The organism is Longimicrobium sp. (assembly GCF_036399935.1).
GTDB lineage: Bacteria > Gemmatimonadota > Gemmatimonadetes > Longimicrobiales > Longimicrobiaceae > Longimicrobium.
Map to the genome: position 1 here is coordinate 1 of NZ_DASWMD010000046.1, position 57,671 is coordinate 57,671.

At 71.4% G+C, this 57,671-nt stretch carries 45 protein-coding genes and 2 pseudogenes (1 of these 47 running past the window's edge); 23 read left to right on the forward strand and 24 right to left on the reverse strand.

Annotated elements, in window-relative coordinates:
• Together VGB24_RS14300 and VGB24_RS14305 are read right to left on the reverse strand one after the other, a co-directional pair.
• Positions 1 to 399 (reverse strand): annotated as a pseudogene (locus tag VGB24_RS14300) (hypothetical protein); the annotation flags it as partial.
• 385 nt (positions 400 to 784) lie between these two features.
• Positions 785 to 4,825, reverse strand: coding sequence for a hypothetical protein (locus VGB24_RS14305; protein ID WP_331073630.1), 4,041 nt, complete (start codon positions 4,823 to 4,825; stop codon positions 785 to 787).
• 328 nt (positions 4,826 to 5,153) lie between these two features.
• Between VGB24_RS14305 and VGB24_RS25355 the strand changes: the two are divergent.
• The 7 genes and pseudogenes from VGB24_RS25355 to VGB24_RS14340 form a co-directional block, all read left to right on the forward strand.
• Positions 5,154 to 5,351 (forward strand): annotated as a pseudogene (locus VGB24_RS25355) (chemotaxis protein CheB); the annotation flags it as partial.
• A 180-nt stretch (positions 5,352 to 5,531) separates the two neighbouring features.
• A complete protein-coding gene (locus tag VGB24_RS14315) occupies positions 5,532 to 7,802 on the forward strand; it encodes a glycoside hydrolase family 3 N-terminal domain-containing protein (protein ID WP_331073632.1) in 2,271 nt (756 codons plus the stop codon).
• Entirely contained in the window at positions 7,802 to 8,791 is a 990-nt protein-coding gene (locus tag VGB24_RS14320) for an aldo/keto reductase (RefSeq protein WP_331073633.1), read from the forward strand. The genes VGB24_RS14315 and VGB24_RS14320 overlap by 1 nt, the downstream gene beginning before the upstream one ends.
• A 229-nt stretch (positions 8,792 to 9,020) precedes the next feature.
• Positions 9,021 to 10,412 carry a S8 family peptidase gene (locus VGB24_RS14325; protein ID WP_331073634.1) on the forward strand — a complete coding sequence of 464 codons (1,392 nt, stop codon included), beginning with the start codon at positions 9,021 to 9,023 and terminating at the stop codon, positions 10,410 to 10,412.
• A gap of 202 nt (positions 10,413 to 10,614) precedes the next feature.
• On the forward strand, positions 10,615 to 11,457 hold the full coding sequence (locus tag VGB24_RS14330) for a DUF4394 domain-containing protein (protein ID WP_331073635.1): 843 nt from the start codon (positions 10,615 to 10,617) through the stop codon (positions 11,455 to 11,457).
• 219 nt (positions 11,458 to 11,676) lie between these two features.
• Entirely contained in the window at positions 11,677 to 12,336 is a 660-nt protein-coding gene (locus VGB24_RS14335) for a hypothetical protein (RefSeq protein WP_331073636.1), read from the forward strand.
• 115 nt (positions 12,337 to 12,451) lie between these two features.
• Complete coding sequence (locus VGB24_RS14340) at positions 12,452 to 12,583, forward strand: hypothetical protein (protein ID WP_331073637.1); 132 nt, start codon at positions 12,452 to 12,454, stop codon at positions 12,581 to 12,583.
• A 134-nt stretch (positions 12,584 to 12,717) separates the two neighbouring features.
• On the opposite strand, the gene VGB24_RS14345 is transcribed toward VGB24_RS14340, so the two are convergent.
• Complete coding sequence (locus tag VGB24_RS14345) at positions 12,718 to 12,960, reverse strand: hypothetical protein (RefSeq protein ID WP_331073638.1); 243 nt, start codon at positions 12,958 to 12,960, stop codon at positions 12,718 to 12,720.
• Between the two features lie 379 nt (positions 12,961 to 13,339).
• On the opposite strand from VGB24_RS14345, the gene VGB24_RS14350 reads away from it, so the two are divergent.
• Positions 13,340 to 13,546 (forward strand): hypothetical protein, encoded by a 207-nt coding sequence (locus tag VGB24_RS14350; protein WP_331073639.1) that lies wholly within the window; start codon positions 13,340 to 13,342, stop codon positions 13,544 to 13,546.
• Positions 13,547 to 14,099: 553 nt separating this feature from the next.
• Here VGB24_RS14350 and recG read toward each other — a convergent pair.
• Positions 14,100 to 16,223 carry an ATP-dependent DNA helicase RecG gene (gene recG, locus VGB24_RS14355; protein WP_331073785.1) on the reverse strand — a complete coding sequence of 708 codons (2,124 nt, stop codon included), beginning with the start codon at positions 16,221 to 16,223 and terminating at the stop codon, positions 14,100 to 14,102.
• A 142-nt stretch (positions 16,224 to 16,365) separates the two neighbouring features.
• On the opposite strand from recG, the gene VGB24_RS14360 reads away from it, so the two are divergent.
• From VGB24_RS14360 to VGB24_RS14370, 3 genes are all read left to right on the forward strand, one after another.
• On the forward strand, positions 16,366 to 17,478 hold the full coding sequence (locus tag VGB24_RS14360) for a radical SAM protein (RefSeq protein ID WP_331073640.1): 1,113 nt from the start codon (positions 16,366 to 16,368) through the stop codon (positions 17,476 to 17,478).
• A gap of 173 nt (positions 17,479 to 17,651) precedes the next feature.
• Complete coding sequence (locus tag VGB24_RS14365) at positions 17,652 to 18,353, forward strand: SprT-like domain-containing protein (RefSeq protein ID WP_331073641.1); 702 nt, start codon at positions 17,652 to 17,654, stop codon at positions 18,351 to 18,353.
• A gap of 678 nt (positions 18,354 to 19,031) precedes the next feature.
• On the forward strand, positions 19,032 to 19,820 hold the full coding sequence (locus VGB24_RS14370) for a 3'(2'),5'-bisphosphate nucleotidase CysQ (protein ID WP_331073642.1): 789 nt from the start codon (positions 19,032 to 19,034) through the stop codon (positions 19,818 to 19,820).
• A 14-nt stretch (positions 19,821 to 19,834) separates the two neighbouring features.
• Here the strand turns inward: VGB24_RS14370 and VGB24_RS14375 are convergent, their stop codons facing one another.
• On the reverse strand, positions 19,835 to 20,296 hold the full coding sequence (locus VGB24_RS14375; RefSeq protein WP_331073643.1) for a hypothetical protein: 462 nt from the start codon (positions 20,294 to 20,296) through the stop codon (positions 19,835 to 19,837).
• Positions 20,293 to 20,895, reverse strand: coding sequence for a nucleotidyltransferase domain-containing protein (locus VGB24_RS14380; RefSeq protein WP_331073644.1), 603 nt, complete (start codon positions 20,893 to 20,895; stop codon positions 20,293 to 20,295). The genes VGB24_RS14375 and VGB24_RS14380 overlap by 4 nt, the downstream gene beginning before the upstream one ends.
• 131 nt (positions 20,896 to 21,026) lie before the next feature.
• On the opposite strand from VGB24_RS14380, the gene VGB24_RS14385 reads away from it, so the two are divergent.
• Complete coding sequence (locus tag VGB24_RS14385; RefSeq protein ID WP_331073645.1) at positions 21,027 to 21,275, forward strand: hypothetical protein; 249 nt, start codon at positions 21,027 to 21,029, stop codon at positions 21,273 to 21,275.
• Between the two features lie 159 nt (positions 21,276 to 21,434).
• On the opposite strand, the gene VGB24_RS14390 is transcribed toward VGB24_RS14385, so the two are convergent.
• The 11 genes from VGB24_RS14390 to VGB24_RS14440 form a co-directional block, all read right to left on the reverse strand.
• Positions 21,435 to 21,920: a GNAT family N-acetyltransferase gene (locus VGB24_RS14390; RefSeq protein WP_331073646.1), complete on the reverse strand. Its 486-nt coding sequence runs from the start codon at positions 21,918 to 21,920 to the stop codon at positions 21,435 to 21,437.
• Positions 21,920 to 23,383, reverse strand: coding sequence for an aldehyde dehydrogenase family protein (locus VGB24_RS14395; protein WP_331073647.1), 1,464 nt, complete (start codon positions 23,381 to 23,383; stop codon positions 21,920 to 21,922). Before VGB24_RS14395 ends, VGB24_RS14390 begins: the two co-directional genes overlap by 1 nt.
• Before the next feature lie 52 nt (positions 23,384 to 23,435).
• Entirely contained in the window at positions 23,436 to 25,250 is a 1,815-nt protein-coding gene (locus tag VGB24_RS14400; RefSeq protein WP_331073648.1) for an ABC transporter ATP-binding protein, read from the reverse strand.
• Entirely contained in the window at positions 25,247 to 26,428 is a 1,182-nt protein-coding gene (locus VGB24_RS14405; protein WP_331073649.1) for a nucleotidyltransferase family protein, read from the reverse strand. The genes VGB24_RS14400 and VGB24_RS14405 overlap by 4 nt, the downstream gene beginning before the upstream one ends.
• A complete protein-coding gene (locus VGB24_RS14410; RefSeq protein ID WP_331073650.1) occupies positions 26,425 to 27,570 on the reverse strand; it encodes a 50S ribosomal protein L11 methyltransferase in 1,146 nt (381 codons plus the stop codon). Before VGB24_RS14410 ends, VGB24_RS14405 begins: the two co-directional genes overlap by 4 nt.
• On the reverse strand, positions 27,563 to 28,534 hold the full coding sequence (locus VGB24_RS14415; RefSeq protein WP_331073651.1) for a hypothetical protein: 972 nt from the start codon (positions 28,532 to 28,534) through the stop codon (positions 27,563 to 27,565). The genes VGB24_RS14410 and VGB24_RS14415 overlap by 8 nt, the downstream gene beginning before the upstream one ends.
• Positions 28,535 to 28,557: 23 nt before the next feature.
• On the reverse strand, positions 28,558 to 28,704 hold the full coding sequence (locus tag VGB24_RS14420; protein ID WP_331073652.1) for a hypothetical protein: 147 nt from the start codon (positions 28,702 to 28,704) through the stop codon (positions 28,558 to 28,560).
• 89 nt (positions 28,705 to 28,793) lie between these two features.
• Complete coding sequence (locus VGB24_RS14425) at positions 28,794 to 30,623, reverse strand: asparagine synthetase B family protein (RefSeq protein WP_331073653.1); 1,830 nt, start codon at positions 30,621 to 30,623, stop codon at positions 28,794 to 28,796.
• Positions 30,624 to 30,648: 25 nt separating this feature from the next.
• Positions 30,649 to 30,945, reverse strand: coding sequence for a PqqD family protein (locus VGB24_RS14430; protein ID WP_331073654.1), 297 nt, complete (start codon positions 30,943 to 30,945; stop codon positions 30,649 to 30,651).
• A complete protein-coding gene (locus VGB24_RS14435) occupies positions 30,942 to 31,601 on the reverse strand; it encodes a hypothetical protein (RefSeq protein ID WP_331073655.1) in 660 nt (219 codons plus the stop codon). The genes VGB24_RS14430 and VGB24_RS14435 overlap by 4 nt, the downstream gene beginning before the upstream one ends.
• A gap of 11 nt (positions 31,602 to 31,612) precedes the next feature.
• Entirely contained in the window at positions 31,613 to 32,887 is a 1,275-nt protein-coding gene (locus VGB24_RS14440; protein ID WP_331073656.1) for a hypothetical protein, read from the reverse strand.
• A gap of 280 nt (positions 32,888 to 33,167) precedes the next feature.
• On the opposite strand from VGB24_RS14440, the gene VGB24_RS14445 reads away from it, so the two are divergent.
• Positions 33,168 to 33,788, forward strand: a complete 621-nt coding sequence (locus VGB24_RS14445) for a polysaccharide biosynthesis/export family protein (protein WP_331073657.1) — start codon at positions 33,168 to 33,170, stop codon at positions 33,786 to 33,788.
• 47 nt (positions 33,789 to 33,835) lie between these two features.
• On the opposite strand, the gene VGB24_RS14450 is transcribed toward VGB24_RS14445, so the two are convergent.
• From VGB24_RS14450 to pyk, 7 genes are all read right to left on the reverse strand, one after another.
• Entirely contained in the window at positions 33,836 to 36,796 is a 2,961-nt protein-coding gene (locus VGB24_RS14450) for an adenylate/guanylate cyclase domain-containing protein (RefSeq protein WP_331073658.1), read from the reverse strand.
• On the reverse strand, positions 36,793 to 37,452 hold the full coding sequence (locus tag VGB24_RS14455) for a carboxypeptidase regulatory-like domain-containing protein (RefSeq protein ID WP_331073659.1): 660 nt from the start codon (positions 37,450 to 37,452) through the stop codon (positions 36,793 to 36,795). Before VGB24_RS14455 ends, VGB24_RS14450 begins: the two co-directional genes overlap by 4 nt.
• Positions 37,453 to 37,699: 247 nt before the next feature.
• The gene (gene uvrA, locus VGB24_RS14460) at positions 37,700 to 40,630 is read right to left on the reverse strand and encodes an excinuclease ABC subunit UvrA (RefSeq protein WP_331073660.1); all 2,931 of its coding nucleotides are present in this window, start codon (positions 40,628 to 40,630) and stop codon (positions 37,700 to 37,702) included.
• Positions 40,631 to 41,109: 479 nt separating this feature from the next.
• Positions 41,110 to 42,063 carry a diacylglycerol kinase family protein gene (locus VGB24_RS14465; protein ID WP_331073661.1) on the reverse strand — a complete coding sequence of 318 codons (954 nt, stop codon included), beginning with the start codon at positions 42,061 to 42,063 and terminating at the stop codon, positions 41,110 to 41,112.
• A gap of 4 nt (positions 42,064 to 42,067) precedes the next feature.
• Entirely contained in the window at positions 42,068 to 43,465 is a 1,398-nt protein-coding gene (locus VGB24_RS14470; RefSeq protein ID WP_331073662.1) for a glucose-6-phosphate isomerase, read from the reverse strand.
• A gap of 338 nt (positions 43,466 to 43,803) precedes the next feature.
• A complete protein-coding gene (locus VGB24_RS14475) occupies positions 43,804 to 44,580 on the reverse strand; it encodes an MBL fold metallo-hydrolase (protein WP_331073663.1) in 777 nt (258 codons plus the stop codon).
• A 115-nt stretch (positions 44,581 to 44,695) separates the two neighbouring features.
• On the reverse strand, positions 44,696 to 46,114 hold the full coding sequence (pyk, locus tag VGB24_RS14480; protein WP_331073664.1) for a pyruvate kinase: 1,419 nt from the start codon (positions 46,112 to 46,114) through the stop codon (positions 44,696 to 44,698).
• Between the two features lie 1,440 nt (positions 46,115 to 47,554).
• Between pyk and VGB24_RS14485 the strand changes: the two genes are divergently transcribed.
• The 10 genes from VGB24_RS14485 to ychF form a co-directional block, all read left to right on the forward strand.
• Positions 47,555 to 48,898: a pitrilysin family protein gene (locus VGB24_RS14485; RefSeq protein ID WP_331073665.1), complete on the forward strand. Its 1,344-nt coding sequence runs from the start codon at positions 47,555 to 47,557 to the stop codon at positions 48,896 to 48,898.
• Positions 48,898 to 50,382 (forward strand): pitrilysin family protein, encoded by a 1,485-nt coding sequence (locus VGB24_RS14490; RefSeq protein ID WP_331073666.1) that lies wholly within the window; start codon positions 48,898 to 48,900, stop codon positions 50,380 to 50,382. Before VGB24_RS14485 ends, VGB24_RS14490 begins: the two co-directional genes overlap by 1 nt.
• A gap of 213 nt (positions 50,383 to 50,595) precedes the next feature.
• Complete coding sequence (locus VGB24_RS14495; RefSeq protein WP_331073667.1) at positions 50,596 to 51,516, forward strand: ribose-phosphate pyrophosphokinase; 921 nt, start codon at positions 50,596 to 50,598, stop codon at positions 51,514 to 51,516.
• Positions 51,517 to 51,592: 76 nt separating this feature from the next.
• Positions 51,593 to 52,222: a 50S ribosomal protein L25 gene (locus VGB24_RS14500; protein WP_331073668.1), complete on the forward strand. Its 630-nt coding sequence runs from the start codon at positions 51,593 to 51,595 to the stop codon at positions 52,220 to 52,222.
• 6 nt (positions 52,223 to 52,228) lie between these two features.
• Positions 52,229 to 52,861, forward strand: coding sequence for an aminoacyl-tRNA hydrolase (gene pth / locus VGB24_RS14505; protein ID WP_331073669.1), 633 nt, complete (start codon positions 52,229 to 52,231; stop codon positions 52,859 to 52,861).
• 88 nt (positions 52,862 to 52,949) lie between these two features.
• Positions 52,950 to 55,094 carry a sodium-translocating pyrophosphatase gene (locus tag VGB24_RS14510; RefSeq protein ID WP_331073670.1) on the forward strand — a complete coding sequence of 715 codons (2,145 nt, stop codon included), beginning with the start codon at positions 52,950 to 52,952 and terminating at the stop codon, positions 55,092 to 55,094.
• A gap of 151 nt (positions 55,095 to 55,245) precedes the next feature.
• Positions 55,246 to 55,443, forward strand: a complete 198-nt coding sequence (locus VGB24_RS14515; RefSeq protein WP_331073671.1) for a hypothetical protein — start codon at positions 55,246 to 55,248, stop codon at positions 55,441 to 55,443.
• A gap of 8 nt (positions 55,444 to 55,451) precedes the next feature.
• Positions 55,452 to 55,904: a type II toxin-antitoxin system VapC family toxin gene (locus VGB24_RS14520; RefSeq protein WP_331073672.1), complete on the forward strand. Its 453-nt coding sequence runs from the start codon at positions 55,452 to 55,454 to the stop codon at positions 55,902 to 55,904.
• Between the two features lie 74 nt (positions 55,905 to 55,978).
• On the forward strand, positions 55,979 to 56,713 hold the full coding sequence (locus VGB24_RS14525; protein WP_331073673.1) for a glycoside hydrolase family 25 protein: 735 nt from the start codon (positions 55,979 to 55,981) through the stop codon (positions 56,711 to 56,713).
• A 112-nt stretch (positions 56,714 to 56,825) separates the two neighbouring features.
• A protein-coding gene (ychF, locus tag VGB24_RS14530; protein ID WP_331073674.1) for a redox-regulated ATPase YchF crosses the window boundary here: on the forward strand, positions 56,826 to 57,671 show its 5' portion. It continues 255 nt past the right edge of the window; 846 of the gene's 1,101 nt are visible here — the first part of the coding sequence; the start codon lies at positions 56,826 to 56,828; its stop codon lies off the right edge, out of view.

Consider the following 57,671-nt stretch of genomic DNA (forward strand, 5'->3'; position numbering starts at 1 on the left):
GGCCAGCACGTCGGTGGTCGACGAGCCGCACCCCCACTGCACGGGAACGTTGCTCTCGATGCGGATCGACCCGCCCCACCCGGTGCGCCCCAGCGCGTCCAGCGTGAGCCGGGCGGCGGCCCGGGCGCGCGCGCGGTCGCCCGGCTCCACCGTGAGCGGCCCCGAGCGCAGGGGGCGGAAGCGCACGCTCGTGCGGAACAGGGTGCAGGGCAGGGTGACCAGCCCGTGCTCCACCGTCCCGTCACAGGAGTAGAACATCCCCTGCACGATCTCGCCGTGGTGCGCGTGGATCTCGCCGCGGCCCACGCGAAAGCCGTCCCCGCCCGGCACCAGGCGCGGGGCGGGCGGCGGGGGGAGCGCGGCGGCGCCGCGGGTGTGCAGGAGGAGTGCGGGCTGCATGGCGCGCGGAACCGTGGAAGCTCGAGGGAGCGTGCGTGGACCGCGACCCGGCTCCGGGCCCGGGCGGGAAGGCGTCGTCCCCCTCCGGCGCGAACCGTGCCCGCACCGGCGCGTAACGGTCGACGCGGCGGGTGAACGCCGCCGGTTCGTCTGCAAAAAAACTAATCGTTATTCGCCTATAAAAGCAACCCGCAGCAGGGCGCCCCTCCGGAGACCCTTCGGCCCCCCACCTTCAAGGAAGGTAGACTGCGCTTCCCGGTTGGTGCCCTTCGTACCCGCTCATGGTTGTAGGGCCGAGGGTCTTTGAGCCTCCCCTGCTACGACTTCGAACAGCAAGGCCACACAACGATTTACGTTGTGTGGCCCTGGCTTCGCCGAGCGAAGGCTAGCTGTCGGCAGGGGCGACATGCGTTGCGACGACGAGGGCCTTTCCTCGTTCGAGCCGAATCGCCCACGCCATGCTCGCGCGCACTTCATTCGCCAGCGGATCCCCGTAGGCCTCGGCGCTGTCGTCCAGCTCCGCCACCCACAAGAGATCGAGCGACTTCGTGCGCAGGAAGTGGCGCAGGTATCCCCATTCAGCGAGCAGGGCGGGCGGACCGTGCTCGGTGGCGTCCGGATGCCGCAGGCACACGCTCCCGTCGGGCAGCGTGTAGGTACCGTCCGCTCGCCACGCCAGCGGCTTTCGTTTTCCCAGAAAGGCCGCTCCGGGGAGCGGCACCATCCGGTCGTCGTACCGGGGACGCCACCCCGCGCCCACCCGCGGCTCCATGGTGGGCTGCAGCGGGCCCGCCCCACCCTCCTCTTCGGCTTCGACGCGCGTGCCGGCATCCCGGTACCGGGGGTACTCTCCTACCCACATCGCGAGCCACTCCGCCGAGGACGGCAGCCGCTCGACCCAGTCGGCATCCCCGAGCAGCGTGTCCACTGCCGCGCGGTCCTTCCGCCGGGCCAGGTAGCTGCGGATCGTGAGCGTCACCACCCGCCGCCCCCAGCCGATTTCGGCCCCCGGCTCCTCCAGGTTCCACTGCCGCTGGCCGAACAGGACCGCCCAGGCGCGAGGCGTTTCCGGGTCGTCCGCGGTCACCAGCCCCGCCGGATCGGGCATGCCCGCGCCCGGCCAGCGCGGGCCGTCGTCCCAGATCCGCGTCTCCGCGGCGCCCCAGAACGGCGATTCGCGGGGCAGCCACCACGCGTCGGCTTCCGCGTTCGGCGGGGTCCAGCCCGCGATCGACAGGTCCGACTCGCGCACCAGCCGCTTTACGGAGGCGGGCAGCCGGGGCACCAGCCGCGCGTCCCCCTCCAGGAGAAGGTGAAGCAGCGGCGAGCCCCAATCACTCAACCGCCCGATCAGGCGGCAGACCGCCACGCGCAGGTACTTGGCGGCCGACGGCCCGCCGATCTCCAGGTCGTCTTCCTCCGTCATCGCGAAGATCCCCCGGTCTCGCTGGCCGAAGCGCTGGTCGTTGTAGCCCAGTTCCCACATCTCGCGCGCGATCCCGTTCCGGATCCACCTCGGTTCCCGGGGGAAGCCAGCGGCGTGAAGCTCGCCAACCAGTGCCTTTGCCAGCGACGACCGCCGGAGTGCCTCGTCGATCAGCGCAACGTCGTTCCTGCCGGGCGCCGCTCTTGGCGTCGCTCTTGGCGCCACGCTGGACGGCGCAGCCGCGGTCGCCGGCGGGGGAGGGGCGCCGGCCGGCCCGGTGCCCCTGAGCGCGGAGATCCCCAAGGCGTACCAACGTACCGCGTGGTTCTCCCACGCCGGCACGTACCTGCGCCGCGCCACCAGAGCGGCCAGCTCGCGCGCGTGCTCCGCACCCGGATCGTGCAGGAGCACGGCATACACGGCCGCCAGGTGCTGCTCCGCGACCAGCTCGTCCTCCACCGTGGAGAACCGCTCCAGCACGTCGGCGGCGATGGCGGGATGATGCTGGAAAAGGCGCAGCATGGCTCGGGTGGCCTGTTCGCGCTGATCCGCCTCCGGGGCGCCGCACACCCAGGCGGTGAGGATCGAGGCCAGCCGGGCCGTGTCGGGATCGGCCCCGGCGACCGCGCCCTCCTCCGCCCAATCCAGCAGGCGGGTGACGGGGCTTTCGTTGTTCCACGGCTGCAGCACCCGGGAGAGCAGAACGTCGCGTTCGGGCATCGGCAGGGAAGCGAGCCTCTGGTGCAGCCACTCTGCGTTCAGGGGGTGCATGGCCCGCACGCCGATGGAGAAAAGGACGTTGAGCGCGTGCTCGGCCAGTGCCGGCGACCCCAGCGCTTCGTCCGCGACCGCCACCGCGGCCGGACCGACGGATCCCGGGGTGCGCCAGAGCAGCGACTCCAACACCAAGGGCAGTAGTTCTGCCCGCACGGACGCGGGCGCAACCTCCGACAGTTCGAGCCCGGCCAACTCTGGCAGCTGCACCGCGAGCGCCTCCACCAGGCCGCGGCTGGCCGCGATGGACGGGCCGTCGGCCACGAGCGGGTAAATGCTCCCGTTCGCCGCGAATGCCGTCCGTACCGAGTCCGCGCCGTCGAGCCGGGAGAGAATCTCCTGGGCTCGCAGGTGGTCGCCCATACGCTCGAAACGGAACCGCACCTCGGCCGTGGGCGCGCCCGCGGGTGCCTGCGCTTCTTCGATGCTCAGCAGATCCTCGCGGACCAGTTCGTCCAGGAGGTCACGCCCCAGCCGCTCGCCAGTAGCGGCGGAGACGGCCCGCAGCGCGTCGCGGTAGGCAAGCCGCTGGGCGCCGCCGGCGAGCATTGCGGCGGCGAGCGCCCGCACGCCTTCGTGCACCTGGCGCTCATGGGCAGAAATCCGCAGCCGGGCCGAGATGGCCCTGTTCTTTGCGTCCAGTACCGCATCGATTACGTCGGCCATGCCGTCGCGCCGTGCAGCGAGGTGGCGGGCCCCGGCGCCGCGCGCCGCGGTGCAGACCAGGTGCAGGTACCCCGGGTTGGTGGCTTCGGGACCCAGCGGTGGCATGGCCGGAGCCTCGAGCCCATACTCGTCGAAGAACGCCAGGTAACCAGCGGAACCCGCGATCCCTTCGTGCTCCACCTGGACGATCCCCCGCCACGCACCCAGTACCGCCTGCAGATAGCTGGTGCGGCAGACCACACACAGGCGCAGCCACTCGTAGGGCGCAATGGTTTGAAGGAGCGCGGGAAGCTGCTGCTGCCAGTACGAGCGCGGATCGGTCTCATTGAGTGTGTCGATGAACACCACGCACGGGTACCCTGCCGCTTGGCCGGCGGCGTCGAGCATCGAAAACATCTGGTCGCACCCGATGCTGCCCGGCAACCCGAGAGTGTCACGAATGCGAACCCACGGTTCTCCCTCGAACCCACGGGCGGAGAGCAGCACGGAGGGGAGCCCCACCGCGCTTCGCTCGCGCACCTCGGTGCAGAGCGTATGCGTCTTACCCACCCCGCTCTCGCCGGTGAGCAGAATGGCGCGCTCGCACGCCAGGCGCGGCGGAAGGCTCGAAAGCTCGCTGCGCACCTGCATCAGCGTCACCGTCAGCCCCTTGTCCGGCGCTTTTCCCCCGTCCGGATCCGGGATCCGGGCAGCAAGCAATGCCGGTCCGCGAGCACGAAGGTCCTCCGTCAATTCTTCCGCCCGTTCCAGCAGCCGAACAGCGGGACGGGCGGCACACTCCTCAATGATCGCGTCGAGTTCCTGGAGCTTCCCGTGCAGTTCCGCCACATCCGGCGCGCCGAGCGGCTGCGCCTGGTGCACGTACCATGTAGCCCGCCGGACCCAGTAACGGATCTTCCTCATCCAGTGCCCGAATTCGGGGGTAAGGCCCAGGCTGGCAAGGGCGGCGTGCGCATGGTGCGGACGGGCCAGCGGCGGCCTGTAGTTGGGCTCCAGCGCGGCGACCCGTTCACGCGCGTGCCGGGCGAACCACCCGCCATCCAGCACCATCTCGCCGAACCAGAACAGCAGCCGCCCGCCGGACGGGTCGAGCCTCAGAAAGCGGTCGAGCAGCCCGGAGCGGAACCAGTACTCGAACTCCACGTCCATCCCGCGCTCCTGCGCCTGGATCCGCCACTCGCTTCGGTAGGCCTCCAGCCGTTCCGACTCGCTCTTTCCGGCACGCCCCGCCACCTTTCCCGTAGGGTCGAAAGGCAGCAGGATCGTGTAGCGACGCAGGGTCGGATGCGTCTTCAGCACGGCGTCGACAGACTTTTGCACCTGCGCCCTGACGCTCTTGGACCCGACCAGCTTGGATTGGAAGCCCCACTTCCCGCCGTCCGGAAACGTGTAGAGAGCTTCGACCCCGCCGTCACCGCCCCCGCCGCGAAACCGGTCGTACCTGGCTCCCGTGGGTTTCTCCGCGGCGGCCAGATGGCAGCCGAACTCCTCGAACGCTTCGGTTTGGTTCCCCGCGAGACAATTGATGCGGAAAAAGTCGATCTCGACGATACGAGACATGGTGTTGTGAATGTCAGCCGGGACGATGGTCGATGCCTCCCCCGCTCAGCGGCGATGGGGCACCGGATGCGAATGGTGTGAAGTACACCCCAAGCCGCCGCAGGTACCCGCGCAAACGGACGGGGCGGTTTACCTTTCCGCGCCGCCGCGGCGGCGCGGCGGACCGCAAGCGTGGGACGCTGCAGGCCAGGTCGTGCTTCAGCGTGGACATCACGCGGCCGCGTTGTGTGCCGTCGCTGGCGCGGATATTCTGTTTTCACCGTCCTTTCCTGTTTCGGCGCACACCCCTCCTCCGCCGGCCGGACCCGTCGTCCATGAGCGCATCTCCGGCGCGCGTGGCCTGCTCGCGCTGCGGCGCGCGGGCGCGGCCACCCTGGCCCAGGACCAGGCCACCAGCGTGGTCTACGGGATGCCCGGCGCCGCCGCGCGCCTCGGAGCCGCGGGCCAGGTGCTTCCGCTGCCCTCCATCGCCGCCGCCGTGCTCCGCCACTGCGGCGGCACCGCCCGCGCCGCCGCGAGCGGATGAGGAGAAGCGCTCCGGATCGGTGGCGCTCGGAATCGCTCGTCGCGGGCGATCTCACGACGTTCGCCGTGGCCAGAGCGGCGGGCCGGTGGCGTGGCGGGCTGCAGGCGTGCTAACGTGCGCAGCGTGATCGCGCCGGAAGATCTCCGTCCCCTGCTCGCCTGAATGCGAGGCCGTGCCGAGATGATGCAGCCTACCCTGCTCGCCGTGCTCCTGGGTTTCTCCGCCGTGGCCGTCGCCGCCGCGGTTTCGCCAGCTTCTGCCCAGCGGCGGCACGATCCCGCGACCGTCGCCCGCGTGGACGCGCTGCTGGCGCGGATGACGGTGGAGGAGAAGGTGGGGCAGATGACGCAGCTCACCATCGGCGTGGTGGCGGCGGAGGGAACGCCGCAGCGCGACAGCGTGCGCATCGACCCCGCCAAGCTGCGCGAGGCGCTCGTCAACCGGCACGTGGGCTCGCTGCTGAACGTGGTGGGCGGGTCGCTGACGCTGGACGGCTGGCACGCGCTGATCGGCCAGGTACAGGACGTGGCGACGCGCGAGACACGGCTGGGGATTCCCGTGCTGTACGGCATCGACTTCGTGCATGGCGCCAACTACACGCGCGGCGGCACCCTCTTTCCCCACAACCTGGGGCTGGCCGCCACCTTCGACGTAGACCTGGCGCGCACCGCGGGCGAGGTGACGGGCGACGAGGCGCTCGCCAGCGGCCTCCCCTGGAACTTCGCGCCCGTGCTGGACGTGGGCCGGCTGCCCCTCTTCCCCCGCTTCTACGAGACCTTCGGCGAAGACCCGCTGGTGACGGCGACGCTCGGCGGCGCGGCCGTGCGGGGGATGCAGCGCTCCGGCCGGGTGGCGGCCACGCTCAAGCACTACCTGGCCTACAGCATCCCACGCTCCGGGCGCGACCGCACGCCGGCCGACGTCACCCCGCGCGAGGTGCGCGAGATCTTCCTCCCCCCCTTCGCCCAGGCGGTGCGCGAGGGCGCGCGGACGGTGATGGTGAACTCGGGCGAGATCGACGGCGAGCCGGTGCACGCCAGCCGCTACTGGCTGACCGACGTGCTGCGGGGCGAGCTGGGGTTCGACGGGGTGATCGTCACGGACTGGGAAGACATCTACTTTCTCCACACCCGCCACCGCGTGGCTCCCACCATCAAGGACGCGGTGAGGATGGCGGTGGATGCGGGGATCGACGTCAGCATGAGCCCCAGCGACTACCGCTTCACCGACGCGCTGATCGAGCTGGTGCGCGAGGGGACGATCCCCGAGAGCCGCCTGGACGAGTCGGTGCGCCGCATCCTGCTGCTGAAGGCCGAGCTGGGGCTGCTCGACGCGCCCCATCCCGATCCCGCCCACCGCCGCCTGTTCGCCACCGAGGCGTCTGTGCGGTCGGCCCGCGAGGCGGCGCGGCGCTCCATCACGCTGCTGAAGAACGACGGCGGCATCCTTCCCCTGCGGCGGGACGCGCGCATCCTGGTCACCGGGCCCGCGGCCGCCTCGCTGACCGCGCTGAACGGCGGCTGGACGTACACCTGGCAGGGCACGGACGCATCGCACTTTCCCGAGGAGCCGCGCACGCTGCTGGAGGCCATGCTGCGGCGGGGAAGCGACGTGCGCTACGTGGCGGGTTCGGGCTTCACCCAGGCGGGCGACCTGGGCGCGGCGCTGGACGCGGCGAAGAACGCGGACGTGGTCGTGGTCGCCGTGGGCGAGGACGCCTACTCGGAGTGGGTGGGCAACATCGACGACCTCACCCTTCCCGAGCCGCAGCTGCGGCTGATCGAGGCGGTGCAGGCGACGGGCACGCCGGTGGTGCTGGTGCTGGTGGAAGGGCGCCCACGGGTGATCAGCCGCGTGGCGGACCGCGCGCGGGGGATCGTGATGGCGTACTGGCCGGGGATGTACGGCGGCGACGCCATCGCCGACGTGCTCTTCGGCGAGGTGAACCCGTCGGGAAAGCTGCCCTTCACCTATCCGCGCCATCCCAACGCGCTGGCCACGTACGACCATCGCTACACCGAGACGACGAACAACGACTTCGGCCGCGGCCCCGGCGGCTTCAACCCGCAGTGGGAGTTCGGCCACGGGCTCAGCTACACGACGTACGCCTACCGCGACCTGCGGCTCGGCTCCCCCTCCATCGGCCCGGCGGACTCGCTGGCGGTTCGCGTGACGGTGGCGAACACGGGAGCGCGCGCGGGGCGGGAAACGGTGCTTCTCTTCACCCGCCAGCACTACGCCTCGGTGACACCGTCGATGCGCCGTCTGCGCGCGTTCCGCACGGTGGAGCTGCAGCCCGGCGAGTCGCGCGAGCTGACGTTCACGATCGCGGCGGACGACCTGCGCTTCGTGGCGCGCGACGGGCGGCGGGTGCTGGAACCGGGGGCGTTCGACGTGATGGTGGGCGGCCTCACCGGCACCTTCCACGTCACCGCCGGAGGAACGCGCTGATGGATGCCTCGCGCTACGAGAACATGGCCTATCGCCGCGCCGGCCGCAGCGGGCTGCGGCTTCCCGCGGTCTCGCTGGGCCTCTGGCACAACTTCGGGAGCGTGGATCCGTTCGAGACCGCCCGCGACATCGTGCTGCGCGCCTTCGACCTGGGCGTCACCCACTTCGACCTGGCGAACAACTACGGGCCGGTGCCGGGCTCCGCGGAGGAAACGTTCGGGCGCATCCTGCGGCGCGACCTGGCCGGCCATCGCGACGAGCTCATCGTCAGCACCAAGGCGGGGTACCGGATGTGGCCGGGCCCGTACGGCGACGAAGGCTCGCGCAAGTACCTGCTCGCCAGCCTGGACCAGAGCCTGGCCCGGCTGGGGCTGGACTACGTGGACGTGTTCTACCACCACCGGCCGGACCCGCAGACGCCGCTGGAAGAAACCATGGGCGCGCTGGAGCAGGCGGTGCGCTCGGGGAAGGCGCTGTACGCCGGTGTCAGCAACTACCCGCCGGAGCTCACCCGCCAGGCCGCGGGGATCCTGCGGGAGATGCGCGTGCCCTTCGTGCTTCACCAGCCCAAGTACAGCATGCTGGAGCGCACCCCCGAGCAGGGGCTGTTCCGGGTGCTGGAGGAAGAAGTCGTGGGCTGCATCGTCTTTTCGCCGCTCGCGCAGGGGCTGCTGACGGACCGTTACCTGAGGGAGATCCCGGCCGATTCGCGCGCCGCCAAGCCACACGGCTTTCTTCGCGAGGAGCAGGTGACGGAGGGGCGCCGCGCGCAGCTTCGCGCGCTGGACGCCATCGCGCGCGCACGCGGGCAGAGCCTGGCGCAGCTGGCGATCGCCTGGGTGCTGCGCCACGCCGCGGTCACGTCGGCGCTCATCGGCGCCAGCCGCGTGCAGCAGCTCGAGGACAACGTGGCCGCCCTCGGCCGCCTCGCGCTCGCGGACGACGAGCTACGGGAGATCGACCGGGTGCTGGGCCAGGAGGAGTCGTAAGAGCGGGCGATTCGGTCGCGCCGAACCGTTTCGATGCGGCGGCGCACCAGCGTGGTGCACCATCCCGGTGCGCGCGCTGGTCTCGTTTTGTCGTAAGTGCAGGCGGGGTCGTACCTTGGATCAATCGACGATTTCGGTTCGTCGCTTGCCTTAGGTGGGAGCATCACCATCCCGGCGCCGTCCCCCCATGTGGCGCCAAGGCCCCTTCGCTCCCCCTTGGAGACGCCCCATGAATCGCAAGCTGTTCGTTCTGGCCCCGCTGGCCCTGGCCGCGTGCGTCGACACGCAGGCGCCGATGATGCCCGACGCCGAGCCGACGGGAGCCTCGTTCGCCGCCGCCCCCGCCCAGGACTTCGTTCCCGGCGAGGTCATCGTCAAGTTCCGCGCGGGCACCTCGGCGGAGGCGCGCGGCGCCGCGCTGCAGCACGCCAACGCGGCCGTGCGCGAGCGCATCGTCACCAACGCCATGCGCGGCGCGGGCGACCGCGAAGGGCTGACGGTGGTGCACTCCGGGCTGGGCACCGCGGCGGCCATCGGCCGCCTGCGCGGCAATCCCAACGTGGAGTACGCCGAGCCGAACTGGATCTACACCCACAACGTCGTCTCCACCGACACGTACTTCACCAACGGTTCGCTGTGGGGCATGTACGGCGACCTGGGCTCGCCGGCCAACCAGTACGGCAGCCAGGCGTCCGAAGCCTGGGCCCTCAACCACACCGGCTCCAAGAGCGTCTACGTCGGCATCATCGACGAGGGCTACCAGTTCAGCCACCCGGACCTCGACGCGAACGCCTGGCTCAACCCGTTCGACCCGGCCGATGGCGTGGACAACGACGGCAACGGCTACATCGACGACACCCGCGGCTGGGACTTCGCCAACAAGGACAACAGCGTCTACGACGGCGGCACGCGCGGCTCGCAGGACACGCACGGCACGCACGTGGCCGGCACCATCGGCGCCGAGAGCAACGGCACCGGCGTGGTGGGCGTCAACTGGAACGTCACCATGATCTCGGGCAAGTTCCTGGGGCGCCGCGGCGGCTCGACGACGGACGCCATCCTGGCCGTCGACTACTTCACCGACCTCAAGAAGCGCCACGGCCTGAACATCGTCGCCACGAACAACTCGTGGGGCGGCGGCGGCTTCAGCCAGGCGCTGCTCGATGCCATCAATCGCGGCGGCAACGCGGGCATCCTGTTCATCGCGGCAGCCGGAAACGGCGGCAGCGACCAGGTGGGCGACAACAACGACGCCGTCGCGAGCTACCCGTCCAACTACACCTGCACGGCCAACGGCTCGTACGACTGCGTGATCGCGGTGGCCTCGATCACCAGCACCGGCGCCCGCTCCAGCTTCTCCAACTACGGCGCCAACACGGTCGACATCGGCGCGCCGGGCTCGGGCATCTACTCGTCGCTGCCGTTCAACACCTACGGCTCGTACAGCGGCACGTCGATGGCCACCCCGCACGTCACCGGCGGCGCGGCGCTGTACTCGGCGTCGAACCCCGGCGCCACGGCCGCGCAGATCCGCAACGCCCTCCTGAGCAGCGCGACTCCGACCGCGTCGCTCAGCGGCAAGACGGTCACCGGCGGCCGCCTGAACGTCAGCGGCTTCTGATCCGCCAGAACGTGGACGCGGAACGGCGCTGACCAAGGCGCCGCCGCACCACCCGGAAGGCCCCGGCTGCCATCGGCACCCGGGGCCTTTTCGTTCCTCCGAACCACGAAAAGGAATCCGCGGCACGTCCAACCTTCGTATATGGTCCAAGGGTACGCGCGGACGCGCCGTGCGGCCCCGAACCAAACACGAGGAGAACCGGATGATTCGCTCCACGCCGCTTTCGAGCCGGCTGCTCGCCGTACTGGCCCTCGCCGCGGCCGTTTCCGCGTGCGACAACCCCGCGGACTCATCGTCGTTCGAGCCCCAGGGCCGCAGGATCTTCGCGGTGGACGGCGCCGGAAACCTGGTCACCTTCGGCAGCCAGAACCCGGGCGAGGCGCGCCGCGTGGCCATCTCGGGGCTGCAGGCGGGCGAAACGCTCGCCGGGATCGATTTCCGCCCCGCGGACGGGCGCCTGTTCGCCGTGGGCAACTCCAGCCGCATCTACACGGTCGATACGCTCACGGCCGCCGCGACGCCGGTGGGCGCCTCGCCGTTTACGCCGGCGCTCGCCGGCAGCGCGCTCGGGTTCGACTTCAACCCCACGGTGGACCGCATTCGCGTGCACGGGAGCACGAACCAGAACCTGCGGCTTCACCCCGTGACGGGTGCCCTCGCCTTCGTGGACACGGCGCTGACCTACGTGGCGGGCGATCCCGGTGCCGGATCTACGCCGCGCGTGTCGGGAACCGCGTACACCAACAGTGTGGCCGGCGCCACGGCCACGGCGCTGTTCGGCATCGACAGCAACCGCGACGTCCTGGTGCTGGTGGGCGCGCCCAACGGCGGGCGGATGACGACGGTGGGGAGCCTGGGCGCCAACACCACCGACGACGTGGGGTTCGACATCGCCGGCCCTGACGCCACGCGCGAAGCGTACGTAACCCTGACGGTGGGAAGCCGCTCGGAGCTGCACACGATCAACCTTTCGACCGGCGCTACCACGCGCATCGGAACGATCGGCACCTCGTCGCCCATCCGCGGGATCGCGGTCGCCCCGTAGCGCCTGGAGTTCCACCAGAACCGACGATCGCCGCGGGAGAGATGCTCTCCTCGCGGCGATTCGCTTGTGCGGATTGCCAGCGCAAGCGTGAGGCCGGCTGGAGCGGGCATTGCGGGAGCAGGGCATCACTCGTATGAACGGTCGGGCGTCCGCAGCCCTGGCGGCCGCCGCCCGCCCGGAGCCACGCGGATGGGCTCCGGCTTCAGAACCAGAGGCGCAGTGGATCAGCGAACATCCAGTGAGGACGACTTCCCGCACGCAGATAAGCGGGATTCTGCCGGACTGAAGGCTGCATTGGCCGAAGCATGGGCCGACGAGCGTCCGCATGTCGAACGGCTCACGGTTACGGCTGCGATTCTGGCGGCAGCTCTGCAGAACGAAGGAATGCGCGCCACGTTGGTGGGTGGCGGAGCCGTGGAGTTTTATGTCCCGGGCGCTTACACGACCCATGACATCGATTTCGTGGTCGAAGGCAGGAGCCGGGCGGCGATCGATGCCGTATTCACGTCACTCGGCCTTCGCCGGCACGGACGGCACTGGGTGCGGGAAAGCCTGTACGTCGAAGTTCCCGATGACTATTTGAGTGATCCGGCGGACACATTCGATGTGGGTCCACTCACGTTGCGTGTGATCCGCAAGGAGTACATCCTCGGCGAGCGGATCGTGGGATTTCGATGGTGGAGGTACTACGGTCATGCAGAGCAGGCCTTGAGCATGATGGCCGCGTTCGGCCCCGACCTCGACGAGGCAGCCCTACGTGCGTACCTCAAGACGGAGCAGGCTGAACACGCGTATGATCTACTTCGACGCTTCATGGATTCAGGAACTCCCGTGACGGCGCAGAACCTTGATGTGCTTTGGTACGAGCACTATCGTTAGCGCCGGGAGGAAGTCAATGGACATCAACAGCTTCGATCTGTCAGCACTGCGTGCGATGTGGGCGTCGCGGAGAGAAGCCGCTGCGGCTCTTCGCGCACGCACCGAACCCAGCGGGATGACGAGGCCCGCGCGCGACCCCGATGAGCGCGAGTTCCTGCGCGAGCAGGGTGCCGAAGGCCCTTTCGTGGAGGTGGACGAGCCGGGCTGGCGGGAGTGGCGCAGGCTGAAATCTCGCCCGCGCCCGTAGTGAGGCACACACCGGCTACGTGCGCCGGCACGGCACCCCAAACGACGATCGCCGCGGGAGAACTGCTCTCCTCGCGGCGATTCGATTGTGCGCGGGGCGCGCCGTGTCGGCGCGCCCGGTGGGCTGTCAGGACCTCAGGCCACCTCCGCCGGGGCCATCACGCCCAGCACCCGCTCCATCGCCATCGTGTGGCTGCAGGTGGCGTGGTGCCGGAAGTAGTCGCAGTCGCAGCGCCAGTGCCCTTCGTCGAATCCCACCTTGTGATTGCCGTTCTTGCCGTCGAAATCCACTTCCAGACGCGCGAAGTGGATGCGCTCGGGTTCCGTGGCGTACTCACGTGCCTTGTGGATCTTGTTGATCATCCCGGAATCGAGCATTTCAGCCTCCCCGTAAACGGGTGAAAACAAAAACGCCCGTGCAGCAGGGCTGCAGGGCGTTCCGATGGGCGGAGCGTCGCGCGACGGTGTGGAAAATGAGCTTGCAAATCTTCAAGTCCCACCTCCTCTCTTCCGGCTTCCACCAGGGCGGCACTCCCGTTTCCGGAGGCACCCCGATGAGGGCTCCCAGCCCTCGCTCGCGCCCGGCTCCACTGCGAACCTATACCACGTTCGCGGCGCGCGCAACACCCGTGATCGCCTGGATGGAGCACACTATTTTCCGGCGGATGGAGCGTCTGGCTATGTCATTGCGAGCACGGGATTTGCCCTGTGTTGTCCCCGAATGGACGACGCATCAACCCAGCAATCGGAGGCAAGGATGTCGAACCTGAAGACGGGGTACCAGGGACCGGGCAACGTGACTACGGGCAACACGCCCGAAGGCGTGCAGGGAGAGCACAACAAGGGCGACGAGTTCGGCGCGCGCCGCCCGGCGACGTCGGGCACCAACCACGACGCCGACACGAGTGGCGAGTCCATGAACCAGGGCCACGGCCACCCGCGCGACCAGCACTCGCAGGACTGACGAAGGAGGGCGTGGGGGCGGGCATTCGTGCCCGTCTCCGGCGTCCGCGGCTCGCTGACGGGTGTGGAGGGCGCGGCTGTGGGTAGCCGGGCTGCACCAAACTGACGCACACCCCTCCCGGGAGCGGGTGAACCCGCCTGGAACAGCGGAAAGCCCGACACGGGCTGCTGGCGCGTCCCGTTCGGGCTTCACCTGCACGCGGCCTCAGATGTCGACGTGCACGGCACTGTCCCGCCCAGTCCGCGCAGGCGGACTTCGTGACGTGCCAGCTGCGGTTTCAACCGCCGGGGTGGGGGCCGAGGCCTCTGCCTCCGTGCCCGCTGCCGCGCCCGGGCTTGTACGTTTCCGCCGCTAGATCCTTCGGCCCGCCGGGTATGGTTTGCGGGCAAGTGCGGTGTGGCTTGGCCTCAGGATGACAAGTCTTTGCGCGCCAAGGACTTGGATGCGCCGCCAGGCCTGAGGTGTATCCCCTCTCCCGCTTGCGGGAGAGGGTGGCACGCGTGTCAGCGCGGCCGGGTGAGGGCCCCACGGCAGCCGAGGCCACGCACGGGCCTCACCCCACCCGGAACAGCCGCGCCCGCTCGTGGTAGCGGGTTTCCAGCGCGTCGCGCAGGTCCGGGTGGTTGGCCAGCTCGGGGTCGCGGTCCACGATGGCGCGGGCTTCGCCGCGGGCGGCGGTCAACAGCTGAAGGTCTTCTTCCAGGTTCGCGAACCGGAACGCCGGCACCCCCGACTGCCGCGCGCCGAACAGGTCGCCCGCGCCGCGCAGGCGCAGGTCGGCCTCGGCGATGGCGAAGCCGTCCTCGGTGGACGCGAAGATCCGCAGGCGCTGGGCGGCGTCGCCCCCGGTGTACAGCAGAATGCAGAAGCTTTCCTCCGATCCACGCCCCACGCGCCCCCGCAGCTGGTGAAGCTGCGACAGGCCGAACCGCTCCGCGTGCTCGATCACCATCACCGTGGCGTTCGGCACGTCGATGCCCACCTCGATCACCGTCGTCGACACCAGCACGTCCACCTCGCCCGCGGCCACCGCGCGCATGGTCCGGTCCTTTTCCTCGCCCGGCATCTGCCCGTGGATCAGCGCCAGGCGCAGGTCCGGGAACACCTCCTTCAGCTGCTCGAACTGCACGGTGGCGGCCTTCAGGTCCACCTTCTCCGACTCTTCCACCAGCGGGTAGACGATGTACGCCTGCCGCCCCTGCTCCACCTGCTCGCGGACGAACTTGAGCACCCGGGGCCGCGCGGACTCAGCACGCAGCGCGGTCTTGATCGGCTGGCGGCCGGGCGGGCGCTCGTCGAGCACGGAGATGTCGAGGTCGCCGTACAGTGTCAGCGCCAGCGAACGCGGGATGGGCGTGGCCGACATCACCAGCGTGTCGGCGTTCTCGCCCATCTCCTGGATGGCGAGCCGCTGCTTGACGCCAAAACGGTGCTGCTCATCCACCACCACCAGCCCCAGCTTGTGGAACTCCACGCCCTCCTGGATGAGCGCGTGGGTGCCCACCACGATGTCGGCGTCGCCGGAGGCGATGCGGTAGCTGACCTCGCGCCACGCCTTGGCGCCCAGCCGCCCGGTCATCAGCGTGACGCCCACGGGCAGCCCCTCCAGCAGCTTCTGCAGGGTGCGCGCGTGCTGCTCGGCCAGGATTTCGGTGGGCACCATCATCGCGGCCTGGTAGCCGTTTTCCGCCGCCCGCAGCATGGCGAAGAGCGCGACCACCGTCTTGCCCGATCCCACGTCGCCCTGCAGCAGCCGGTTCATCCGCCGGGGGCGCCCCATGTCTTCGCCGATCTCCTTCAGCACGCGCTTCTGGGCGGCGGTGAGGGTGAAGGGGAGCGACTTGTGGAACGGCTTGACCAGCGTGTCGCGGCGCGGAAAGGCGATGCCCGGGCGCTCGGCGGCCGCGCGGTGGTGAGCCTGCGCGTACAGGAGCTGCAGGAAGAAGAGCTCCTCGTACGCCAGCCGGCGGCGCCCCTGCTCCACGTCCTTGAGCGACGTGGGGCGGTGCATCCAGTCCAGCGCCTGCGCCAGCGGCACCAGCCCGGCGCGCTCGCGGATCTCCCGCGGCAGAAGGTCTTCGTCCTTGGCCTTGCGCAGCAGGTCGTCCAGGTTTTCCGCGATCAGCGTGCGGACCTGGCGATGGGTGAGGCCCTCGGTGGCGGGGTACACGGGGAAGATCGTGCCGCTTTCCTCCGACGCGTCCTCGCCCTCGCGCGCCAGGGTGGTGAACTCCTTGGGCTGGAACTGGCGGCCGTGATAGAAGCGGCAGGTGCCGCTGAGCAGAAGCAGGTCGTTGCGCGCGATGGTGCGGTCCAGGAACGGCTGTCCCGGCCACGAGCACTCGATCAAGCCGGTGCCGTCGCGCACCACCGCCTGGAAGATGCGCAGGCCGCGGCGCGTGGGAAGCACGCCCTTGCTCACCACCCGGCCCACGATGGTGGCGTCCATCCCCGTTTCCAGGTCCTTGATGGGGGTGACGGTGGATGCGTCCTCGTACCGGTGGGGGACGTGGTACAGCACGTCCCGCGCGGTGAGCAGCCCCAGCTTGGCCAGGAGCTCCGCCCGCTTGGGGCCCACGTTCTTCAGGAACTGCGCGGGCTTGTCGAGGTCGGTGTACTTGGGCATGGATGCTTGGGATGGCGCGGGCGCCGCGCGCCGGTGTCGTTCGGAATCTATTCGGCGGGGCCGTAGCGGGGAAGTGCGTGAGTGCGGGAGTGCGTTACTGCGGGAAGACGAGGCGTGTGCTCTCGTCCTGTCGTGGCGAAGTTGTTATCTTTCCCCTGTCCAACGCACGCAACGGAAGCAGGATACGGGGATCGTGACCCACGGAGCCGGGGTTGATGTTCAGGGCGGGCTGGCGGCCATCGCCGCCACGGTCGAGCGTGGCGGGCGCATCAGCGCCGACGACGCGCGGCTGCTGTGGGAGCACGCCTCCGACGACGAGCTGAAGCGGCTGGCCGGCATCGTCCGGGCGCGCTACCACCAGCCCGATGCCGCCACGTACATGGTGATGCGCATCATCAACTACACCAACGTGTGCGTGGCCCAGTGCGACTACTGCGCGTTCTACGTGCTGCCCAACCAGCAGGGCGGCTACGTGATGACGCGCGACGACGTGTTCGCCAAGATCGACGAGCTGCGCGACTTCGGCGGCGATCTGGTTTCGTTCAACGGCGGATTCAACCCCAAGCTGCCCCTGCACTACTACTGCGACCTGTTCGCCGCGGTGCGCGAGCGGTACGGCGACAGCATGGAGTTCTACGCGCTCACCGTCGCCGAGTTCATGTACCTGGCGGACCGCGCCAAGCTGTCGTACGCCGACACGGCGGCGCGGCTGCGCGATTCCGGGGTGCACTGGATCACCGGCGGCGGGTCGGAGATTTTGACGGAAGATTTCCGGAAGCGGCACGCCAAGTTCAAGTACACCGTCCGCGAGTACTTCCAGGCGCAGCAGGCCATCGTCGAGGCCGGGATGCGGACCACGGGGACGATGGTGATCGGCTTCGACGAGACGATGGACGAGCGGCTGGAGCACCTGCAGCGCACCCGCGACTTCCAGGACCAGTGCCTGCAGGCGGGGCACGGCGGGCTGTTCTCGTTCCTCAGCTGGTCGTACAAGCCGTACGGCACGGCGTTCGGCGGCACCGAGGTGGGCGCGGCCGAGTACTGGAGGCACATCGCGCTGTCGCGCATCTTCCTGGACAACGTGAAGCACGTGCGCACCTCGGTCCTCACCCGCAACGAGGACGCCTTCCGTGCGCTGGAGTACGGCGCCAACGACTTCGACCTTCCCATCGAGGACGAGGTGACGCAGAAGGCCGGGGCGCGCATCGACCTGGACCTGGACCGGCTGCTCGCTATCCCCCGCCAGATGGGGTACCGGGTGGAATACCGCCACGCGGAACGCCCGCCGATGGCCGCCGTCGCGTGAGCCTGCTGGACGACGTGCTGGACCTTTTCGGCTGGGCGCCGCCCCCCGGTGCCCAGCCGAAATCGTCTGCGAAACCTCCGAAACCCAGGGCCGCACCGCGTCCGCCCCGGCAGAACGCGGCGATCCAGGAGGCGTTCCCCGAGCCCGGTGTATCGCCGCCGGTGGATAGCCCGGTGGCGGCTCCTCCCGCGGCTAAACCCGCCCCGGCGCGGCCGAAGGCGATCGGCCGCACGGAGCGGGAGATCCTGTCCATCGTGTCGCCGGTCGCGCCGCAGATCCGGCGGGTGGTGTTCACGAAGAACCGGCGGGTGATGGCGTCCGTCGCGGAGCGGGGGACGGCGCTGCGGCTGAACACGGCGTTCGCCGCCGCGCCCGAGGACGTGCTGGTGGCGGTGGCGCGGCTGTTCTCGGCGCGCGACGCGCGGACGCGCAACCGGGCGCGCGACGCGGTCCGCCGCTTCATCACGCTGATCCCGGCGGAGGCGGTGCCGCCGCGCCGGACACGCACGCGGCAGGTGCTGGCGTCGGACCGGCCGCAGATCGAGCGGCTGCTGGCGGAGTTCCGCCGCGTCAACGCCGCGCACTTCGGGGGCACCCTGCCCGAGGTGCCGCTGTACCTGAGCGGGCAGATGCGGCGGCGCAACGGGCATTTCAGCTCGTCGCCGCTGGAGATCGTCATTTCGCGCGTCCTGTGCACGCACGCGCTCCCCGCCGAGTCCGAGGCGACGCTTCGCCACGAGATGATCCACCTGTGGCAGCACGCGCAGGGCAAGAAGCCGGACCACGGCCCCGAGTTCCGCGCCTGGGCACGCAAGCTGGACGTGCACCCGCGCGCCACGCGGCCCGTGAAGTGGGAGCGCAAGCCGCCGAAGTAGGGCTGCGGGGTGGATGGGCCGGCTCTGGCGCATGCCGCGGCGCCCCCCATCCCCAGCCCTTCCCCCGCAAACTGCGCGGGGGAAGGGAGCCAGTGTGGAGCGTCGCCCAAGGGTTGGGAGCCGCACAAGGGCCTGTCATCCTGAGGCCCAGGCGCGCCGAACCGGCCCGCAGCACACTCGTCGCGGGCCGAAGGATCTAGCGGCGGAAGGGAAACAAGCCCGGGCGCGGCAGCGGTCACGGAGCCTGAGGCCTCGGCTGCCGTGGGGCCCTCACCCGGCCGCGCTGGGGCGACTGAAGTCGCGGCAACAAAGGCCCAAAGTCCGCCTTCGCGGACTGCACGCGCAGTCGGGTGCGCAGAGCCAGCCGAAGCGCGGTTCAGGTCTCCCCCTCCCCTGCGCAGCGGGGGAAGGGGGCCGGGGGGAGGGGGCTCCCAGGGACATGCGCCGAATCCCGTCGAACCCCGTGAGAAGTGCACCTCTCTCCCGCGCAGTTTGCGGGGGAGAGGCCGGGAGAGGGGGCTCCCGCGGCATGCGCCGAGGCCACTCGAACCCCGTCCGAAGTTCTCCCCTCTCCCGGCGCAGTTTGCCGGGGGAGGGGCCGGGGGAGGGGCCCACCTGCGGCGCGCGCATCAGCCGTCGAAGCCCACCCCTATTCTACCAAACGAAAATCGCGAGTCGATGCAGGATTTTTCCAGGGAAGCAGACCTCGAGTTGGCCATCCGCGCCATCCGCGCCGCGGGCGAGGCGGTAATGCGCGCCTTTCGCGTGGAGCAGGAGGTCACTTTCAAGTCGCCCGAGCAGCCCGTCACCGAGGCCGACCTGGCCGCCGACCGCGCGCTGCACCGCGTTCTGCTGGGCGAGCGCCCCGGCTACGGCTGGCTCTCGGAAGAGACGGCGGACTCGCCCGAGCGGCTGAAGCGCGAGCGGGTGTGGGTGGTGGACCCCATCGACGGCACCAACTCGTTCGTGGCGGGCCGCCCCGAGTTCGCGCTGTGCGTGGGCCTGGCGGAAGGGGACCGCGCCGTGCTGGGCGTGGTGCACAATCCCGTCACAGGAGAGGTGTTTCACGCGGTGGAAGGAGGCGGCGCCTTTTGCGACGGCCAGCCGATCCACGTCTCGGAACGGGGGACGAGCGAGGGCCCGCGCATCGTGGCCTCGCGGTGGGAGATGAAGCGGGGCGAGTTCCACGCGTTCGGTGACTGGAGGGTGGAGCCGCTGGGCAGCACGGCGTACAAGATGTGCCGCGTGGCGGAGGGCGGCGCCGAGGCGTTCGTCTCGCGCGGCCCCAAGTCGGAGTGGGACGTCTGCGCGGCCGTGGTGATCGTGCGCGAAGCCGGCGGCACCGTAACGCGCATCGACGGCCAGGAGCCGCGCTTCAACCAGCCCGACCCGCACTGGAAGGGAATCGCCGCCTCCAACGGCCGCGTGCACGACGACCTGGTCCGCCTCGCCTCCCAGCCGCTCTAAGGAACGGCTCGGCGTCAGGTGGTGGACGGCAGGTCCACTGTAGGGCGTTCCGACGAGATCCATCGTGAGCCGTGCTCCAGGATCGCGAGCACCTTGGGAAGCACGCGATTGATGTCGTCCACTGAGGCGCGTGTCTTCCAGCCGTACTCGATTTGGATCCGCTCCAGCCGAAGCCCCTGGAACTCCTGAAGCAGCATCTGCAGTTCTTCCCCCGCTAGCAGGCCCGCCGCCGCCAGGGTGACCTCGTGGTGGTTCTGGGCCCGCACGCGCAGGTTCGCGGTCCGAACCACCGCCAACGCCGCGATCCTGCCCGCGTCGTACGCCGACGTGAGGCGCCGGTTTGGGCTGCGGTTCGGCAGCGCGGCGTCCTCGTATGCCTCGGACGCATGCGACCACAGGCCCTGGACCTCCTCGTCAGAAGCCGCTTCCTGCACCAGCCGTCCCATGCTGATCAGGTTTGCGATCCGGGTATTCATGCCATCACCTCCGGCGTCACGGGTAGGTGATCCAGCGAGCCGGCCAGCCAGAGCTTGGGACCGGTGAGGGCGCTAGATAGAAAGCTCGCCCCAGGGCCGATGTCGCGACGGAACGAGTCGCTGTCGTAGCGCTTGGCGTCTACCGGGCGGTCGAGCACCAGCGCCGCATCCAGCAGCGCCTTCCCGAGTTCACGGTCAGGGAGCGCATCCCCGTAGACCAGCAGGTCGATGTCGCTGTCCGGGCGCTCGTCGCGCCGCGCGAACGATCCAAAGATGAACGCCGCCTCCACCCCCGGCACCCCGGCGAGCGCGTCGCGCAACACCAGGGCCGGGGCGTATGCCTGCACCAGCGAGGTCAGCGCGGTCCATTGCGGGTGCTGCTGATTGCGGGAAATGATGGTGTGCCGCCCCTCCGCTTCCCGGCGCAGCAATCCAAGCTCCACCAGCCGATCCACCTCGATCTGCAGCGATCGCTTTCCCACGATCCCCACGTGCCGGGCCAATGCTCGCGCGTGCAGGCGCGAGTCGGGGTGCACCACGAAATGCACTACCATCCGCGCCCGCGCTTCAGAGCCCAGCAGTCCCGGCAGCTTATCCATACGCACCTCCTTTGCCCCATAATGTAGGGCGAGGCTCGGGTTCGTACCAGTCCCGCCTCGCGAAACCACCAGACTCGCCGATTCGTAGGATGTTCCGCGTAATCGTTGCGGACCAAACCTGTGGAAAGACGATGATCGAGTTAGTGGTGGAAGTTGTGGTGTGGCTGCTGCTCGAGGGGCTGTGGCGACTCCCGCTTCGCTTGTGGGTTTCGGTGGGGCTCGTTGCAGTGGGAGTCGTCGCCACGAACGCGGCGTTCGAAGCCACGGGTCCCACCCGCCCGATGCTGTTCGCTCTCACCGGTGCATGCCTGGTGCTCAGCCCGGCGTCGCTGATCCTGTGGGCGAACAGCCCACGGCGTCCCCGCCCGCGGCGGCGATAATGCTGGACGTGGTGGAGGGCGCCCTGGATTTTGATCGAACTCGTGGATTTCTTGCTCTCGCCGGTTCGCTGGGCGCGGCGGATCCGGCGGTTTGCCGCGAAGCGCCGCCCGCGCAGGATGCAGGCGGCCCGCGGCTGACGGATCGACGCCGCCGATCCGCTACTCGTCCGCGAGCCGGTCCAGGTCGGCGCCGGTGAGGCGGAAGACGGTCCACTCGTCCATCGGGCGGGCGCCGAGCGAGTGGTAGAAGCGGATCGCCGCCTCGTTCCAATCCAGCACCCACCACTCCAGCCGCCCGCACTCGCGCTCGCGCGCCAGCCGGGCCAGGTGCGCCAGCAGCGCCCGCCCGATCCCCCGCCCGCGCGCCTCGGGGCGCACGTACAGGTCTTCCAGGTACAGCCCCGGCTGCGCGAGAAAGGTGGAGTAGTTGGGGAAGAAGAGCGCGAACCCCACCGGCTCGCCGCCGTCCTCCGCAATCACCACCTCCGCGCCGGGCTGCGGGCCAAAGAGGGTGCGCCGCAGCCGGTCCTCCGTCGCCACCACTTCGTGAAGCAGCCGCTCGTAGTCCGCCAGCTCGCGGATGAAGCGCAGGATGAGCGGAACGTCGTCCTCTTCCGCCGGGCGGATGCGGACGGCGTCGGGCATCACCGGCGCTCCATCCAGCGCGACACCAGGTTGGCGATGCGCCTCATCCGCGGCCCGTACGGCGGATAGTAGAGCGGGCCGAGCCCCACGCGCCCCATCGACAGCACGGCGCGCTCGTGAGAAAAGGCGCGGAATCCCGCGAAGCCGTGATAGTTCCCCTGGCCGCTCTCGCCCACGCCGCCGAAGGGCAGGTCGGGGTTGGCCAGGTGGCAGAGCACGTGGTTGACGATGGTGCCGCCCGCCGTGGTGCCGCGCAGCACGTGCTCCGTGGCGCGCCGGTCGCGGCTGAACACGTACAGCGCCAGCGGCTTGCCCCTCGCGCCGATGCGGGCCAGCGCCTCGTCCAGCGACGCGTACTCCACGATGGGGAGCACGGGGCCGAAGATCTCGCCCCGCATCACCGGCGCATCCCACTCTACGCCGGAAAGGAGCGTCGGGGCCAGGTATCGCTCCCGTGCGTCGCGCTGCCCGCCCGCCTCGATCTGTGCCCCACCCGCCACCGTCTGGTCCAGCACGTTTACGATGCGGTCGAACGCCGGGCCGTCGATCACCCGCGCGAAGCACTCGCTGGCCCGCCGCGCCTCGTCCGTTTCGCCGTAGAAGCGCGCGATGGCGGATCGCGCGGCGGCGATGAAGGGCTGCGCGTCGTCCCGGTGCACGAGCACGTAGTCGGGCGCGACGCACGTCTGCCCCGCGTTGACGAACTTGCCCCAGACGATGCGCTCGGCGGCGACGGACAGGTCCGCAGAGCGGTCCACGATCGCGGGCGACTTTCCGCCCAGCTCCAGCGTCACGATGGCCAGGTGCTCGGCTGCGGCGCGCATCACCTTGCGGCCGACCGCGGTGGAGCCCGTAAAGAAGAAGTGGTCGAAGGGCAGCGAGAGCAGCGCATCCGCCGTTTCGATGCCGCCCGCCACCATCGCCACTTCGTCTTCGGGAAAGGCGTCCGCGACGATGCGCGCCATGGCGGCCGCCGTGTGAGGCACCTTTTCTGACGGGCGCAGGATGCAGACGTTGCCGGCGGCGACCGCGGCGACGAGCGGGCTGAACAGCAGCTGGAAGGGGTAGTTCCACGGGGCCAGGATCAGCACCTGCCCGCGCGGCTCGTGGCGCACGCGGCTGCGGCCGCCGGCCAGCAAGGCGGGGGTGGGCACGCGGCGCGGCTTCATCCACCGCTTGAGGTGGCGGGTGGCGTGGGCGATCTCGGCCAGCACCAGCTGCACCTCGGTGATCTCGAACTCCGCGGGGTTCTTGCGAAAGTCGGCCTGCACGGCGTGGTACAGCGCCTGGCGGTGGCGGATGATGGACGCGCGCAGTCCGCGCAGCCTGGCGATCCGGTCGCGCGCCGTGCCCTGCGCCACGCGCCAGCGGCTTTCGCGCTGCACCTGGAACAGCCGCCGCGCCCGGGCGATCTGCGCCGGGTCGTCGGCGGCCTCGGTGGATGGATCGAGAAGTAGCGGCACGACGAGCCTCCAATTGGACGGTCTCCGCGTTTCGACAGCGGGGTGGGAGAATCTACGAAGCCGGTGGATCCGCCAGGTCGAGCTCGCCGCTCTGGCTGGCCCACAGCCGCCGGAAGCGTCCCTCCGGTCGCCCCATCAGCGTGGCGAACGAGCCGGTTTCCACCAGCCGTCCGGCCTCCATCACGTGGATCACGTCGGCGTCGCGCACGCTGGGCAGGCGGTGGGTGATCATCAGGATGGTCATCCGCCCGTGCAGCCCGCGGATGGCCTCGCGGATGCGGCGCTCGTTCTCGGCGTCCAGCGCGCTGGTCGCCTCGTCCAGGATCAGCAGGGCGGGGCGGCGGAGCAGGGCGCGCGCCAGCGCGAGCCGCTGCCGCTCGCCGCCGGACAGCCGCACGCCCCGGTCGCCGAGGATCGTGTGGAGCCCGTCCGGCAGCGCGGCGACGAACCCATCCGCCACCGAAAGCCGCAGCGCCTCGCGAACCTCGTCGTCGCTGGCCTCGGGGCGGGCCCAGCGCAGGTTGGCGAGCACCGTGTCGTTGAAGAGCACGGTGTCCTGCGCCACGTAGCCGATCCCCTCGCGCCACGCGCGCAGCCACGACTCGTCCAGCGTCCTGCCGTCCACCCGGATGTGCCCGGCGCGCGGCCGCACCAGCCCCATCACCAGGTCGGCCAGCGTGGTCTTCCCCGAGCCCGAGGGGCCCACCACGGCGGTCGTCCGGCGCGCCTCGATCTGCAGCCCCACGTCGGCCAGGGCGTCGCCCCGCGCCGCCTCGTAGCCGAACGAGACGCCCTCGATGCGGATGGAGTGCGCCAGCTCCACCCGCTCGTGCGCCGGCTCCAGGTCTTCCCGCTCCGCCTCCAGCGCCTGGGCCATCGCCGTCAGCCGCTCCCACGCGGGGAGCTCGCGCGACATCATGTGGTGAAGCCCCTGCAGGTACGACAGCCGGGGGACCAGCCGCGAAAAGAGGAACACCAGCAGCAGCACGGTGGCGCCGGGCACTTGCAGCACCGAAAGCGCCAGGTACGTCACCAGGGCCAGCAGCCCCACCGCACCCACGCTGAAGGTGGCGCTGCTGTCTGCAAAGGCGCGCCACGCCTGCTCGCGCGCCTCGGCGGCGCGGCGGGCGGTGCCGGCGAACAGGGCGGCGTTGCGGTCCTCGGCGCCGTAGCTCTTCACCACCTTCAGCGCGCCCAGGTGCTCGCCGGCGGCGGACGTCAGCGCCGCCGAGGCGGTGGAAAGCGCCTCGCCCGCGGCGCGGACGTTCCGGCGGAACCGCGACTGCAGCAGCAGGAGCACCGCCCCGCAGGCGAAGGCGACGGCGGTGATGGGAGCCGAAACGCGCAGGGCGAAGGCCAGGTACGCCACCGCCATCAGCGCGTGCGCCAGGAGCGTGGCCGCGTGCCCCGCCCCCGCACCCACCCGGTCGGCCTCGCCGGTCAGGGCGGTCAGCAGGTCGGTGCCGCGCAGGCGGGCCAGGGGCAGCCAGCGCGCTCCCGCGACGGCGTCGAACAGCCGCGTGCGCAGGCGCAGCCCGGTCTGCAGCTCCATCCTGTGCGCCACCAGGCTGTCGGCCCGGCGGGCGAGCGCCTGCACCAGGGTGACGCCCACGAACAGCAGCAGCACCGGGCCCAGCTCCGCCGACAGCCCGACGGCGCCGAGCAGGCGGTCCACCGCCCGGGCCAGCGCCCCGGCGGGGCCTCCGTCCACCGCCACGCCCGCCAGGGCCAGCAGCCGGGCCAGGATCAGCACGGACGCCGCCTCGCCCGCGGCGACGACCAGCGCCAGCCCCACCGCGGCGGCGGCCGGGCCGGGCATGTCGCGCGCGAGCTGGCGGCAGAAGCGCACCGTGGCGCTTCCGCTCACCGCCCCCTCCCCGGCGCGTAGCGCAGCGCCAGCCGCAGGGGCCGCAGCGCGCGGTAGGCGGGCGCCAGGGGACCGGGCAGGCGCAGCCACGACCAGTCCTCCGGCGTGGGGGTGAACAGCCACCGCGCCGCGTACCGCGCACGGTCGGCCCGGCCGTCGCAGAGGCGGTAGTTGAAGCGCAGGTTGGCGGCGGTGCTTTCCTCGTCGCCGGCGGGTGCGAACCACAGCCCCCGCGCCTCGTCCGCCAGCGAAGGGACCTCGGGATCCGCCGCGGCGGCTTCGGCCAGTGGTGGCGGGACGGGGAGCCCGAGCGTGGTCCCGGCCAGGTGAAGGGCCAGCAGCACCGTCCGCCGGGCGCCGGCTTCGCCCGCCCGATGGACCAGCGCCCGCAGGTCCACTCCTGCCCGCGCCGCCAGCGCCGAGGCGGCGGCCAGCCATTCCAGGCGTGCCCAGCGGTGCTTGGCCCCGTGGGCGCACAGGGCCAGGAACAGGTCGTCGTCGGCCGGCGTGGGCACCGTCCCCCCGCCGATGGACACGGGGCGGGCGCGGGCCATCAGCTCCGCCGTGGGCAGGCGCACGCAGAAGCGCGCCGACGACACCCGCGAATGAAGCTCCACCAGCGTCCCCGTGTGGGGGTGATGGAACGGCACGTCGCCGTCCACCGACAGGAACAGCCGCTCCTGCGCGGGCGAGAACGCGTAGGCGGCGGCGTAGCCACGCTCCGCCAGCGCGCGCGAGGCCCGCGGCACGTCCCCGGGCGCCACCAGCAGGTCCAGGTCGGAATACGTGCGCAGCGCGACCTCGCCGTAGGCGCGCACCGCCAGCGCCGGGCCCTTGTACGCCAGCGCCGCCACCCCCGCCTGCTCCAGCGCCGAAACCAGCTGACGCAGCTCGCCCGACAAGCGAAGCGCCTCCCCCGCGTTGGCCGCATAGGCCGCGCGCAGGGTGGCACGTACCGTCTGGGGCACCTCGGCGCGCCCGGCGAGCAGGCGGTGGAGCAGCGGCGTCAGCCGGTTCTTTTCCGCCAGCGCCAGCGCGGCGTCCCAGTCCACCCCGCGGGCGACGATCGCCGCCACCCCGTCCGCGGCAGACGCGTCCACCGCGGCGCGGGCGGCCGCCAGCACCAGGGCGGCCTCGGGCGCCGTGTCCACGCCGGACGACGCTTGGATGTCCGTCACTCGCCGTACTTCTCCGCCAGCCGCCCGGCGTGCGTCAGCGCTGCTTCCCAGGTGCCGAACCGGGCGGGAAAGGCGGCCGCCAGCTCGCGGGCGATCTCTTCCAGGGTGGCGGCGCCTTCCATCCGCTCCAGGACCATCCGGTCGATCCGACCCTCCTCCCCCAGGCGGGGGCGATGGGTGTGCGAGCGCGCCCGCAGCCGCGCGGGCGAAAGCGGCTCGGCGAAGAAGGTGGACTGGCGGAACTCGACGGTGCCCTCCGTGGCGGACTGGATGCGCGTATCCCACACCCAGACGTACTCGTCGCCCACCAGCCGCGCCTGAAGCTCCACCGCCACCTGGTCGCCCTCCGCGAGCAGCACGGGGCGGGGCCACGGAAAGAACGCGGTGCTGTAGACGGTCTCGGGCCCGTGCGGGCCGCTGGTGTACGCGATGGTTTCCGCCACCTCGGCATCGAACCACATCGCGAAACCGTGCGCCGTCCCGGCGCGCGACGCCCGCCATTCCAGCGGTCCGCGGACGTTGGGATCGGTGATCGCGGGATAGTCGAGCACCGCCCAGGTGGCGGCGTCGGACAGCAGCTGCTGGGGGCGGACCTTCGCCCGCACCCACGAGTTCACGGCGGCGCGGCGGGCGATGGACAGGTCGAAGCCGCGCGCCGCCTCGTCCCACGGCCCCACGAGCTCGCAGTGGCGCTCGTCCGCCGCCACCACGGCCCCGCGCAGGGTGTCGCGCCGGGGGATCAGCACGCCGCCCTCCGCCATCAGCCGCACGCGCGCGTCCACGATGGAGGGGATGTGCTGGCCGAAGAGGGGAAGCGCGCCCCGCAGGTCCGAAACGACCACGTCGGCGCGCTCGGGAAGGGACAGGCGCGTGGACAGGCCCTGGATGAACTCGATGCGGCCGTCCATGCCGTTGGCGCGGGCGATCTCGCGCGCGGTGTGCACCACGTCAGCCGGCTCGATGGCGTACACCTTTCGCGCCCCCAGGCGGCAGGCCAGCAGGGCCATCATCCCGGCCCCCGTGCCGATGTCCAGCACCACCGAGCCGGGGCGGACGGCCTGTTCCAGCGCGGCGGCGTAGGCATCCATCCGCACGCGGTCGGCCATCATGTCGCCGTAGCCCAGCAGGCTGTAGTCAGCCACCGCCGGGCCCCGCGCGCGTGGTGAAATCGGCCTCGATGGCTGCGGCCAGCTCGCCCGCGCGCAGGGGGTCGGCGTGCGGCGTCACGCGGATGACGGGAACCGAGCGTGCCACCTTGGCGAGCACCGTCAGCTCGCGCGCCTGCGCCGCGGGATCGGGAAACCAGCCCATGTACGCGTTCGCCACCAGCTCCAGCAGGCCGTCGATGGTGGAAACCGGGGCGAAGCGGGGCGCGTTTCCGGTCTCGCGCCCGGTCAGCACGTACACGGCACGAAGGGGAAGGGGCGCGGGGTGGAAGGCGTCTTCCAGGGCCAGGTAGCGCTTCTCCCAGTTGGGCGAAAGGGGCGGCAGGTCGGCGCCCTCGCCGTACAGGGCGGGGAGCACGTCGGGCCACAGGCGCAGGTGGGGATAGGCAGGCTGCACGTGCACGCCGTCTGCCCGGTCCAGCAGCGGAACCACGTCGTCGGAGAGCAGCGCGCGGCCGCGGCCCGCGAAGGCGGCGGCGGTGGTGGACTTTCCCGATTGCGGGGGCCCGCACACGGCGGCAGCGCCGCCGGGGAGCGCCACGGCGCTGGCGTGGAGCGATGGCGTGCCCCGCAGCCGCAGCACCAGGCCGCAGATGGAGCCCATCAGGTACGTAGCCGCGTCTTCCAGCGTCTGCCCGGGGGGCCACGTGCAGGCCACGCGCGTGCCCCGCGCGTCGATCCGGAACTCGATCCCGTCCGCGTAGCGCAGCCGGTACGCGCCCCCGTCCACCGTGCGGTGCACGACGAGCGAGGGGCCGTCGCCGCCCGCCTCGCGCGGCGACACGTACCAGGGCTCTTCGGGCGCGGTGGAAAAGGTGTGCACGGGAACGTGCCCCAGCCACATCGAGAGGTCGGCGGGGGCGTCGGAAGGTGGTTCGGGATGAAGGCCGGGGAGCGGGCGGTCGGTGTCGACGTGCAGCCCGTACAAACGAAACCGCAACGGCGCGCGCGTACCGCGGCCCGTCAGGTCATCGTTTGGGACGATTGGCCGGGGTCGTTCATGTTCTGCGAGATGCTGGCCAGCGTAAGCTCGCGCATGTCGCCGAAGACGGTGAGCGCGGGGCGGCGGTAAGGCCGCCGTGGCGCGTCGGAAAGCGAGGAATTCTGCATGGTGCTCCTTTGGCTTCGCGGGCTCAGGTCATGAACTGAGCGGTGTTCCCGGATCGTTCTTGTTGCTGGTGTGACTGGAAAGCCCTGGATTACCTTCGTTGGGCCGAAAGCCACAATGAAAGTGCCAGCGGGCGAATCTCCTGCCACCACTGTTCCGGCGGCTCCGGCGAGCGTCCGCCCGCCGCGGCGGGCACCCGGCCGACGTCTATCCACGGTGCCACGGCTTCCGTAACACTCCGCCCGCCCAGCCATGCGTCGCCCTGTTGCAGCCATCGCACGCGCAGTGGATCGTCCACCAGCGGCGACTTGGGGCGGCGCAGCAGCCGCTCGGGAAGCCGCCCGCGCATCCCTATGCGCAGCAAGCCCTTATCATTATACCACTGTGCGGGTGGAATGGACAACAGGTAGCGCACGATCCGCACGTCGAAGTAGGGGTGGCGTACCTCCACCGGGGTGCCCGTGACCCCCGGATCGTAGGCCAGGAACATGCCCGGCCACAGCGGCGCCGCCAGCTGCTCGTACGCTTCGGGGCGCAGCGGGTGAACGACGGCGGGACCCTGGTTCCACGCCGCCACGCGGTCGTGCAGCCCCGTGCGCCGCGCGAAAGCGGCGTCCACCCAGCGGGGCACCTCTGCCCGCCACGCCCGCCCGCCACGCCGCTCGTGCAGCCAGGTGCGCACGCCGGGGCGGGGCACCCGTCCGTGCAGCCAGGCGTACTCCGCAGCCTCGCGCGCCGCACGGAGCAGCCGCCCGCTCGCCGCCAGCTTCGTCAGCCGCGACCGCGTTTCCCGCAGCACGGCGTCGCCGCCCTGTCCCGTCAGCAGCACCCGGCCGTGCCGCGCCGCGCTGGAAAGCTGGTCCACCTCGATGGCCATCAGCACCGAGGCGGTGGGCTGCGGCCGCCGGAACGCGGGCGTTTCCCATCGTTCGAACGCCTGGTACCCGTCCACCGGGGTGTACTCGGTAGGGATGGCCAGCGCGTCCGCCGCCAGCTCGGTGAACTCCCGCTCGCGGTCGGGCATCAGCCGCTCGTAGTACGCGGTGTAGCCCCGCAGCTCCGTCGTCCGCTCGCCCCGCGCGATCGTTTCCCTCGCCAGCGCCGCCAGCGACGTGGAGTCGCGCCCGCCGCTCAGAAAGAAGCTCGCCGCGCCCGGGGGCAGTCGGTCGCGGACGGCCTCGCGCAGCAGCTGGACGAAGTGGTCGACGTATTCGCCCGGGCGGCGATAGCGCGTCTCCTCGTCCACCGGAAGGGACCAGTAGCGGCGGATGCTCACCCGGCCGTCCTCCACCACCAGCGTGTGGGCCGGCGGAAGCTGCCGGATGGCGGAATGGACCGTGGCGGCCACGTCCTGCGTGTCGCCGTGCACCAGGAAGTCACCGATCCACCCCTCGTCCAGCCCGGCCGGCACCGCGGGATCGGCGGCGAGGCAGCCGAGCGTGTTGGAGAAGAGAAACGCCTCGGCGGTCCGCGCGTAGAAGAACGGCTTGACGCCGAAGGGGTCGCGCGCGCAGAACAGCCGGCCGCGCGGGGCGTCCCAGAGCGCGAAGGCGAAGTCGCCCAGGAGGTGCGCCGCGCACTCGTCGCCCCACAGGCGGTAGGCGTGGTGGATCAGCAGGGCGGCGGGGTCGTCCGGGGCCGCCGCGATGCCGCCGGCCCCGAGCGCGCGGGCCAGCTCCTCGCGCCCGTCGATGCGCGCGTCGGCACAGACGTGGACCTGCCCGTCGGCGGAAAAGGGCTGCGGCGGGGGAGCGGGTTCTTCGCCGGTGAGGAGAAGGCCGTGCACCAGGGCGCAGCGCCCGCCGGACCAGGTTCGCGTTCCGTCGGGGGCGCGGGGGGCGAGGGCCGCCGCCATCCGCGCCAGGCGGCCCGGATCGACGGGTGCGCCGCCGGCCGAAACGATACCGGCGATGCCGCTCATCGTCCGCGGAAAGCGGGGCGGGGGATCAGCCGCGGACTTCCACCAGGCCGCGCGCGGCCATGTCGCGGAGCAGCTCCAGCAGGTCGTGCTCGGCGGTGGCGGCGTCTACCTCGAACGCGGCGACCACGGCGTCGCGAAGCTCGGCCACGGTGCGCGGCTCGGCCATCAGCGCCCATACGTGGGCACCCACCGCGTCCAGCCCGTAGTACACGCCGTCCGCCAGGTTCAGGATCACCGCGTCGCCGTCGAGGTCGGCCGACACCTGGTCGCGCGCCGCCACCACCCGCGACGTGGCATCGAGGCGCGGGACGGCCTCCGTCACGCGCGCGACGCGGCCAGGGCGGCGTCGACCAGGTCGCGCAGGACCACGCCGATGATGGCCAGCTCCGGGGAGATGGGATCCAGCGACGCATCGGGCGCCTCGCGCACGAAGTGCTCGTACGCCTGGAGCGCCGCGGCCCAGCGCTCGCCCACCACCCAGCGCTCGCGCGCGGGGCAGACGCCGTCGCCTTCGCGGAAGAGCCCGGCGAGCGCCGCCACCAGCTGCTCGGGCTCGTCGCCCGGCTCGCCCGGCATGCCGCCGCGCACCGCGGCCAGCACGCGGCGGGCGGCGGGGGTGGCGGTGCCCTGCTCGGTCAGCAGCGCGGCCACGTCGGCCTGGGCCTGGCGCTGGAAGGGCGCGGCGTTCTCCCACCGGCGCGGGGGTCGCAGCCCGCCGTCGCGCAGCTCCACGGCTTCCGTCACGGCACGCGCCATCACCCGGCAGGCGATGGCCGGGCTGCGGAACACCACCCGGCCCTCGGCGCGGCGGAAGAGGGCGTTCTCGATGTCGCGGAAGGCGGCGCCGTGGTACCCCACGCCGGCCACGCCGCTGCCGGCCAGCCCCGGGCCCGTCATGTCGGAGCGATTCGGCTGGGCGGCGGCGGGAACGGCGGCCAGCAGCGCCGCGGCGGCCGCGAGAAGTGCGATTCGCATCATGAGGCCCTGCATCAGAAGAGGGAGCGGAAGCCCACGCCGTAGCCCACGGACAGGATGAAGCGCGCGCCGTCGCCGGCGGTGCCCAGGATATCGGCCACGGCGGGGGTGATCACGAGCGGAAAGCGCCGGAAGGGCGTAATGGAGAACCCGGCGTTCACGTCCTGGCCCGTCCAGTCGCCGGCGATGGAGACGAGCTCCGTGACGCGCACGCCCACGGCGCCGAAGACGTTGAGGGTCTGGATGCTGTCCAGGTCGGCCTGTTCCGTGCGGAAGCGGCCGTTGCCCACGCCCAGCGTGAGCACGCCGGCGTCGAGCCAGGCGCCGGCCCGGCGCGTACGCCGCACGACCTTGCTGGCCACCACGAACAGGGTGGGGTCCGCGTCGCTGCCGCCCCAGGTCAGTACGTTCTCGTACCCCGCGGCGATGCCGGCGTCGCTCGAGAGCGAACGGTGCAGCTTGAAGCTCACGCCGCCCGTTTCGCCCGGGCCCCCGCCGCGTACCGTGGAATACGAGGTGACGGCCGCCTCCAGCGCCAGCAGGTGCCGGCTGCCGACGCCCGTGCCGATCACCAGCCCGGCGTCGGGCTCGTCGGTGTAGCGGGTGCGCGCCTGGTAGGCGGCGCCGACGAAGACCTCACCCCACTCCACCCCGAAGCCGGTGGGCACCGAGATGCTGCCGGCGGGTCCCGGCCGAACCACGTCGCGAAGCGCCAGGGTCTGCAGCCCGAGCAGGCCGCGGTTCTGGTCCGCCTTCGCGGGGTCGGGCGCGGTGGCGCGAACGGGCGGCGCGGCTTCGCCGGAAGGCGCAGGCAGGGCGGGAGAGGTGACGTCCGTGGGCGGCCCCGTGGGGACCATCACCCCCGTTTGGGTGCCGGGGGGCGGCGTGCCCCCGGCCGCCGGCGATCCGCCGGGGGCGCCCGCTCCCTGGGCGCCCGGCTGCTGCGTGGGCGCTCCGCCGGCCGGGGGCTGCCCGGACCCGGGTGCCGGGCGCCCCGTGCAGGGGTCTGCCGGCCGCCCGCCGCCGGGCAGCGTGTCGGCCGCGGGGGCCGGGCGCACCGCCGGGGGGACACAGGGATCCGGCGCGCCGCGCCCCGCACCGGGCAGGGCCGGGGGCGTATCCACCTGCGCATGGCGGTCGCGCCGCGTCCACGATCCCGGCGAGGGGCGCAGGGCGGCGCACGTGCACTCCCGCACCAGGGCCGGCGCCAGCCGCGACCCCTGGGCACTGGCGGGCCAGGCCACCAGGGCGGCGGCCAGCAGCAGGATCGTACGCGTGCCGATGCGCATGGGCGGGCGGGTGCTCTGTCGTGATGGCCGTGCGGTAAACGGATCGCGGGCCGGGGGAGGGCAAACCGGCGTGGCTTCGCGACTTGATCGTCCAATATCGCCGTGAACGGGTGTGGGCACAAGGCTTACGGCTGGACGATCCGTGCGCCCGGGGTGCCTGCCTCCCGCGGCGGGCGGCATGCGATTCGCCCGGGGGTGGCGGGTACGGGGGACGCCGCCTGCGCGCCGCCCGTGCCGGCGCATCGAGCGCCGTTTCGTCCACCCGTACGCACGTCCTGCCATGCGCCGATCGATTCTCCTGCTCCTGCTCGCGCTGCCGTTCGCCGCGCCCGCCGCCGCGCAGGCGGGCGACTCCGTTTCCGTGCGCCCGGGCGACGTCGTTCGCCTGGCCGTGTGGCGCCAGCCGGAGTTCACCGGCGAGTTCACCGTGGCCCCGGACGGCACCCTCCTGCACCCCCTGCTGACCGGGGTGCGCGTGGTGGGCGTGTCGCGCACGCAGATCCAGGAGCTGCTGCGCACCGCGCTGAGCCAGTACGAGCGCCAGCCGCAGTTCGTGTTCGACTTCCTTCACCGCGTGGGGGTGGGCGGCGAGGTGCGGCTTCCCAACCTGTACAACCTGTCGCCCGAAACCACGCTGCTGCAGGCGGTGGCCACGGCCGGCGGGGGCACCGAGAACGCGCGGCTGGACCGGGCCGTCCTGTTCCGCGACGGGCGCGAAGTCCAGCTGGACCTGCTGCGCCCCACGCCGGAGGTGGCGGCCATGCGGGTGCGTTCGGGCGACCAGATCCGCGTCCCGCGCCGCACGAACACCCTGCGCGAAACGATCTCGATCGTGGCGAGCGTGGTCGGCGCGGTGGCCTCGCTGGTCGGCGCCATCCTGCTCGTGCAGCAGCAGCAGTAGCGAGTCCCGTCCGGCTTTCCTTTCATACGCCGGCGGGCGGGCACTCCTCAGAACACCCAGGCCCATCGGAGCGCGAACGCATCGTCGTCGCCGGCCGGCGGCGCGCCGGTGCGCAGGCGCAGGTACTCGGCGCGAACCTCGGTGTGGCGCCCCAGCCGCAGCCCCGCGCCCAGTTCCGCGCGGTCCACGTCGTAGTCCCACCGCACCTGCTCGCCCACCGCCCCGATCCGGTTGAAGCGCATGGCCCCGTAGCGCCCCGCCACGAACAGCGCGGGCGAAAGCTTCACCTTCGCCTCCGCCGTCCACGACAGGTCGCGCGGGTCCTCGCTCACGTTCGGCACCTCCCAGCGGTCCACGATCACCTCCGCGCGCGCCTCCACCCACCCGCGCGTGAACGATGCATCCACCGCCCACAGCTGCTGGTGGAACTCGTCGGCGTCGATCGTGTCGGCCGCCGGCTGCAGCGGCGACGGCTCCAGGTAGGGGCCGCGGCTGAACGACGCGCCGATGCGCGCCCCGGGCGTCAATCGAACGCCCGCCGATGCGGCCAGGGACGGCGCCGCGTCCTTTGCGCGGAACCGCCAGCGCCGCGGCTCGGCCGAGGGGGCGCTGGTCAGCACCGCGACGCGGCCGTCGAGGCGCCCGGCGCGCGCGCCCACCATCGCGCCGGTGGGATACGGCGCGGCCCACACCGGTGGCGCGCCCTCGGGACGGTGCACCGCGGGATCGTCCTTCCAGCGGAGGAACCCGGCCGCGCCGCCGGGAACGCGCGCGGCGCTGAGGATCGTCCGATGGTCGTACGGCAGGGGCGGGCGGATGAAGGGGTCGGCGGGGGTGTGGTGGCGGGCCGGATAGCTGCCGAAGGGCGAGACGAACTGCCCCGCCTGCACGAACAGGCCGTCGCCGCCCAACGGACTCCAGCGCAGGAACGCCTGCTCGATCCGCACGCTCACGTCCTCTTCGCCCAGCGGCCGCGCGCGCTCTGCGTGCGCGGCGAACCCCGCGTACCACCGCGACCCGGCGAACGCGTCCAGGAAGAGCGCGGCGCGCGGCTGGAACACGGGCTCCGCTCCCGGCACCTGCCAGGCGCGCGCCTCGCCGGGCAGGTTCGCCTCCAGCTCCAGCCGTCCCCGCGGCGTCACCTGCACCGTGCCCCCCGGCGACGTCCACGTGGCGCCCAGGTCGGCCAGCGCCGGCAGGGGCTGGGCGGCGGCGGGGGCGCACGCCAGCAGCGCGAGCGCCAGCACGGCCAGCCCCGGCACGGGGATGCGCCCCGCCGCACGCAGGCCGCGGACGCGGAACACCTCCACCGGCGCGGACAGGCCCTTGATGCTCCGCACGCCGCCGGGGACGGCGTCCACTTCGTCCTCCACCCGCTCCCACGTGGCCCGCGCAACCAGGATCTCCGCCCCCGCCGCCGACGAGCAGAGGCGCGAGGCCAGGTTCACCGACTCGCCCAGCACCGTGTAGTTCAGCCGCCCCGGCGAGCCCATGTTCCCCGCCACCGCCGGGCCGCTGTTGATGCCGATCCCCACCTCCACGTTCGCCTCCCCCCGTACCGCCCGCTCCGCGTTGACCCCGGCGACGGCGTCCCGCATCCGCACGGCGGCGCGCACGGCGTGCAAGGCGTGCCCCGGCTGCACCCCCGGCGCGCCGAAGATGGCCATCAGCCCGTCGCCCAGGAACTTGTCGACCACCCCGCCCTCCGCCTCCACCGCCGCGCCCATCCGCCCCACCAGCTCGTTGAGCAGCCCGATCACGCGCTCGGGGTCCATTCCCTCCGCCAGCGACGTGAACCCGCGCACGTCGGCGAACAGCGAGGTGACGTCGCGCGTTTCGCCGCCCAGGCGGATCTCGCCCTTGAGCAGCTCGTCGGCCACCTCGCGCGAAACCACCTTGTCCAGCACGCCGCGGTAGCGCTCCTTGAGCATGAGCCCGTGCGTCATCTCGTTGAATGCCGCCGCCAGCGTCCCCAGCTCGTCGCGGCCGGCCACCGCCACGCGGGTTTCGAGGTCGCCCTCGGCCACCTTGCGCGTCGCCGACACCAGCGCACGCACCGGGCGCGCGAACGAGCGCGACAGCACCGTCCCCAGCGCCAGCGCGACGAGAAGGGAAACGAGGCCCGCCGCGGCCTGCGCGCGCTCCAGCTGGTCGAACGGGCGGAGCACGTCTTCCAGCGGGATGGCGACGATGCGCGTCACCTCCTGCGCCCCGCCGCCGGACGCCAGCCGCGCCGGGACCAGCGCCATCCGCGCCCCGTTCCAGCGGGTCCGGCGGCGCGCCCCCGCCCGGGCCGCGTCGCGCATCCGGCGGTCCAGCCCGCCGCGCCGCACGCCCGGGGTGGAGGCGACACACCGCCCGTCCGCCAGGAAGCACACCTCCGCGCCCACGCTTCGCCCCAGCTGCGCCGCCGCCGCATCGTCCAGCGGAATCCCCAGCGTCAGCGTGCCGACCGGCTCACCGAAGAGCGCCAGCGGCACCGTCTGCACCGTGTACAGCCGCCCGCCCACGCGGTGGTGCGAGGCCACGCCCTCCGCCGGTCCCGCCACGGCCGACGCCGCCGAGGCGGGAAGCGCCGCGCCGGCGTCCGGCAGGGGCGCGCCGTCCAGCACCGCCGCGACGGGGCTCCCGTCCCGCGCTCCGAACGCGGCGAGGGCGTCAGGAATGCCGGCCAGCTGCAGCTCGTACAGCGCCGTCTCGCCCAGGAACTCGGCCGCGCCGGGGCTCAGCACGGCCTCTTCCAGCGCCGCGGGAAGGCGGTTGCTCCCCGCGAAGCGCGCCGTGTACCCCCGCAGCTGCCGCAGGCGCGCCTCCTCCATCTCGCGATACGCGGCGTCGGTCCGCTGTACGGCGCGGTCCACCATCACGGCCACCTGGCGGCGCGTCTGCACCCGCACCACCAGCAGGGCGGCGGCCAGCAGCAGCCCCACCGAGCCGACGAGTGCCAGGAGCAGCCGCGCGCGAAAGCTGGTGCGCGGCAGCGCGAGCAACGCCGCCAGGCGCCTCACAGCCGCAGCCGCACGCGGGCCGTCCCCGAGGCGGGAACCACCACGTCCACCGTCCGCTCGCCCCGGTCCACGTCCCACACCGTCAGCCGGTAGCGCCCGGCGGGAACGCCGGCGATGCGGAACCGGCCGTCGGCGCCCACCAGCGCGTGGTACGGGTTCTCGACTACGACCACCGCCGCGCGCATCCACTGGTGGATTTCGCAGTACACCTTCGCCACGCCGGGGCGGTCGAACGTCACCGTCCGCGACTCGCCGCGGGGGTAGCGGCCCAGGTCGAACCGCTTGACCGGGGAGTACGAAAAGACGTTGTGGAAGAAGGGGTCGCCGTTCGGAAACTCCACCCTCGCGCCCGTGGGCACCACGAGCAGCGCGGGGTGAAAGCTGGTGTCCTGCTGCGACAGGCGGGGCCGCTGCGGTGAGGCTGGCGGCGTGCCCGCGATGCGTCCCACCAAAAAGGCCACGGCCGGCACCGATCCCACGACGTGGGTTCCGCCTGCCGCGCCCGGATAGCTGGAGGCTACCCGCCGGGCGGCGCGCGGCGACAGCTCCACCTGCCCCTCGATGGTGCCGCCGGACTGCGCGGCGGTGGTGCCGGGAAGGGCGGCGAGGATGGCGGCGACTAGCAGGGCACGAGCGGCGCGGAAGCGGTGGGGCATCGGAGGGGGAGAGCGGCGCGGCGGAAGGTGAAGCGGGAACCGCAAGATAAGCCGCGCCGCCCGCCCGAACCAGCGGGGCGAGAGGGGCGCTGAGCCGACTAGCACCATCGCCGACGTCGCGACTGGAGAAAACGCGAGAGCCGCGGAGGAAGGACCTCCGCGGCTCATCAGTTCCTCCGCGTCTCCGCGTGATCGCTTGGTCGTCCTCGTCACCGTCACATCGGGGTCCGACAGGACGACACGAACCTCAGGCCGGCTCCGCTTTACGGGGCCGGCCGCGCTTCTTCACGGCGGGCTCCGCCGGGGCGGCCGGGGTGATGGCGGGCGCCGCGCCGGGCAGGATGGGGCGCAGGAAGCGCCCGGTGTGCGAGCGCGGGTTCATCGCCACCTCTTCCGGCGTGCCGGCGGCCACCACCTCGCCGCCCTTGGGCCCGCCCTCCGGCCCCAGGTCGATGATCCAGTCGGCCGTCTTGATGACGTCCAGGTTGTGCTCGATCACCAGCACCGTGTTGCCGCGCTCCACCAGCCGGTGAAGCACCTGCAGCAGCATCCGTACGTCCTCGAAGTGAAGCCCCGTCGTGGGCTCGTCCAGGATGTAGAAGGTCTGCCCCGTGGCCAGCTTGGAAAGCTCGGTCGCCAGCTTCACCCGCTGCGCCTCGCCGCCGGACAGCGTGGTCGCGGCCTGCCCCAGGTGGATGTAGCCCAGCCCCACGTCCGAAAGCGTCTGCAGCTGGCGGCGCAGCCGGGGAACGGCCTCGAACACCTCCAGCCCCTCGTCCACCGTAAGCTCCAGCACGTCGGCGATGGAGTGCCCCTTGTAGAACACCTCCAGCGTTTCGCGGTTGTACCGCTTGCCCCGGCACACCTCGCAGGGCACGTACACGTCGGGCAGGAAGTGCATCTCGATCTTCACCAGCCCGTCGCCCTGGCAGGCCTCGCACCGCCCGCCCTTGACGTTGAACGAGAAGCGCCCCGGCGTGTAGCCGCGCATCTTGCTCTCGGGCAGCTCGGCGAACAGGTCGCGGATGACGGTGAACAGCCCCGTGTACGTCGCCGGATTGCTGCGCGGCGTCCGGCCGATGGGCGACTGGTCGATGTCCACCACCTTGTCCAGCAGCTCCAGCCCGTCGATGCCGTCGTGCAGGCCGGCCACCGACTTGGCGCGGTAGAAGCGGCGGCCCAGCACGTTCCACAGGATGTCGTTGATCAGCGTGGACTTGCCCGACCCCGACACCCCCGTCACCGCCACGAAGCACCCGAGGGGAATGCGCACGTCCAGCCCGCGCAGGTTGTGCTCGCGCGCGCCGCGGATCAGCAGTTCGCGCCCCAGGGCCGGCTGGCGCCGCTCGGCGGGAATCTCGATGCGCCGCTCGCCGCGCAGGTAGGCGCCGGTCAGCGACTCGGGGGCGGCGGTGATGTCGTCCACCGAGCCCTTGGCCACCACCCGACCGCCGTGCCGCCCAGCGCGGGGGCCCAGGTCCAGCACGTAGTCGGCGGCGCGGATGGTTTCCTCGTCGTGCTCCACCACCAACACGGTGTTCCCCAGGTCGCGCAGCGCCTTGAGCGTTTCCAGCAGCCGCTCGTTGTCGCGCTGGTGAAGGCCGATGGAGGGCTCGTCCAGGATGTAGAGCACGCCCACCAGCCGCGAGCCGATCTGCGTGGCCAGGCGAATGCGCTGCGCCTCGCCGCCCGAAAGCGTCTCGGCCGAGCGGCCCAGCGTCAGGTACTCCAGGCCCACGTTCACCAGGAACGAAAGGCGCTCGCGCACCTCCTTGAGGATGGGCCCCGCGATGTCGCGCTGCAGGTGCGGCAGCGCATCCACCTCGTCGAAGAACTCCAGCGCCTCGGAGACGGGGCGCCCCACCACGTCGCCCATCGACCGGCCGCCCACGGTGACGGCCAGGCTTTCCGGCCGCAGCCGCGCGCCGTGGCAGGTGCCGCAAGGCAGGGTGCTCATGTACTCTTCCAGCGTTTCCCGCACGGAGTCGCTGGTGCTGTCCTGGTAGCGCTGCTCGACGTCGCGGATGATGCCGGCCCACTTGATCTTCCTGGGCGCCGCGCCCTTGGCCCCGGGCGCCGCCTTCGCCGCCGGCCCCGCCTTGCCGTCCACGCCGAACATCAGCACCCGGCGCACCTCGTCGGGTAGCTCCTGCCAGGGCGCGTTCAGGTCGAAGCCCATCGCGCCGGCCAGCCCCTCGAGGATGGTGCCGCGAAGGTGCCCGCGCGGCACCCCCCAGGGCAGCACCACGCCTTCCAGGATGGAAAGCGACTTGTCGGCCAGCACCAGGTCGGGGTTGGGCTCCTTGCGGGTGCCCAGCCCGCCGCACGCCGGACAGGCGCCGTAGGGCGAGTTGAAGGAGAACTGGCGCGGCTCCAGCTCGGGGATGTTGATGCCGCACTCGGCGCAGGCGTAGTGCTCGCTGAACAGTTCCGGCTGCGGGTCTACCGCGCCGGGGGTGTGCGCCACCACCTGCACCACGCCCTCGGCCGCGCGCAGCGCCTGCTCCACGGCGTCGGCGATGCGGCCGCGGTTGTCGGGCTCCACCGCCACCTTGCGCTCCACGAAGATGGAGATGTCGTGGTTGGCGCGGCGGTTGAGCACGGGGGGCTCTTCCAGCCGGTGCACCTCGCCGTCGGTGCGGCCGTGGGTGAACCCCTTGCGCCGCATCTCTTCGAACAGGTCGCGGAACTCGCCCTTGCGGCCGCGCACCACGGGCGCCAGCACCTCCAGCCAGGTGCCCTCGGGAAGCTCCACCAGCCGCTCCACGATCTGCGTGGCGCTCTGCCGGGCGACCGGCTTGCCGCAGCTGGGGCAGTGGGGGGTGCCCGCGCGCGCCCACAGCAGGCGCAGGTAGTCGTACACCTCGGTGACGGTGCCCACCGTGGAGCGCGGGTTCCGGCCGGCGGTCTTCTGCTCGATGGAGATGGCGGGGGACAGGCCCTCGATGGAGTCGACGTCGGGCTTTTCCATCATGCCCAGGAACTGCCGGGCGTAGGCCGACAGCGACTCCACGTAGCGCCGCTGCCCCTCGGCGTAGATGGTGTCGAAGGCCAGCGACGACTTGCCGCTCCCGCTCAAGCCCGTGATCACGGTCAGCTTGTCGCGGGGGATCTCGACGTCGACGTTCTGGAGGTTGTGCTCGCGCGCACCGCGGACGATCAGGTTTTCTTCTGCCATCCAGACAAGTTACCGCCCGGCGCGCCGCGCTTCAACTCTCGGGGTGCACTTTTCGGGAGATGCGCCGTCGTTTCGCCGGTTCGGGCTGCCGCTCGCCGGAGAGAACTTCGATCGGGGTTCGGCTGGCTGCCACTCATGCCGCGGCAGCCCCCTCTCCCCGGCCCTCTCCCCCGCTTCGCAGGGGAAAGGGAGAATTCGATTGCGATTCGGCGGGTGGGGTGCATGCGACTGGGGTGTACACCCTCTCCCACGCTGTTTGTGGGAGAGGGTGGACGCGTGTCAGCGCGGACGGGTGAGGGCCCCGCGGCAGCCGAGGCCTCGGCTTCGGTGACCGCTGCCGCGCCCGGGTTGGTACGTGTCTCAGGCTGGATCCTTCGGCCCGCGTGGTCTCGTTTGCGGGCGAGTGCGGTGCGCCTGGGCCTCACGGATGACAGGCCTTGGGTGCGTGGGTTGGACGCGGCGCGATCCGCCGGCCCGAATCAGGTCCGCGGCACAAGGACGGTGACGCCGCCGGGGACGGAGCGGGCGGTGAGGGGGGTGTGGCCGATGACCTCGCCGTCGAACTCCGTGATCACCGGCGGGTCGGACTCGAGGGTGATCTCCGCCGCCTTTAGGTAGATCAGCCGTTCGTCGCCCAGGTACTGGCGGCTGGCCACGCGCCAGAGCAGCGCGGCCACGTCGGGAAGGGTGCGGGGCGCGAAGATGCACACGTCCAGCATGCCGTCCTGGTACGACACCGCGGGACCCACGTGCACCTCGACGGAGGGGAAGGGCTTCGCGACGAACTGGCCCATGTTGGCCAGCAGCACCATGGCCGCGTCCACCTCCGTCTCCACGCCGTCGGCGGTAATGCGGTAGCGTGCCACCGGCGGCGTGATGCCGGCCTTGAGCGCGGCGAACACGTACGCGCCGAAGCCCCAGCGGTCCTTGAGCTCGCGGGTGGCGGCGGAGATCACGGCCGCGTCCCACCCCGCGCCCGCCGCCAGGGCGAAGTAGCGGCCGTCGCCCAGCTGCCCCAGGTCGATGGGCGCCACCACCCCGTTCACCGCCACGTCCACGGCCCCCTCGATGTCGCCGGGAATGCCCAGGTTGCACGCCACCTGGTTGGCGGTGCCCTTGGGGATGATCCCCAGCGGCACGGACGTCCCCGCCAGCCCCGTGATCACCTCGGCCACGGTTCCGTCGCCGCCCACGGCGACTACCGCGCGGTAGCCGTGGCTGGCCGCCTCGCGGGCGGCGCGCTCGGCGTCGCCCCCGGCCTGGGTGTGCACCACGTCGAAGCTGGCCCCGCGGACGGCGAAGGCCCCGGCCAGCAGGCGAAGCGCGCGCTCCGTGTCCAGCTGGCCCGCCGCGGGGTTGATCACGATCATCGTCCGCGAGCCGGGAACGATGGCCGGCGGCGACGCCGTGTGCCGGATGGGTTGGTCGCTCACCCGGTCAGCGGAGCACGAAGGCGTCGTCCTTGGCCGCGCGGCTCTCCCACTCGGCGCGCTGCTCCTCGAAACCCGGGCGGCCCATGATGCCGTAGGTAAGCTGCTTGCCGAGCTCCACGCCGGGCTGGTCCAGCGGGTCCACGCCGTAGAAGTGGCCGGCGTACACCGTGGCGATCTGCAGCATCATGAACAGCCCGCCGATGGCGTGCGCGTCTACCCGCGGCACCTCGATGGTCATGTTCATCCGCCCGCGCTGCGCCAGCGCCGCCTCGGTGGCCAGCATCTCGGTGCGCAGCAGCTCGCCCATGCTGTGGCCGCCCAGGTACGCCAACTCGGCGTGGTGCGGGTAGGCGGAGGGGATCTGCACGTCCTTCTCGAAGTCGCGCTCGGCAAGGAAGGTGATGGTCTTGTCGAAGGGCCCCTCCATGTACAGCTGCACCTGCGAGTGCTGGTCGGTGGCGCCCAGCGACTTCACCGGCGTGGGCCCGGCGAACACCTCGGACCCGTCGCGGGTGTTCTGCTTGCCCAGGCTCTCGGCCCACAGCTGGCGGAACCAGTCGGCCACGTCGCGAAGGCGGTCGGAGTAGGGCATCATCACGTGGATGGGGGCCGCGTATTCCGTAGCCGCCAGGTACTGCAGCGCGGCGAACATCCCCGCGGGATTGGTACGCAGGTCGTCGCTCTCGCACCGCTTCGCCATCTCCCGCGCCCCCTCCAGCAGCGCCGCGACGTCAATGCCCGCCATGGCGGCCGGAAGCAGCCCCACGGCGGAAAGCACGCTGAACCGCCCGCCCACGTTGGAGGGAACCGGCAGCGTGGCGATCTCTTCCTCGCGGGCCAGGGCGCGCAGCACGCCCTTCTCCGGGTCCGTCGTAAAGAGCAGGTGCCGGCGGTACCCGTCACCCAGCTCGGCCTGCAGGCGCTCGCGGATGATCAGGTACTGGCTCATCGTTTCGGCGGTGCCGCCGCTCTTGGACACCACGTTGAAGAGCGTGCGGCGCAGGTCCACGTGGTCCAGGAACGCGCTGAACGTGGCGGGATCGACGTTGTCCAGCACGTGCAGCCGCGGAAAGAACTCGCGCGCCTCGTCGTCCAGCTCGTTCCACAGGGGGTGCAGCAGCGCGGTGCGCAGCGCCGTGGTCCCCAGCGCCGACCCGCCGATGCCCAGCACCACCAGGTTGCTGAACGCCTGCCCGGCGCCCTCGGCGAAGCGCTGGATCTCGCTGACCGTCTCACCGCCGTCGCCCAGGGCGAAGAAGCCCATCTCGCCCGAGTCGCGGCGGCTGGCGGTGTCGGCGTGGGCGTCGCGGAAGCGCCCGGCCATCGCCTCCAGCCGGGCCGGATCGATCCCGCGGCCGCCCAGCCGGGTGGAGAGCATGTTGTTGTAGTCGAGCGAGATCATGACGGCGTTCGTTAGTGCGTGAGTGCGTGAGTGCGTTAGTGCGGAGGTGCGAAAAGAGCCTGGGATGTCATCCTGAAGGAGCGGCCCCGCCGAACGCGCCGCCGCACCCAAGCCCGCAGCGACTGAAGGATCCGCCACACACCTCGCGCTGAGCGCCAAAGCGGACCCCGTGCCAAACCCGGGCTCCCTTTCTCCTTCGCGTGAAGCGTTCGGTGCCGACCCACGCCAGCACGGGCGAATGAATTCGCTGCAACAAGCACACGAAGTCCACCTTCGTGGACTACCTGCTGACGTTCAGTCCGGAGGGCCGTGGCGCGTCCTCGCTTGGCGGGCAGCCTCTATATCTCCACCTCGAGGCCGTCGTACGCCGCGAAGATGCCGTCCGGAAGGCGCGCCTCCAGCTCTGCGTGCGAGACGCGGTGGCTCATGTGCGTCAGGTACGTGCGCTCGGCGCCCACCTCGCGCGCGGCCGCGACCGCTTCTTCCACGCTGAAGTGCGTGGGGTGCGGGTTGCCGAACCACAGCGCGTTCAGCACCAGCACCCGCACGCCGCGGAGCGCGTCCAGCGTGCGCGGCGGCAGGCTCTTGCCGTCGGTGATGTACCCCAGCGCCCCGATGCGCAGGCCGTACACCTGCAGCGGCCCGTGCGGAACCGGCACCGGCAGCACGTCGAACCCGGCGACCGACACGGGCTCGTACGGGCGCACCGCGGTCAGCGTGGCCTCGGGCTTGGAGGTGCCCTCCAGCGGGCGGACGCGATGGTCGAAGATGTAGGCGAAGCGCTCTTCCAGCGTCGCCACGCACTCGCCCCCCGCGAACACCTCCACGGCTCCGCGCCCGCGCTGCGAGAACACGCGCACGTCGTCCAGGCCGTGCACGTGGTCCGCGTGGCAGTGCGTGAACCAGATGGCGTCCACCATGGGCACGCCGGCCGCCACCAGCTGCAGCCGCAGCTCCGGCGGCGTGTCCACCAGCAGCCGCCGCCCGCCCTCCGTCACCAGCGCGCCGTGCCGCGTCCGCCGGTCGCGCGGGTCCGCCGAGGTGCACGTTCCGCAGTCGCACCCGATCACCGGCACCCCAAAGCTGGTGCCGGTCCCCAGGAACCGCAGCTTCACGAAAGTGCGTGAGTGCGGGGTGCGTGAGTGCGGGAGTAAACGGCACTCGCTTCCCGCATCCGCGCGGCGGCATGCACACTGGCGCACTCACGCACTGCCGCACTCACGCACTCCCTCATATCACCACCACCTGCAGCAGGTTGGTGGTCCCCGCCTTGTGCATCGGCAGGCCGGCCGTGACCACGATGCGCTCGCCGGGCTGGGCCAGGCCACGCTTGACCGCCTCTTCGCGGCCGCACTCCATCATCTCCGCGTACGTGGCCTCGCGCGAGCACACCACGGGAATCACGCCCCACACCAGCGCGAGCTGCTGGTAGGTCTGCGGATTTCCGGTGATGGCCAGGATGGGCACCGGCGGCCGGAACGAAGAAACGACGCGGGCCGTGGAGCCGCTGCTGGTGAAGGTGAGGATCAGCGGCGCCTTCAGCCGGCGGACCGCCTCGACCGTGGCGCCGGCGATGGCGCGTTCCGTGGGCGTGGTGCCGTCCACCCCCGGGTCGATGGGGATGTCGTAGTGCGGCCCCGTTTCCAGGATGTGCGAATCCTCGATCTCCTGGGCGATGCGCACCATCGCCTGCACCGCCGCCACGGGAAACTTGCCCGTCGCCGTCTCGGCCGAAAGCATCAGCGCGTCGGTGCCGTCGATGATGGCGTTGGCCACGTCCGACGCCTCGGCGCGGGTGGGGCGCGGGTTCTCGATCATCGACTCCAGCATCTGCGTGGCCGTGATCACCGGCCGGCTGGCTCCGTTCGCCATCTGGATCATCCGCTTCTGCGCCAGCGGCACCCGCTCGAACGGCAGCTCCACCCCCAGGTCGCCGCGCGCCACCATCGCCGCCGCCGACGACTCCAGGATGGCCGACAGGTTCTCCAGCGCCATCCCCTTTTCCACCTTCACCACCACCAGCGGCCCGCCGGGGGGAATGCGGCTGACCAGGTCCTTCACGTCCTCGGCCGAACGGACGAACGAAAGGGCCAGGTAGTCCAGCTTCTGCTCCAGCGCGAAGTCCAGGTCGCGGAGGTCCTTTTCCGTCAGCGAGGGGATGCTCACCAGCGTGTTGGGAAGGTTGATCCCCTTGTTGCTGGTCAGCTCGCCGCCGTGGATCACGCGCATGGTCACCCGCGGCGCCTCCACCTCCTCGACGATCAGCTCCATCAGCCCGTCGGCCAGCAGCACCACCTCGCCCACCTCCACGTCGTGCGCCAGCTCGTTGAAGGTGGTGGGAAGCTCGCCCTCCTGGTGCTCGCCCTCGGGGGCGAAGACCACGCGGTCGCCGGTCTTGAGCACCACGGGCTCGCCCAGCACGCCCACGCGGATCTTGGGGCCCTGCAGATCGCCGAGGATGGCGATGGGGCGGCCCTTTTCGCGCGAGCACGCGCGGACGTTGGCGATGGTTTCGGCGTGGCGGTCCAGCTCGCCGTGCGAAAAGTTGATCCGGGCCACGTCCATCCCGGCGTCGACGAGCGCCGCGATGCGCTCGGGCGACCACGAGGCGGGGCCCAGCGTGCAAACGATCTTGGTACGTCTTTGCATCGGCAGTCCGTCGGGTTGTTCGCTCCTCCGGCGGCGGGCAAGGACCGGACCGCAGGCCCCCCACCGCCGGGGTGAGCGGGACAACATGCCGCCGCCGCCCGCGCGCGCAAGGGCCGGGCGCGGGAATCGGTAGGATTCGTGACAAATGGGATGATGGAGGGTGGGCTACAGAACAGGGAGGGGGATCGTGGCTCGGCGGGGGCCGCGGCGCCCCCCATCCCCAGCCCTTCCCCCGCAAACTGCGCGGGGGAAGGGAGCCAGTGCCGTGCGCATTCAAACTCCTGTGCCGCACCACGACTCCTGTGCCGCACCACGACTCCTGTGCCGCACCACGACTCCTGTGCCGCACCACGACCTGTCATCCTGAGCCCCAAGCGCACCGAACCAGCCCGCACACCCTGTTTCGCGGGGCGAAGGATCTAACGTAGGGCGCCTCCAAGCCCGGGCGCGGCAGCGGTCACCCGTGCAGAGGCCGCGATGTCGGGGGGGCTCGAACGGGGCCGGCGTATGCCGCGGGAGGCCCCTCCCCCGGCCCCTCCCCGCACGCTGCGCGTGCGGAGAGGGGAGAATTCGTGTGCGCTTCGGCTGCTTTGGGACTCTCATTGGGAAGGGGGCCGGGGCCGTGCGCGCGCGTATATCTGATGCTCGGCCGGCATCGCTGACGGGCTCTGGTGCGTTCAGAGTGCTTCGGCGCATGCCGCGGCTGCCCTCTCCCCCGGCCCCTCTCCCGCAAGCGGGAGAGGGGAGAATTCGCTCGCGTCGGCAGGTGCCGAGCGCATGCAGGTGAAGCCCCGAGCGGGACGCGACAGCGGCCCGAGTCGGGGCTTTCCGCTGTTCCAGACGCGGGTTTACCCGCCCCTGGTCCCGCCCCTGGTCCCGCCCCTGGTCCCGCCCCGGCCCGCCCCTGGCCCGACGATCCGTCGCTCACCCTGTCCGTGGAGTGGCAGGAGTGGAAACGGGGGGCGGCCTCGGCCATGGTGACCGCTGCCGCGTCCCGGGTTGTACGTGTCCGCGGCTGGATCCTTCGCCCCGCGTGGCCCGGTGTACGGGCCGGTTCGGCGCGCCTGGGCCTCAGGATGACAGGCTGTTGCGCCCCATCCACTTCGGTGGCGTGCCGGGCTGGCTCCCTTCCCCCGCGGCTGTTTGCGGGGGAAGGGTTGGGGATGGGGGGCGCCGGCCCGAGCACCGGACCTGCCCACCCGCGCCTCGCCCCTGGGGTGTACCCCCTCTCCCACGCTGTTTGTGGGAGAGGGTGGCACGCGTGTCAGCGCGGCCGGGTGAGGGCCCCCGCGGCAGCCGAGGCCCACGCTTCGCATCCTCCCCGTCACCCGAAAGCATTGCCCTTCACCGGGGGGCGAATATTTTAGCATGTGCTCTTTTCAGGCTCCCCGGCGGGCGGTATCATACCGCATTCGCAACTCCCATCCGGAAGGCCGCTTGATGAAACGGATCGTCCTGCTGGCAGCCCTGCTCGCCGCGCCCGCCGCGGCGCAGCAGGTCAGCATCCCGCACACGATGTTCTCGCTCCCCAACGGGCTGCGCGTCGTGGTGGCGGAAGACCACTCCACGCCGGTGGTGGCGGTGAACGTGTGGTACCACGTGGGCAGCGGCTACGAAAAGCCGGGCCGCACCGGGTTCGCCCACCTCTTCGAGCACGTGATGTTCGAAGGCTCGCGCTACGTCCCCGAGGGCGACTTCGACAACCTGCTGGAAGCGGCCGGCGCCCGGAACAACGGCAGCACCACCACCGACCGCACCAACTACTACGAGGTGATGCCCTCCAACGCGGTGGAGCTGGCCCTGTGGCTGGAGGCCGACCGCATGGGAGGCCTGCTCGACGCCATGTCGCCCACCAAGCTCTCGGGGCAGCGCGGCGTGGTGCAGAACGAGCGCCGGCAGAGCTACGAGAACCAGCCGTACGGCATGCTCTGGGAAACGGCCTCGGCGCTGCTGTACCCCGCCGGCCACCCGTATTCGTGGACCACCATCGGCTCCATGGCCGACCTGGACGCTGCGCAGGTGGAGGACGTTTCCGAGTTCTTCCGCACCTACTACGCGCCCAACAACGCCACCATCGCCATCGTGGGCGACGTGAACACCGACCAGGTGCGCCAGTGGGTGACGCGCTATTTCGCGGGCATCCCGCGGGGCGGCGACGTGCAGCGCCCGCAGATTCCCGTGCCCTCGCTGGCCTCCACCGTCTACACCACGCGCGAAGACCGGGTGACCCTTCCCGAGCTGAGCATGGTGTGGCGCACCGGCCCCCGCTTTTCGGCCGACGAGGCCGCGGTGAACGTGCTGGCGGCGGTGCTCACGCAGGGCAAGAGCGCGCGGCTGCACAAGCGGCTGGTGTACGACGAGCAGGTGGCCGCCTTCACCGCGGCGTTCCACGAGGCCAACCTGCTGTCGGGCGACCTGTGGATCCGCGTGCGCGCCAAGCCCGACGTGGACCTGGACCGCATCGAGGCGGCGGTGAACGAAGAGGTGGCGCGCCTGGCGCAGACGCCCCCCTCGCGCGAGGAGCTGGACCGCGTGGTGAACACGCTGGTCACCGGCTTCGTGGGCGCGCTGGAAACGGTGGAAGGCAAGGCCGACCGGCTGAACGACTACCTCTACTACGCCGGCGAGCCCGACCACGCCGAGGAAGACCTGGCGCGCTACCGCGCCCTCACCCCCGCCGACATCCAGCGGGCGGCGCAGCAGTACCTGGCCGGGCGCAACCGCGTGGTGATCAGCTTCGTGCCCCAGGGCAAGACGGCGCTGGCCGCCGAGGAGAACCAGTGATGAACCGTACCATCGCGATCGCCGCGGCCGGCGCGGCCCTGGCCGCCTGCACCCCCGCCGCCGCCCCGGCCCCCGAAGCGGGTCCGGCACCGGCACCGGCCCCCGTCACGACGGCGCAGGAGTTTCCGCGCACGGCGCCGCGCCCCGGCCCCGCGCCCCAGGTGGACCTGCCGGACCCGGCGCGCATGCGGCTGGGCAACGGTTTGAACGTGGTCTACGTGCGCCAGGCCGAGCTCCCCGTGATCAGCGCGGTGATGGTCACCCGCGGCGCCGGAAGCGCCGACGAGCCCGCCGCCACGCCGGGGCTGGCGTCGTTCACCGCCAACATGCTGGACGAAGGCGCCGGCGGCCGGTCGTCGCTGGAGCTGGCCGACGCGCTGGAGCTGCTGGGCGCCACGCTCAGCACCGGCGCCGGGGTGGATGCCGCCCAGGCCAACCTGTACGTGCTGCGGCAGAACTTTCCGCAGGCGCTGCGGCTGATGGCCGACGTGGTGACGCGCCCCGACCTTCCGCAGCGCGAGGTCGACCGGCTGAAGCAGGAGCGGCTGACGCAGCTGGCCCGCGCCCGCGACGAGGCGGGCACCATCGCCAACTACGCGTTCTCGGGGCTGGTGTACGGCTCCGGGCACCCGTACGGCCGCTATCCCACGGCGAGTGCCACGCAGGCGCTTTCGCGGCAGGCCGTGGCCGCCTTCCACGGCCAGCGCTTCCGGCCGGAAGCCAGCACGCTGATCCTGGTGGGCGACGTAGACCCGGCCCAGATGCAGCCGCTGGTGGAGCAGGCCTTCGGCGGCTGGCGCGCGCAGGGCACGGCCGTGGCATCGGCGCCGCCCGCCGCGCCGCGGATCGGGCGGACCACCATCTACCTGATCGACAAGCCGGGCGCCGCGCAGTCGGAAATCCGCATCGGGCACCCGGGCGTGGCCCGCAGCACCCCCGACTACTACGCGCTGCTGGTGATGAACACGCTGCTGGGCGGCTCGTTCACCAGCCGCCTGAACACCAACCTGCGCGAAACGCACGGCTGGTCGTACGGCGCCAGCAGCGGCTACCAGATGCTGCGCGGCGAGGGCCCCTTCACCGCGCGGGCCGGCGTGCAGACCAACGCCACCGACAGCTCGCTGGTGGAGTTCTTCCGCGAGCTGGGCCGCATCCGCGCCGAGGACGTGAGCGAGGCGGACCTGGACAAGGCCAAGGCCTTCGTGGCCCTGCGCCTGCCCGACCAGCTGGAAACCACGCAGGACGTGGCGGGCCAGCTGGCCACCCTGGAGACGTACGGGCTGGACGCGTCGTTCTTCGACACCTACGTGCAGCGGGTGATGGCGGTGACCGCGGCCGACCTGCGGCGGGTGGCCAACCAGTACGTGCGGCCGGAGCAGTCGGTGGTCGTCATCGTGGGCGACCGCTCCAAGGTGGAGGCCGGCATCCGCGCCGCCAACCTGGGCCCGGTGGAGATCCGCGAGGTGACGGAGTTCGTGAGGTAACGGAGAGTGCGTTAGTGCGTTAGTGCGGGAGTGCGGAACAACCACTCACGCACTAACGCACTCACGCACTCACGCACTTCCCCTCGCCCCGGCGCGCGTCGCGAACGCTCGCCGGGGCTTTCGCACGGGCCCCGGCGCGGCTATTCTACCCGCCGCACACGCAACCCAAACCCAAGTCAGGAAATGGCGGAAGCGTTCGCGAGGGGAGGGCCCATGCTGCTGGCCGGCACGGCCAACCTCCCGCTCGCCGAAGAGATCGCGCAGGTCGTGAAGGTGCCGCTGGGGGCGGTGACCATCCAGCGGTTCGCCGACGGAGAGATCTTCGTCCGCATCGACGAAAACGTCCGCGGACGCGACATCTTCATCATCCAGAGCACCACCGCGCCGGCCGACAGCATCATGGAGATGCTGCTGCTGATCGACGCGGTGAAGCGCGCCTCGGCCGCCCGGGTGACGGCCGTGATGCCCTACTTCGGCTACGCGCGCCAGGACCGCAAGGACCAGCCGCGCGTGGCCATCGGCGCCAAGCTGGTGGCCAACATGCTCGTCAGCGCCGGGGCGGACCGGGTGCTGTCGGTGGACTTCCACCAGCACCAGATCCAGGGCTTCTTCGACGTGCCGGTGGACCACCTGTACGCGGCGCCCGTCTTCACGCGGTACTTCCGCGAGAAGCAGCTGACCAACCTGGTGGTGGTATCGCCCGACGTGGGCTCGGCCAAGATGGCGCGCGGCTTCGCTAAGCGGCTCGACGCCACCATGGGCATCATCGACAAGCGCCGCCCGGCCGCCAACGTGGCCGAGGTGATGAACGTCATCGGCGAGGTCGAGGGCAAGGACTGCCTCCTGTCCGACGACATGATCGACACGGCCGGCACCATGGCCGAGGCGGCGCGCGCGCTCAAGGAGCGCGGCGCCAACGACGTGTACGCCTGCGCCACCCACGCCCTGCTCTCGGGCCCGGCGGTGGAGCGGCTGGCGAACGCGCCGTTCAAGGAGATCGTGGTCACCAACACGGTGCCCGTTCCCCGGGAGAAGCGCTTCCCCGGCCTTACCGTGCTCTCCGTCGGGGAGCTGGTGGGGCAGGCGATCCGCTTCACCCACATCAACGAGTCGGTCAGCTCGTTGTTCGAGTAACACCAGGCGGTGCGCGGGCCGGGCCGTACGGGCCCCGGACGCGCGCCGTGTGACTTTCATCGCAAGGAGGTTTCGGATGGCCAGGACCACACTCAGCGCCACGCTCCGCAGCGGCGCCGGCAAGGGCGTCGCCCGCAAGCTGCGCTCGGCCGGGCAGGTTCCCGCCGTGCTGTACGGCCACGGCGACACGCCCCGCTCGCTCGCCGTCGACGCCCACCAGCTGGAGCTGATGATGGCGGCCGTGGGCCCCAACACCATCATCACCCTGCAGCTGGACGGCGAAGGCACCCAGGACGTGCTGCTGCGCGACGTGCAGATGCACCCGTACAAGCCCGAGGTGCTTCACGTGGACTTCTTCCACGTGCACGCCGGAGAAAAGGTGCACGTGAAGGTGCCGGTGCGCCTGACGGGCAAGCCCGTGGGCGTGCACACCGACGGCGGCATCCTGGACCAGGTGCTGTACGACCTGGAAATCGAGTGCCTCCCCAACGCCATCCCCGACGTGGTGGAGATCGACGTCAGCGGCCTGCACCTCGGCGAATCGGTGCGCGTGGGCGAAGTGCCGGCCGGCAGCTACAAGGTGCTCAACGACGCCGAGCTTCCCATCGCCTCCATCGTGGGCGCGTCGCGCAACGAGGGCGTGGAGACCGATGCCGAGCCCACCGAGCCGGCGCTGGTGAAGACGGGCGGCAAGGACGAGGAGTAGGCTGCCGTGCTGGAGCGCCTGCGGGCGCTGCTGGCGGGCGTTGCCGAACGGGAGGAGGAGGCGGCGGTGGCCGGGGCTAAGGTGATCGTGGGGCTGGGAAACCCCGGCCGCGAGTACGACAACACCCGCCACAACGCGGGATGGTGGCTTCTGGACGTCCTGGCCCAGCGCTGGGGCGTCCCGAAGTTCCGCGCGGAAAAGAACCAGGCCATCGCCACCACCCGGGTGGAGCCGTTCCAGGTGCGCCTGATCAAGCCGCTGACCTACATGAACCGCAGCGGCTCGGTGCTCGTTCCGCTCAAGCGGATGGGCGCGCTGGACCTGGGCAGGGACCTGCTGGTGCTGGTGGACGACGTGGCGCTGGAGCCCGGCCGCGTGCGGTTTCGCCCCTCGGGAAGCGCGGGCGGCCACAACGGGCTCAAGTCCATCGAGCAGGCGCTGGGCACCAAGGACTACCCGCGCCTGCGCATCGGCGTGGGGACCAAGCCCCCCGGCGCCGACCTGGCCGACTGGGTGCTCTCGTCCATGCCCCGGGGCGACCGCAAGCTCGTGGACGAGCGGCTCCCGGAGCTGGCCGAGGCCGTGGAAACGTGGATGCGCGACGGCATCGAGGTCGTGATGGACCGCTACAACCGCTAGGCACCGCTGCACCTGGACCGCGCCGGACTCCCTCCTTTCCGGCGCGGTTTCGCAGTTCCGGCATACCTCCTGCCTCAAAGGGCCAGCCGTGAACCCGACGATTCTTACCGACTGGCTGTGGGTCCTGGGGCTCCTGGGCCTGGGCTTCAACTGGGTGATCTGGGACCAGCTGCGCAAGCTGCCCCCGGGCAACGAGGTCATGCGCGCCCTGGCCGCGCAGATCCAGGCCGGGGCCTTGGCCTTCGCCCGCCGCATCGGCGTGGTGATGGCCGCCTTCGTGGGCGCCGCCGCCCTCCTGCTCTTCCTGGCGATGGGGTACCGCAGCGCCGGCGCCTTCGTGGGCGGGGCGGTGTGCGCCATGGCCGCCGCCCTATCGGGGCTGTTCGCCGCCGTCCGCGCCAACGTCCGCACCGCCGAAAGCGCCCGCTATCCGGGGCAGTCCGCCGCGCTGCAGACCGCCTTTTCCGGCGGCGCGGTCGCCGGGCTGGCCGTGGCCTCGCTCTGCATGCTGGGCGCGGGGCTGATGTTCCTGCTGGGCATTCGCCTTCCCGGCGTATTCGAGGAGGTGCGGTTCCGCGAGTACGGCGAGATCGTTCCCGCCTTCGCCATGGGGGCCGGCAGCATCGCCCTGTTCTCGCGGATGGGAGGCGGCATCTTCAAGACCTCCGCCGACATCGGCGCCGACCTGGTGGGCAAGGTCGAAGCCGACGTCCCCGAGGACGACCCCCGCAACCCCGCCACCATCGCCGACCTGGTGGGCGACTGCGCGGGAGGCACGGCGGGGATGGCGTCGGACCTGTTCGAATCCACCGTGGCCGCCGTGATCGCCGCCATCGCCGTGGGGATGACGGAGCGCACGCTCACCGGCTACGAGAACCGAATCGCCGCCGTGTCGCTTCCCCTGTTCGCCATCGGCGTGGGGCTGCTGGTGTCCATCGGCGCGGTGTACCTGCTGCGCCTGCTGGACCGGGGCAAGCCCGCCGAGACGCTGCGCAACGTGCAGCTGGCGGCGGCCGCGCTCTTCCTGCTGGCGATGTTTCCCATCGTCTACCTGCTCCCCTTCGACCTGGGCGACGAGGCGTCGGGGCGCGTGTACAGCTTCCTGGGGCCGTACTGGGCGCTGCTGGCCGGCACCTTGGCGGGGGTGGTCGTGGGCGGCATCACGGCGTTCTTCACCGGCCCGCGCGCCTCGCGGCTGATCGCGCAGGCGTCGAGCATGGGGCCGGCCGCCAACGTGCTGGCGGGCATTTCCGCCGGGCTGCAGTCGTCCGTCCCGGTGCTGCTGACCATCTGCGCGGCCATCGGGGTGTCGTACGCGCTGTCGGGGCTGTACGGCATCGCGGTCGCGGCCATCGGCATGCTGGCGACGGTGGGCATCACCATGACGGTGCACGCCTTTTCGCCCATCGCCGACAACGCGGGCGGCATCGTGCAGCTGGGGCACCTGGGGCCCGACGCGCGCCGGGTGACGGACGCGCTGCACACCGCGGGCAAGCAGCAGAGCGCCATCATCAACTCGTTCGCCATCTCGTCCGCGGCGCTGACGTCCATTGCGCTCTACGCGGCGTACGCCTCGTGGGTGGGGCTGGAGGGGATCAACCTGATCGATCCCATCGTGGTGATCGGCTTCCTCGTCGGCGGCGCGGTCCCGTTCGCGGTCGCCGCGCTCACCATCACCTCCGTTTCTACCGCGGCCCGCGCCATGATCGCCGAGGTGCGGCGGCAGTTCACCGACACGCCGGCCATCATGGAGGGCACGGTGCCCCCCGACAGCGTGGCGTGCGTGGACCTGGCGACGCGCATGGCGCTGCGCGGGATGGTGATCCCCGGCGTGGTGGCGGTCGCCGCGCCGGTGCTGATGGGCTCGCTGCTGGGGGTGGAGGCGCTGGGCGGGATGCTGGCCGGGGCCACGCTGACAGGCGTGCTGCTGGCGCTGTTCATGTCGAACGCGGGAAGCGCCTGGGACAACGCGCGCCAGATGATCCACACGGCGCCGGGCGGGCGCGGCAGCCGCGAGCACCTGGCCGCGGTTGTCGGTGACAGCATCGGCGACGCGTTCAAGGACACGGCGGGCCCGTCAATGAACATCCTGATCAAGCTGATGAGCCTGATCTCGCTCGCCATCGTCCCCTGGCTCCTCAGCCTGCCCATCAACGAGGGCAAGGGCGGGCCGGAGCCGGTGGAAGAGGCGGTGGCGTTCGTCTCACGGCTGGCGGCGGCCCTGCTCGCCTGAGCCATCCCGATAGCAACAGCGCCCCCGGACGAACCTCGTCCGGGGGCTTTCTATGTCCCGAAAAACCCGTCGCACTCGTGGCGGCTTCCGTTACTGGATGTTAGGGGTGTTCGCTTTTATATTGCAGGCGACCTCAGACGGAGACGCGATCGTGAACGACACGCCGAACACACCGCCCTCGCCGCACCCGCCGGAGTGGCTGCAATTTCAGCGCGAGATGGCTGCGCGTGGCCTGACGGTGAAGCTGCCGACCGTCGATCCCAATTGGACGCTGCCCGACCCGATCGAGGTTGAGGGCGAACTCGCTAGCCAGGCGGTAATCAGGCTGCGGAGAACGGCGCGATGGTGAGACGATACGTGTTCGACACGTCCGCGCTCGTGAAGCTGTATGTGGTCGAGCCGGACTCCACGACGGTGCGCGACATGCTGCGCGGTGCCGTAGCGGCCTCGGCTTCGACGCAGGTAATCGTGTGCGATTTCGCATTGCCGGAGACCGTCGCGGCGCTCAAGCAGATCGTCCGCAGCCGTACCGCTGCGCGCAGAGGGTTCAGTCCGGCGGCGTTCCGGCGCGCCGTTCCCCAGGTTTGGGATGACCTCACCAACGGCACGCCGCTCCTGGTGGTTCCCGCGTCGGACTATGTGCACTCCGCAGCGCGCATCGTGGAGCACCACGAGCTTCGCGCGCCTGACGCCGTGCACGTAGCGACGGCACTCGGGGTGGAGCGGCCGGTGATCTTCGTTAGCGGCGACGTGGAGCAGTGCAAGGTGGCGCGGGCCGAGGGGCTTGAAGTGATCGAACTCGCGGCATGATCCGTCGGAGGGGTGGACCTTGGCCCGTGGGAACGGGTACCGGGGGGACATCCATTCCCAAGTGATTGCACGACATGAAGATCCGTTTCGATTCCATCCGCCGCGCCCTTCGAGGCGCGGCGGTCCTGCTCGCCGTCACCTCTGCCGCCTGCGGAGACCTGCCGACGGGCCCGGCTCCGGAAGACGACCGGGTGCGCGGGATCGACGTCTCGCGCTGGCAGGGCACCATCGACTGGAACGCGGTCGCGGGTGACGACGTCGAAGTCGTGTTCATCAAGGCCACGGAGGGCGGCGACTTCACCGACCCGCGGTTCGCCGCCAACTGGGCCGCGGCCAGGCAGGCCGGCGTGCTGCGCGGCGCCTACCACTTCTACCGTCCGCAGACCAGCGCCACCAAGCAGGCCGAGCACTTCCTTCGCACCGTGCCGCTCGCCCCGGGCGACCTGCCGCCGGTGCTGGACGTGGAGGTGACGGATGGGGCGTCGCCGGACTCCATCGCGCGCGGCGTGCGGACCTGGCTGGAAGCGGTGGAGCGCGCGACGGGGCGCCGGCCCATCATCTACACGCGCGCCAGCTTCTGGACGCCCAGCGTGGGCGCGGCATCGAGCGAGTACCCGCTGTGGGTGGCGCACTACGGCGTGGCCGAGCCGAACCTTCCGGCGGGGTGGCCGGATTGGACGTTCTGGCAGCACACGGACGAGGGGCGCGTGACGGGGATCGCCGGCAACGTGGACCAGAACTGGTTCAACGGCACCCGCGACCAGTTGCGGACCTTCGCCGCCACCGGAGCGATTCCCGTGGACCGCTGACGGCCCGCGGGTTGACGGCACCCGCGGATGGGTGTACGTTCAGCGCTCGGCCGGGCTCTCAGATCTGAGGCCCGGCTTGTTCGTTTGGGATGAATCCGACTGCGTTCAACATATGCTGAAGCTGGGAATCGTGGGGCTGCCCAACGTGGGCAAGTCCACGCTGTTCAACGCGCTGACGGCTGCCGGCGCCGACGCGGCCAACTACCCGTTCTGCACCGTAGAGCCCAACGTGGGCATGGTGGAGGTGCCGGACCCGCGCGTGGACCTGCTCGCCGAAAAGGTGCAGCCGCAGCGGGTGCTGCGCGCCACGGTGCAGTTCGTCGACATCGCCGGGCTGGTGAAGGGCGCCTCGGAGGGCGAGGGGCTGGGCAACCAGTTCCTGGCCAACATCCGCGAAACCGACGCCATCGTGCACGTGGTGCGCTGCTTCGACGATCCCGACGTGGTGCACGTGATGGGCGGTGTGGACCCCGTGCGCGACCGCGAGGTCATCAACCTGGAGCTGGCGCTGGCCGACCTCGGCGTGGTGGAGAAGCGGCTGGAGAAGGCGCGCAAGGCGGCTCGCGGCAACGACCGCGACGCACAGGCGGAGCTGGGGCTGCTGGAGCGGCTGAACACCGCCCTGGGCGAGGGCCAGCCCGCGCGGGTGGTGGACGCGAACGACGACGAGCAGAAGATCCTTCGCTCGTACAACCTGCTGACCAGCAAGCCCGTCCTCTACCTGGCCAACGTGGCCGAGGACGACCTTCCCGAGGGCGACAACGAGCACGTGCGTGCCCTTCGCGCGTCGGTGGAGGCCAGCGGCGAGCGGGCGGAGATCATCCCCATCTCTAGCAAGATCGAGAGCGAGCTGGCCGAGCTTCCACCCGAGGAGCGCCAGGAGTTCCTGGCGTCGCTGGGGCTGGACGAGCCCGGCCTGCACACGCTGATCCGCGTGGGCTACCGGCTGCTGGGGCTG

Bases quoted from the DNA above. Each gene is read 5' to 3' on its own strand.
- VGB24_RS14305 (WP_331073630.1), bottom strand. From the start codon at position 4,825: ATGTCTCGTATCGTCGAGATCGACTTTTTCCGCATCAATTGTCTCGCG.
- VGB24_RS14315 (WP_331073632.1), top strand. From the start codon at position 5,532: ATGATGCAGCCTACCCTGCTCGCCGTGCTCCTGGGTTTCTCCGCCGTG.
- VGB24_RS14320 (WP_331073633.1), top strand. From the start codon at position 7,802: ATGGATGCCTCGCGCTACGAGAACATGGCCTATCGCCGCGCCGGCCGC.
- VGB24_RS14325 (WP_331073634.1), top strand. From the start codon at position 9,021: ATGAATCGCAAGCTGTTCGTTCTGGCCCCGCTGGCCCTGGCCGCGTGC.
- VGB24_RS14330 (WP_331073635.1), top strand. From the start codon at position 10,615: ATGATTCGCTCCACGCCGCTTTCGAGCCGGCTGCTCGCCGTACTGGCC.
- VGB24_RS14340 (WP_331073637.1), top strand. From the start codon at position 12,452: ATGACGAGGCCCGCGCGCGACCCCGATGAGCGCGAGTTCCTGCGCGAG.
- VGB24_RS14345 (WP_331073638.1), bottom strand. From the start codon at position 12,960: ATGCTCGATTCCGGGATGATCAACAAGATCCACAAGGCACGTGAGTAC.
- VGB24_RS14350 (WP_331073639.1), top strand. From the start codon at position 13,340: ATGTCGAACCTGAAGACGGGGTACCAGGGACCGGGCAACGTGACTACG.
- VGB24_RS14370 (WP_331073642.1), top strand. From the start codon at position 19,032: ATGCAGGATTTTTCCAGGGAAGCAGACCTCGAGTTGGCCATCCGCGCC.
- VGB24_RS14375 (WP_331073643.1), bottom strand. From the start codon at position 20,296: ATGAATACCCGGATCGCAAACCTGATCAGCATGGGACGGCTGGTGCAG.
- VGB24_RS14380 (WP_331073644.1), bottom strand. From the start codon at position 20,895: ATGGATAAGCTGCCGGGACTGCTGGGCTCTGAAGCGCGGGCGCGGATG.
- VGB24_RS14385 (WP_331073645.1), top strand. From the start codon at position 21,027: ATGATCGAGTTAGTGGTGGAAGTTGTGGTGTGGCTGCTGCTCGAGGGG.
- VGB24_RS14390 (WP_331073646.1), bottom strand. From the start codon at position 21,920: ATGCCCGACGCCGTCCGCATCCGCCCGGCGGAAGAGGACGACGTTCCG.
- VGB24_RS14420 (WP_331073652.1), bottom strand. From the start codon at position 28,704: ATGCAGAATTCCTCGCTTTCCGACGCGCCACGGCGGCCTTACCGCCGC.
- VGB24_RS14425 (WP_331073653.1), bottom strand. From the start codon at position 30,623: ATGAGCGGCATCGCCGGTATCGTTTCGGCCGGCGGCGCACCCGTCGAT.
- VGB24_RS14435 (WP_331073655.1), bottom strand. From the start codon at position 31,601: ATGATGCGAATCGCACTTCTCGCGGCCGCCGCGGCGCTGCTGGCCGCC.
- VGB24_RS14440 (WP_331073656.1), bottom strand. From the start codon at position 32,887: ATGCGCATCGGCACGCGTACGATCCTGCTGCTGGCCGCCGCCCTGGTG.
- VGB24_RS14445 (WP_331073657.1), top strand. From the start codon at position 33,168: ATGCGCCGATCGATTCTCCTGCTCCTGCTCGCGCTGCCGTTCGCCGCG.
- VGB24_RS14455 (WP_331073659.1), bottom strand. From the start codon at position 37,452: ATGCCCCACCGCTTCCGCGCCGCTCGTGCCCTGCTAGTCGCCGCCATC.
- uvrA (WP_331073660.1), bottom strand. From the start codon at position 40,630: ATGGCAGAAGAAAACCTGATCGTCCGCGGTGCGCGCGAGCACAACCTC.
- VGB24_RS14470 (WP_331073662.1), bottom strand. From the start codon at position 43,465: ATGATCTCGCTCGACTACAACAACATGCTCTCCACCCGGCTGGGCGGC.
- pyk (WP_331073664.1), bottom strand. From the start codon at position 46,114: ATGCAAAGACGTACCAAGATCGTTTGCACGCTGGGCCCCGCCTCGTGG.
- VGB24_RS14485 (WP_331073665.1), top strand. From the start codon at position 47,555: ATGAAACGGATCGTCCTGCTGGCAGCCCTGCTCGCCGCGCCCGCCGCG.
- VGB24_RS14490 (WP_331073666.1), top strand. From the start codon at position 48,898: ATGAACCGTACCATCGCGATCGCCGCGGCCGGCGCGGCCCTGGCCGCC.
- VGB24_RS14495 (WP_331073667.1), top strand. From the start codon at position 50,596: ATGCTGCTGGCCGGCACGGCCAACCTCCCGCTCGCCGAAGAGATCGCG.
- VGB24_RS14500 (WP_331073668.1), top strand. From the start codon at position 51,593: ATGGCCAGGACCACACTCAGCGCCACGCTCCGCAGCGGCGCCGGCAAG.
- VGB24_RS14525 (WP_331073673.1), top strand. From the start codon at position 55,979: ATGAAGATCCGTTTCGATTCCATCCGCCGCGCCCTTCGAGGCGCGGCG.